Origin of the sequence: Cyclobacterium xiamenense (assembly GCF_900109255.1) — a bacterium.
Taxonomy (GTDB): domain Bacteria; phylum Bacteroidota; class Bacteroidia; order Cytophagales; family Cyclobacteriaceae; genus Cyclobacterium; species Cyclobacterium xiamenense.
Genome location: NZ_FNZH01000007.1, coordinates 131992 through 189662 on the forward strand (window position 1 = coordinate 131992; position 57671 = coordinate 189662).

At 43.8% G+C, this 57671-nt stretch carries 53 protein-coding genes (1 of these 53 running past the window's edge); 12 read left to right on the forward strand and 41 right to left on the reverse strand.

The features are described 5' to 3' along the window. The first annotated feature begins 194 nt into the window (after nucleotides 1-194). The gene (araD1, locus tag BMW71_RS18745) at nucleotides 195-1157 is read left to right on the forward strand and encodes an AraD1 family protein (protein ID WP_092177541.1); all 963 of its coding nucleotides are present in this window, start codon (nucleotides 195-197) and stop codon (nucleotides 1155-1157) included. 226 nt (nucleotides 1158-1383) lie between these two features. On the opposite strand, the gene BMW71_RS18750 is transcribed toward araD1, so the two are convergent. Next, nucleotides 1384-1563, reverse strand: coding sequence for a hypothetical protein (locus BMW71_RS18750; RefSeq protein WP_143057685.1), 180 nt, complete (start codon nucleotides 1561-1563; stop codon nucleotides 1384-1386). Nucleotides 1564-1843: 280 nt separating this feature from the next. Then, nucleotides 1844-2605 (reverse strand): hypothetical protein, encoded by a 762-nt coding sequence (locus BMW71_RS18755; protein WP_092177545.1) that lies wholly within the window; start codon nucleotides 2603-2605, stop codon nucleotides 1844-1846. 122 nt (nucleotides 2606-2727) lie between these two features. Here BMW71_RS18755 and BMW71_RS18760 point away from each other — a divergent pair, with 122 nt between their 5' ends. Next, nucleotides 2728-3105, forward strand: coding sequence for a winged helix-turn-helix transcriptional regulator (locus tag BMW71_RS18760; RefSeq protein ID WP_092177652.1), 378 nt, complete (start codon nucleotides 2728-2730; stop codon nucleotides 3103-3105). 135 nt (nucleotides 3106-3240) lie between these two features. On the opposite strand, the gene BMW71_RS18765 is transcribed toward BMW71_RS18760, so the two are convergent. Beyond that, nucleotides 3241-4740, reverse strand: a complete 1500-nt coding sequence (locus tag BMW71_RS18765) for a sulfatase (protein ID WP_244891225.1) — start codon at nucleotides 4738-4740, stop codon at nucleotides 3241-3243. Nucleotides 4741-5054: 314 nt separating this feature from the next. On the opposite strand from BMW71_RS18765, the gene BMW71_RS18770 reads away from it, so the two are divergent. Beyond that, nucleotides 5055-7316, forward strand: coding sequence for a ligand-binding sensor domain-containing protein (locus BMW71_RS18770; protein WP_143057686.1), 2262 nt, complete (start codon nucleotides 5055-5057; stop codon nucleotides 7314-7316). Nucleotides 7317-7350: 34 nt separating this feature from the next. Here the strand turns inward: BMW71_RS18770 and BMW71_RS18775 are convergent, their stop codons facing one another. The 8 genes from BMW71_RS18775 to BMW71_RS18810 form a co-directional block, all read right to left on the reverse strand. Next, a complete protein-coding gene (locus BMW71_RS18775; RefSeq protein WP_092177656.1) occupies nucleotides 7351-9033 on the reverse strand; it encodes an N-acyl-D-amino-acid deacylase family protein in 1683 nt (560 codons plus the stop codon). Nucleotides 9034-9182: 149 nt separating this feature from the next. Further along, nucleotides 9183-11138 (reverse strand): hypothetical protein, encoded by a 1956-nt coding sequence (locus BMW71_RS18780; protein WP_092177549.1) that lies wholly within the window; start codon nucleotides 11136-11138, stop codon nucleotides 9183-9185. A gap of 85 nt (nucleotides 11139-11223) precedes the next feature. Further along, nucleotides 11224-12612, reverse strand: a complete 1389-nt coding sequence (locus tag BMW71_RS18785; protein WP_244891226.1) for a sulfatase — start codon at nucleotides 12610-12612, stop codon at nucleotides 11224-11226. A 66-nt stretch (nucleotides 12613-12678) separates the two neighbouring features. Then, nucleotides 12679-12981, reverse strand: a complete 303-nt coding sequence (locus BMW71_RS18790; protein ID WP_092177551.1) for a hypothetical protein — start codon at nucleotides 12979-12981, stop codon at nucleotides 12679-12681. A gap of 191 nt (nucleotides 12982-13172) precedes the next feature. Beyond that, on the reverse strand, nucleotides 13173-13556 hold the full coding sequence (locus tag BMW71_RS18795; RefSeq protein ID WP_092177553.1) for a PIN domain-containing protein: 384 nt from the start codon (nucleotides 13554-13556) through the stop codon (nucleotides 13173-13175). Then, nucleotides 13553-13759, reverse strand: a complete 207-nt coding sequence (locus tag BMW71_RS18800; RefSeq protein ID WP_092177555.1) for a type II toxin-antitoxin system VapB family antitoxin — start codon at nucleotides 13757-13759, stop codon at nucleotides 13553-13555. Before BMW71_RS18800 ends, BMW71_RS18795 begins: the two co-directional genes overlap by 4 nt. A 176-nt stretch (nucleotides 13760-13935) precedes the next feature. Further along, nucleotides 13936-15033 carry a hypothetical protein gene (locus BMW71_RS18805; RefSeq protein WP_092177557.1) on the reverse strand — a complete coding sequence of 366 codons (1098 nt, stop codon included), beginning with the start codon at nucleotides 15031-15033 and terminating at the stop codon, nucleotides 13936-13938. Between the two features lie 24 nt (nucleotides 15034-15057). Next, complete coding sequence (locus BMW71_RS18810; RefSeq protein ID WP_092177559.1) at nucleotides 15058-16437, reverse strand: FAD-dependent oxidoreductase; 1380 nt, start codon at nucleotides 16435-16437, stop codon at nucleotides 15058-15060. Between the two features lie 434 nt (nucleotides 16438-16871). Here BMW71_RS18810 and BMW71_RS18815 point away from each other — a divergent pair, with 434 nt between their 5' ends. Continuing rightward, nucleotides 16872-17978 (forward strand): aldo/keto reductase, encoded by a 1107-nt coding sequence (locus BMW71_RS18815; RefSeq protein ID WP_092177561.1) that lies wholly within the window; start codon nucleotides 16872-16874, stop codon nucleotides 17976-17978. A gap of 30 nt (nucleotides 17979-18008) precedes the next feature. On the opposite strand, the gene BMW71_RS18820 is transcribed toward BMW71_RS18815, so the two are convergent. Beyond that, entirely contained in the window at nucleotides 18009-19484 is a 1476-nt protein-coding gene (locus BMW71_RS18820) for a hypothetical protein (protein WP_092177563.1), read from the reverse strand. Between the two features lie 351 nt (nucleotides 19485-19835). Between BMW71_RS18820 and BMW71_RS18830 the strand changes: the two genes are divergently transcribed. Beyond that, nucleotides 19836-20447: a Uma2 family endonuclease gene (locus BMW71_RS18830; RefSeq protein ID WP_092177566.1), complete on the forward strand. Its 612-nt coding sequence runs from the start codon at nucleotides 19836-19838 to the stop codon at nucleotides 20445-20447. A 289-nt stretch (nucleotides 20448-20736) separates the two neighbouring features. Here BMW71_RS18830 and BMW71_RS23930 read toward each other — a convergent pair whose 3' ends face one another. Both BMW71_RS23930 and BMW71_RS18840 read right to left on the reverse strand, forming a co-directional pair. After that, complete coding sequence (locus tag BMW71_RS23930) at nucleotides 20737-20901, reverse strand: sulfatase-like hydrolase/transferase (RefSeq protein WP_244891227.1); 165 nt, start codon at nucleotides 20899-20901, stop codon at nucleotides 20737-20739. A gap of 118 nt (nucleotides 20902-21019) precedes the next feature. Continuing rightward, nucleotides 21020-22537, reverse strand: a complete 1518-nt coding sequence (locus tag BMW71_RS18840; RefSeq protein ID WP_092177570.1) for a hypothetical protein — start codon at nucleotides 22535-22537, stop codon at nucleotides 21020-21022. A 583-nt stretch (nucleotides 22538-23120) separates the two neighbouring features. Between BMW71_RS18840 and BMW71_RS18845 the strand changes: the two genes are divergently transcribed. Next, a complete protein-coding gene (locus tag BMW71_RS18845) occupies nucleotides 23121-23435 on the forward strand; it encodes a hypothetical protein (protein WP_143057687.1) in 315 nt (104 codons plus the stop codon). A 345-nt stretch (nucleotides 23436-23780) separates the two neighbouring features. On the opposite strand, the gene BMW71_RS18850 is transcribed toward BMW71_RS18845, so the two are convergent. The 5 genes from BMW71_RS18850 to BMW71_RS18870 form a co-directional block, all read right to left on the reverse strand. After that, complete coding sequence (locus BMW71_RS18850) at nucleotides 23781-24341, reverse strand: type 1 glutamine amidotransferase domain-containing protein (protein WP_092177574.1); 561 nt, start codon at nucleotides 24339-24341, stop codon at nucleotides 23781-23783. 261 nt (nucleotides 24342-24602) lie between these two features. Next, entirely contained in the window at nucleotides 24603-25586 is a 984-nt protein-coding gene (locus BMW71_RS18855; protein WP_092177576.1) for an MlaD family protein, read from the reverse strand. After that, nucleotides 25583-26329 carry an ABC transporter ATP-binding protein gene (locus tag BMW71_RS18860; protein WP_092177660.1) on the reverse strand — a complete coding sequence of 249 codons (747 nt, stop codon included), beginning with the start codon at nucleotides 26327-26329 and terminating at the stop codon, nucleotides 25583-25585. Before BMW71_RS18860 ends, BMW71_RS18855 begins: the two co-directional genes overlap by 4 nt. Nucleotides 26330-26333: 4 nt before the next feature. Further along, nucleotides 26334-27107 carry an MlaE family ABC transporter permease gene (locus BMW71_RS18865; RefSeq protein WP_092177578.1) on the reverse strand — a complete coding sequence of 258 codons (774 nt, stop codon included), beginning with the start codon at nucleotides 27105-27107 and terminating at the stop codon, nucleotides 26334-26336. A 251-nt stretch (nucleotides 27108-27358) separates the two neighbouring features. Further along, complete coding sequence (locus tag BMW71_RS18870) at nucleotides 27359-27850, reverse strand: thermonuclease family protein (RefSeq protein ID WP_092177580.1); 492 nt, start codon at nucleotides 27848-27850, stop codon at nucleotides 27359-27361. Nucleotides 27851-28037: 187 nt separating this feature from the next. On the opposite strand from BMW71_RS18870, the gene BMW71_RS18875 reads away from it, so the two are divergent. Beyond that, complete coding sequence (locus BMW71_RS18875; RefSeq protein WP_092177582.1) at nucleotides 28038-28748, forward strand: hypothetical protein; 711 nt, start codon at nucleotides 28038-28040, stop codon at nucleotides 28746-28748. Nucleotides 28749-28897: 149 nt separating this feature from the next. Here BMW71_RS18875 and BMW71_RS18880 read toward each other — a convergent pair whose 3' ends face one another. From BMW71_RS18880 to BMW71_RS18980, 20 genes are all read right to left on the reverse strand, one after another. Continuing rightward, nucleotides 28898-29326 (reverse strand): DUF6943 family protein, encoded by a 429-nt coding sequence (locus tag BMW71_RS18880; protein WP_092177584.1) that lies wholly within the window; start codon nucleotides 29324-29326, stop codon nucleotides 28898-28900. A 1220-nt stretch (nucleotides 29327-30546) separates the two neighbouring features. Then, a complete protein-coding gene (locus tag BMW71_RS18885) occupies nucleotides 30547-32121 on the reverse strand; it encodes a Piwi domain-containing protein (RefSeq protein WP_143057689.1) in 1575 nt (524 codons plus the stop codon). A 12-nt stretch (nucleotides 32122-32133) separates the two neighbouring features. Continuing rightward, nucleotides 32134-32598 (reverse strand): hypothetical protein, encoded by a 465-nt coding sequence (locus BMW71_RS18890; RefSeq protein WP_143057690.1) that lies wholly within the window; start codon nucleotides 32596-32598, stop codon nucleotides 32134-32136. Between the two features lie 7 nt (nucleotides 32599-32605). Then, the gene (locus BMW71_RS18895; RefSeq protein WP_092177589.1) at nucleotides 32606-33349 is read right to left on the reverse strand and encodes a LytR/AlgR family response regulator transcription factor; all 744 of its coding nucleotides are present in this window, start codon (nucleotides 33347-33349) and stop codon (nucleotides 32606-32608) included. Continuing rightward, complete coding sequence (locus tag BMW71_RS18900; RefSeq protein ID WP_092177590.1) at nucleotides 33346-34326, reverse strand: sensor histidine kinase; 981 nt, start codon at nucleotides 34324-34326, stop codon at nucleotides 33346-33348. Before BMW71_RS18900 ends, BMW71_RS18895 begins: the two co-directional genes overlap by 4 nt. Beyond that, complete coding sequence (locus BMW71_RS18905; RefSeq protein WP_092177592.1) at nucleotides 34323-34991, reverse strand: ABC transporter ATP-binding protein; 669 nt, start codon at nucleotides 34989-34991, stop codon at nucleotides 34323-34325. Before BMW71_RS18905 ends, BMW71_RS18900 begins: the two co-directional genes overlap by 4 nt. Nucleotides 34992-35001: 10 nt before the next feature. After that, nucleotides 35002-36237, reverse strand: a complete 1236-nt coding sequence (locus tag BMW71_RS18910; RefSeq protein ID WP_092177594.1) for an ABC transporter permease — start codon at nucleotides 36235-36237, stop codon at nucleotides 35002-35004. Further along, nucleotides 36234-37307 (reverse strand): efflux RND transporter periplasmic adaptor subunit, encoded by a 1074-nt coding sequence (locus BMW71_RS18915; protein WP_092177597.1) that lies wholly within the window; start codon nucleotides 37305-37307, stop codon nucleotides 36234-36236. The genes BMW71_RS18910 and BMW71_RS18915 overlap by 4 nt, the downstream gene beginning before the upstream one ends. A gap of 1 nt (nucleotide 37308) precedes the next feature. Further along, the gene (locus BMW71_RS18920) at nucleotides 37309-38649 is read right to left on the reverse strand and encodes a TolC family protein (protein WP_092177599.1); all 1341 of its coding nucleotides are present in this window, start codon (nucleotides 38647-38649) and stop codon (nucleotides 37309-37311) included. A 5-nt stretch (nucleotides 38650-38654) separates the two neighbouring features. Continuing rightward, nucleotides 38655-39449 (reverse strand): DUF4249 domain-containing protein, encoded by a 795-nt coding sequence (locus BMW71_RS18925; RefSeq protein WP_092177601.1) that lies wholly within the window; start codon nucleotides 39447-39449, stop codon nucleotides 38655-38657. A gap of 10 nt (nucleotides 39450-39459) precedes the next feature. Continuing rightward, the gene (locus BMW71_RS18930; RefSeq protein ID WP_177179707.1) at nucleotides 39460-41766 is read right to left on the reverse strand and encodes a TonB-dependent receptor; all 2307 of its coding nucleotides are present in this window, start codon (nucleotides 41764-41766) and stop codon (nucleotides 39460-39462) included. Between the two features lie 13 nt (nucleotides 41767-41779). Further along, nucleotides 41780-42259 carry a hypothetical protein gene (locus BMW71_RS18935; protein WP_092177603.1) on the reverse strand — a complete coding sequence of 160 codons (480 nt, stop codon included), beginning with the start codon at nucleotides 42257-42259 and terminating at the stop codon, nucleotides 41780-41782. A gap of 70 nt (nucleotides 42260-42329) precedes the next feature. Beyond that, nucleotides 42330-43559, reverse strand: coding sequence for a porin family protein (locus BMW71_RS18940; protein WP_143057691.1), 1230 nt, complete (start codon nucleotides 43557-43559; stop codon nucleotides 42330-42332). Nucleotides 43560-43600: 41 nt separating this feature from the next. Beyond that, complete coding sequence (locus BMW71_RS18945; protein WP_092177607.1) at nucleotides 43601-44269, reverse strand: hypothetical protein; 669 nt, start codon at nucleotides 44267-44269, stop codon at nucleotides 43601-43603. An 11-nt stretch (nucleotides 44270-44280) separates the two neighbouring features. Then, the gene (locus tag BMW71_RS18950) at nucleotides 44281-44727 is read right to left on the reverse strand and encodes a hypothetical protein (protein WP_092177609.1); all 447 of its coding nucleotides are present in this window, start codon (nucleotides 44725-44727) and stop codon (nucleotides 44281-44283) included. A 201-nt stretch (nucleotides 44728-44928) separates the two neighbouring features. Beyond that, on the reverse strand, nucleotides 44929-45120 hold the full coding sequence (locus BMW71_RS18960; RefSeq protein WP_092177613.1) for a DUF2147 domain-containing protein: 192 nt from the start codon (nucleotides 45118-45120) through the stop codon (nucleotides 44929-44931). 125 nt (nucleotides 45121-45245) lie between these two features. Then, nucleotides 45246-46718 (reverse strand): DUF3987 domain-containing protein, encoded by a 1473-nt coding sequence (locus tag BMW71_RS18965; protein WP_092177615.1) that lies wholly within the window; start codon nucleotides 46716-46718, stop codon nucleotides 45246-45248. A gap of 237 nt (nucleotides 46719-46955) precedes the next feature. Then, nucleotides 46956-50165: an error-prone DNA polymerase gene (locus BMW71_RS18970; protein ID WP_092177617.1), complete on the reverse strand. Its 3210-nt coding sequence runs from the start codon at nucleotides 50163-50165 to the stop codon at nucleotides 46956-46958. A gap of 39 nt (nucleotides 50166-50204) precedes the next feature. Continuing rightward, complete coding sequence (locus BMW71_RS18975) at nucleotides 50205-51695, reverse strand: Y-family DNA polymerase (protein ID WP_177179708.1); 1491 nt, start codon at nucleotides 51693-51695, stop codon at nucleotides 50205-50207. Next, nucleotides 51688-52434, reverse strand: coding sequence for an ImuA family protein (locus BMW71_RS18980; protein WP_092177619.1), 747 nt, complete (start codon nucleotides 52432-52434; stop codon nucleotides 51688-51690). Before BMW71_RS18980 ends, BMW71_RS18975 begins: the two co-directional genes overlap by 8 nt. Nucleotides 52435-52504: 70 nt before the next feature. Between BMW71_RS18980 and BMW71_RS18985 the strand changes: the two genes are divergently transcribed. Beyond that, nucleotides 52505-53308 carry an XRE family transcriptional regulator gene (locus tag BMW71_RS18985; protein WP_092177621.1) on the forward strand — a complete coding sequence of 268 codons (804 nt, stop codon included), beginning with the start codon at nucleotides 52505-52507 and terminating at the stop codon, nucleotides 53306-53308. A gap of 128 nt (nucleotides 53309-53436) precedes the next feature. Here BMW71_RS18985 and BMW71_RS23775 read toward each other — a convergent pair whose 3' ends face one another. After that, nucleotides 53437-53589, reverse strand: coding sequence for a hypothetical protein (locus tag BMW71_RS23775; RefSeq protein ID WP_177179709.1), 153 nt, complete (start codon nucleotides 53587-53589; stop codon nucleotides 53437-53439). A gap of 23 nt (nucleotides 53590-53612) precedes the next feature. Then, nucleotides 53613-53858 (reverse strand): hypothetical protein, encoded by a 246-nt coding sequence (locus BMW71_RS18990; RefSeq protein ID WP_143057692.1) that lies wholly within the window; start codon nucleotides 53856-53858, stop codon nucleotides 53613-53615. 312 nt (nucleotides 53859-54170) lie between these two features. Between BMW71_RS18990 and BMW71_RS18995 the strand changes: the two genes are divergently transcribed. The 4 genes in view from BMW71_RS18995 to BMW71_RS19010 are tightly spaced (at most 1 nt apart) and all read left to right on the forward strand, a layout consistent with a single transcriptional unit that may run on beyond the window. Then, nucleotides 54171-55934 (forward strand): TM1802 family CRISPR-associated protein, encoded by a 1764-nt coding sequence (locus BMW71_RS18995; protein WP_092177625.1) that lies wholly within the window; start codon nucleotides 54171-54173, stop codon nucleotides 55932-55934. Next, on the forward strand, nucleotides 55927-56814 hold the full coding sequence (gene cas7b / locus BMW71_RS19000) for a type I-B CRISPR-associated protein Cas7/Csh2 (protein ID WP_092177627.1): 888 nt from the start codon (nucleotides 55927-55929) through the stop codon (nucleotides 56812-56814). Before BMW71_RS18995 ends, cas7b begins: the two co-directional genes overlap by 8 nt. Before the next feature lies 1 nt (nucleotide 56815). Further along, on the forward strand, nucleotides 56816-57535 hold the full coding sequence (gene cas5b, locus BMW71_RS19005) for a type I-B CRISPR-associated protein Cas5b (protein ID WP_092177629.1): 720 nt from the start codon (nucleotides 56816-56818) through the stop codon (nucleotides 57533-57535). Next, a protein-coding gene (locus BMW71_RS19010; protein ID WP_092177631.1) for a CRISPR-associated helicase/endonuclease Cas3 crosses the window boundary here: on the forward strand, nucleotides 57535-57671 show its start. Its footprint extends 2251 nt past the window's final position; only the first 137 of its 2388 coding nucleotides appear in the window; it begins with the start codon at nucleotides 57535-57537; its stop codon lies off the right edge, out of view. The genes cas5b and BMW71_RS19010 overlap by 1 nt, the downstream gene beginning before the upstream one ends.

Below are 57671 nucleotides of genomic sequence, written 5' to 3' on the forward strand. Positions count from 1 at the left end.
CGAATTGAGGGTCGCTGGGGAAAGTATATAGTTGCTTTGATAATTAGACGGTGGATAATTGGAAAATTTCATTTTAGAAGGTACAGCCGCTCTCTTTTTCCGACTTGAAAAATCCATTTTGATGCCTTTCTCCCTTGTCTTTTACACCGGGCCATGCTACCTTTTCCGTTTTCTTAACCTAAATTCATTTACTCGTGAGAATTGTACAATTTAAAAATGCGGACAACACCACCCAGGTAGGCCTGGTAGACGGAGATCACCTCCGTGTTGTAACGGATATGCAAAGTACCTACGCGTTGACGCAAAAGGCCTTCGAAACGGGCAAATCCCTCGTCGAACTCGTTGAGGAGCGGGCTGGCACCGAAAAGATCGCCTATGAGCCCCTGATAGCCAATAACCAAATTCTCCTTCCGCTCACCCATCCGGATCCCTACCGTTGCTGGATTACCGGAACCGGCCTGACACACCTGGGGTCAGCCGCCTCACGTGACAAAATGCACCAAAAATTCGCCAGCAGTGATCCCGATGAATTGACCGACTCCATGAAGATGTTTCAGATGGGATTGGAAGGAGGCAAAATGAACAATGGCGAACCCGGCGTGCAGCCCGAATGGTTTTACAAGGGCAACGGGCTTTGTGTGGTTCCCTCCGGAAAACCCCTGGTCTCCCCTTCCTTCGCCCTGGACGGCGGCGAGGAACCCGAACTGGCCGGGCTATACCTCATTGATCCGGATGGCAAACCCTTTCGTGCAGGTTTTGCCATTGGAAACGAGTTTTCGGATCACAAAATGGAAAAGATCAATTACCTCTACCTGGCCCATTCCAAACTCCGCCAAAGCGCCTATGGTCCGGAAATGCTGATCAGTGAACTACCGGATCACCTGCAGGGGCGTAGTGCCATAAAAAGGGGAAATGCGGTGATCTGGGAAAAGGAATTTCTGACCGGAAATGCCAACATGAGCCACAACATAGAGAACCTGGAACACCACCATTTCAAATACAAACTTTTCAGACAACCGGGAGATGTGCATGTACACTATTTCGGAACCGCCGTGGCAAGCTTTGCCGATGGAATCGTGGTGCAGGATGGAGATCGGTTCGAAATCAGCATTCCGGAATTTGGAAAGCCGTTGGTCAATCCGCTGAAGCAGTTGTAGGGACTTCGACGGGCTCAGTCACCGGACTTCGACAGGCTCAGTCACCGGACTTCGACGGGCTCAGTCACCTGATTGACGAGAAGTTAAAAAAAAAGACATTGGGTTTGGGCTACTGCTGGCGCAGGTTAGAAAAGGAATCGTTCGAACCAATACGGCAACCGGCCTGGAAAACAAGCCTTTCCTGGGTTGCCCCCTGGTGGGCTTGTGTCGAGTTTTTGGCTGGCCGCTAGCTGCGCTGCTTTTTCCAGCTAATTCGTATAAACCAATAGCTCAGGGTGATCAAAAATAACAGGGAACTTATCCCGATTCCCCCGGAATACATTGGGTGTCCGTGTAGCACTTTTAATGCCGCAAATCCAGTTACACTTAATGCCAGGATAGCCAGTAAAATACGCATTTTTTTCATCCTTTTTTCGGTTAGCCCACAGACAAGCAGTTCCAATCAGCCTGTTTTCCAAAATGTAGCCCAACCTGAACGTACCATCAAACGCTTCTTTCCGCTCCAACGCGCAACGTTACATATTTTCTGTCCTGGGAAACGCTGACGGGCCGCGCTGACCGCTACTTCTCGATCTTTATTTGCAGATTCGTTTTCTCGCTCACAACTCGTTAGGAAACTATTGAAAAAAAAGTGAAAAACCAAATAAAAGGATCGCGTCCCTTTATTTGGTCCTACTTGAAGCTGCTTAGTTGGCGGGAAGCGAGGCAAAATAGGCTTCCACCTCAAGCAAAGCCGCAAAATTCCGATAGGGTTCCGACGGAAAAATCTGGGGAGCAGCTGCCTGGAACGTTTCCCCGCTTTCCCAGACAATGATGACCGCTTGGGTATTTTCAGCCAGGTTGGGCATACCTTGTTCATTGAGCTTATACACCTTAAACTCCCGGGCAAATTTGTACCCATCGTAAGCCTCCAGGGATTTAAAAAAAGTATCCCGCTCTTTACCAAAGGCCTCTGGATTTTTACCCTTTCGGATGGCAAATTCCACCACATTTCCTGCTTTTTTGATCGATTCCATGTCAAAGGGCTGTCCGTCTACTGGCTCCAGTAAGGCATAGGCCAGGGGAGTAAAGGATGAGAAGTAGTCAACGGAAACCTTTTGCGGCATCAAGCGGGAAGCCGCTTCTCCAAATCCTTCCATAGAACTCCAATGCGTCATCCCAATCAAGATAGCTTCCAGATTCAAATCCGGATCAACCGCGAAAATGGGCTTCCATTTACCTTCATTGAGGCTGGCATTCTCCTTTCCCAATACTTCAACAAATGCCTCCCGGGTAGTTAGAAAATGTTGATGCTGTCCTTTGTTGGATTGATTGATGGCAAGTTCGTAAACTGGTTTCATGGCTTGTTGGTTTTTAACGATGAGTGAATTTTTTTGCAAATTAAATCCGGCAAGAATCGCTGCCCCGCTTATTGTCGCCAGAATACGTGTTGCTTTTTTATGTATCATACGTTTGTGTTTTTGGTTGAAAAATGGTAATTAGTACCCACTAAATCAACTAGTTACAAAAATAATAGTTAGTATACTTTTTGTAACCAATATTGATTATCAACACCTTAACTCGTAAAAAAATGGAAGTAAAATCGAAGCGCTTTGATGACATGGTCAGACAAATACAGGAATACGGTGGCTGCCCGGTAAGTGCAGCCTTAAAAGTATTTGGTGGAAAATGGAAGCCATTACTTCTTTATTTCATTTCTGTAGACGTGAATCGGTTCGGTCAACTTCAACGGATGATGCCGGGATGCAGCAAGCGGATGATGACCACGCAGCTTCGGGAATTGGAACGAGACGGGCTTATTGATCGGAAGGTGTTTGCCGAGGTTCCGCCCAAAGTTATCTACACCTTAACCGAAAAAGGTGAAAGTCTCCGTCCCCTATTCCGTGCTTTGAGCAAATGGGGAAGGGAGCAGGTGTTGGTTAAAGCTGCCCCAAAACGCCCGGTATAGCCAGGGATAACCCTCCGTATCCCGACTTGGACTGAGGTCGAAAAAGCAGGTGCTTGGGTAAAAGAGCGGATGGACTAGCTTCTTGCCTTTGCGAAGGCAGGCAGCAAGCCCATGAAACGTTGATTCGTTATAGGCTTATTTACGAACATTCCCTTGGACCTCATCCAGGACATTTCGTAGGCTGTCCAAAACGGCCGTGTGGCTGGCTTGCCCGACCAAATTGTTCCATTCTTCCGGATCGGTGGCATGGTCGTAAAGTTCTTCGTTGCCTCCGTCGGTGCTGCTTCCCCAGCGGGTGTATCGCCAACGACTCGTACGCAAACTCGATCCCCCATTGGCAATGGTGTAGGCGTACCGCTGTTCCGAACTTTCTGCCGATCCCTTTAATTGCGGTTCCAAACTCTTTCCTTGAAGGATGGAGGGCGTTTCGTCCGAATATCCCGCCAATCCCACCAGGGTTGGATACAGGTCCAGTAATTCTGTAGTTGTTTCGGAAATGCTTCCATAGGTCTTCTCATAGGCCTTGCCGGGAACGGAAACGATTAGCGGCACCCGGATGCTCCCCTCCCACAAGCTACTTTTTGACCAACAATCGTGCTCACCCAGGTTGTATCCATGATCCGACAGGAATACCACAATGGTTTCGTTTCGTAGGTCCAGTCTATCCAGGGCATCCAACAACCTGCCCACTTGTTGATCCATAAACCGTACGCTGGCCAGGTAAGCCCGAATGGCCTTTCGCTGCTGCAAGGCATCCATACCCCAAATTTTTTCGTTTTGCCTGCGAAGAGCCATCTCGGGTACATTTTCGCCAATTTTGACCGGAGGTAACACCACCTCTTCCAGCGAATACGGGGAGAAACTGCTTTCCGGTGCGATCAGCGGCACATGGGGGCGCACAAAGCCGACCGCAAGAAAAAAGGGGGCTTCTTTCTTTATCCGCTGCTTGTTGGTGCCATTGGCTGGTAATTTTCCAGCCCTGTTTTCCAACACCGCAATGGCCTGACTGGCGGCCAGGTAATCCGTCTGCGTTCCTTCCAGGCTATCGGCAATTACCATCTGGGCAAAATTGGACCCATAATGGTTGTTTTTGGGAGAAAGCAGTTCCAGATTGCCCGGACTCAAGGTCTCTGGACCCAGTACATTGTAGGCATAGTCCCAGGAATCCGGATCATCCCCTCCCGGCTCCCCCCGCTCAATGCCACCGGGAACACCCATGTGAAAGATCTTTGAAATCCTGGCGGTGAAATACCCTTGCTCCCGAAAAAACCCGGCCAGGGAAGGGTGGTTTGCCAACGCCGGCGTTTCCTTTCGATAGCTGCCCAATTGATCGTTGTTTCGCGTCACTCCGTTGGTTTCGGGATACAGGCCGCTCATCAGGGAAGCCCGCGACGGACCACATAACGGAAACTGACTATAAGCCCGGGTAAATCGGACTCCGGCTGCCGCCAGTCGGTCCAGGTTTGGGGTATGGTCTGCCACCTCCATATACGGACCGATTCGGGTATTCAGGTCGTCCGAAATAATGAGCAAAATATTGGGCTGCTGGGCCACTGCTAGCGGCGAAGCAAGTCCATAAGTCATTAAAATCGTCAGTTGGATAATCAATCCATACCATCCCTTATGTACCTTCATAGCTGTCGTTGTTGGGAATTAACATTCAATTAAAGCAGGTAGAACCTTTCCGAAAACCGGGAACAAACCCCTACGGAAGCCGTTTTCGAAGGGTAATGGATCCCTTTTCCCGCATACATTGGAATAAATATACCGTATTTTTTTCGATCGCTGGCTAGCCCCTCGCTCCTCCTTGTACTTCAAGGCTAGTTTTTTTATACAGCCATTGGTACCAACCCACTGTTTTCCAGTAATACACAGAAAGCATATCCGAAGTATAGCCGTACACGCACCAGGCCTACCACCGTTCTTAAAAAATATCACCCGTTAAAAAAATGAAGCCCACTTTCCTCCTCCCGCTCTTACCGCTTTTGCTGCTCGCCAGTGCCTGCAAGCAACAAACAGCTGCTGACCGTTCCACTGCCGACGTCAAAAAAAGCCATACCGATACCCTTTTCGTCCAAGAATACCACGAAGGATTTATTGTCAGTAAAGAAATGACTGGTGCGAACGACGTACGGGCCATTCATGTGGACAGGGACGAAGCCGTTTGGATCGCCACCAGACAAGGGGTTTTTTCCAAACAACCCAAATCCGACGAATGGCAGCAAAAAATACCGGATGAAAACCCCGGGCCAGCGTACGACCTGGATTCAGACGCCTCCGGACGCTTGTGGATCGCCGCCTGGGACGGAGTGTATGTAGTTGACGGAAAGGAGCTATCGAAAATGCCCGGACCAACACCACCCATTGCGCGCATTCACGCCACCGAACAGGGAGTAGTTGCTTTGGGACCGCATGGAATATGGCTTTTCCAGGAAAATCAATGGAAAGAAAAGGACTATACAAAGGCCCGAAGCATGCGGGCCGTCGCTTCCGATAAGCAGGGCGGACTATGGATCGGTACCGACGTGGGGCTCTATCACTGTACCGCGCAAGAGACGAAGGTGTTTCAGGCAAACGAAGACTTGATTAGCGCCTACGTACGTGGAATGGACTTTGACGAATTGGGCAATCTTTGGGTAGGAGGGCTCGGAGGCGTCACCATCCGGAATGGGGATCGGGTCATTGGCAAAAAGGAACCGGCAAATGGTATCACCAACGCCAACGTAAATGTGGTAAAAAGGGCTCCTGACGGAACCATGTGGGTAGGGACCGACTACGGAATTACGCGATTTCAACCCGGAAAGGAAGAATACTCCGTCCGACTAAGTAGACGATGGCTGGTAGCCGACGAGGTGCGGGACATTGATTTTGACGGAAACGGCAATGCCTGGGTGGCCACTTCCGCAGGAGTCAGTGCGATACGGAAGCAAGCCATGACCCTCTCACAAAAGGCAGCGTATTTTTACGAACAACTGATTTCACGCCATGTCCGCGAACCCTGGATTGTCGGGAGATCTAAACTGGAAATACCGGGCGACACGTCCACACTGGTGGCCGAAGATGACGATAACGACGGAGAATATACCGCCATGTACCTGGCCATGGAGTCCTTTCGCTACGCAGTCACCGGAAATAAGGATGCAAAGGAACGGGCAAAAAAAGCTTTCGATTTTTTGTATCTCTTGCGGGAGGTGACGGGAATGGACGGTTTTTTTGCACGAACCGTCGTTCCCGCCGACTGGGACAAACCCGTGCACGATAGGAACCGAACGTATACCCCCCAGGAATATGCCGAGGAAATCATCCGTAACCCCCGGCAAAAACCGGTCGAGGTTCGCTGGCATGCTTCAACCGACGGACAGTGGTTGTGGAAAGGAGATACCAGTAGCGACGAATTGGCCGGTCATTTTTTTGGTTACTATTGGTACTATTTTCTGGTTGCAGACGAGGCGGAAAAACATCGGATCGCCGGTCATGTGGAGAAAATCACCGATCACCTGGTTCGCAACGATTTTTACCTGATTGGTGTGGACGGCAAACCCACCAAATGGGGTGTCTGGTCTCCTCAAAGCCTGAATGAGGATCCGGAATGGGCTCCTGAAAAACCCTTAAACTCGTTGGAAATTCTTTCCTTTCTGAAATTCGCCCATGCGATCACGGGCAAAGAATCGTTTCAGGATGCGTACATGCGTTTGATAAAGAACCAGGGGTACCTAAAAAATGCACAGAAATTATTTACTACCAATCCGGCCTGGGAAACCTATTTTGACACCTACCTGGCTTTGTATACCTACCCGCCTCTCATCCAACTGGAAGAGGATCCCGAATTGGCTGCAGCCTACCGGCAACACCTGGATCAATGGTTCCTAAAATTCAAGGAAACGAAAAGCCCGCTGCTGAATTTCACCTATAATTTACTGACTGGTGGCAGCGAGGAATTGGCGGCCTCTATTTTCTTCCTCCAGGATGCACCGCTCAGTTTGGTCGATTGGGAAATCGATAACGGGCGCCGGGAAGACCTGCAACGAGTTCGATCTCCCATATTGGAAGAAGTGCAGGTAAACCAACTCAGACCTCCGAGTGAATACCGCACCATCCGCTGGGACCAAAACCCCTACTTCGCCGTTGCCGGAAATCCTTCACAGGAAAGGGAACCGGTGTATTGGCTGCTGCCTTATTGGATGGGACGGTACGCACACCTGATCCGGTAAGTTGCTGGAAAAACTGCATGCCTGCTTTCTTGGATTACGGTCTGTCGGGTTGATAACCAGGCCCCTTTACCACCCTACCGGGAAGGGCACCGGTATGCTCCCCATCCTTGAGCACCTGCGTTCCGTTCACAAATACATGAACCATACCGGTTGCATAGCGCATGGGATCATCGTAGGTCGCCCGGTCTTGGATTTCACCCGGGTCAAACAAGACCACATCCGCAAAAAAGCCCTCCTTCAGGGCACCTCGTTTTTTAATTCTCAAATTGGTAGCCGGCAGGCTGGTGAGCTTGTAAATGGCCTCTTCCAGGGGAATTACGTTTTCGTCGCGAACGTATTTTCCCAAAAGCCGGGCAAAATTCCCAAAGGCACGGGGGTGGGTACTGGATTTAAGAAAAACCCCTTCTGGCGCCAGGGATCGGGCATCCGATCCAAAACTCATGTAGGGCAGCCGCAATTGCTTTTTCACATTTTCTTCCGACATCAAAAAGTAAACGGCTCCCACCCTGCTTCCGTCCTGAACGACCAGGTCCATGGCGGTTTCCACCGGAGAGGTCTTACGCATTTCCGCCACCTCCGCCAGGGATTTGCCGGTCAGGTATTTCAGGCTATCGTTCTTAAACCCAATCAGGAGGATGTCCTCGTAGGCCTCCACCCCCATTAGTAAACTCTCCCATTCCGTCGTGGGAGTGACCATTTCTTTCAATAGGCGTTTTCGGACGATCGGGTCTTGCAAGCGCTCCGCCCACTGCTCGTACCCGCCCTCCTGCACCCAGGGCGGCATGGAGGCATCGAGCCCGGTAGATCCGGCGGTATAGGTGTACATGTTTGCGGTGACCGTCAATCCCGCTGCGCGGGCCGAATCAATCGTGTTTACCACCGCATCAAACTTGTTCCAATTTTCCTTGCCGGCCATTTTCAAATGGTATACTTCCGCCCGAATACCGGCCTCATCTGCGATCCGAATCAGCTCGTCCAGGCTTTCCAGCAGTTGGTTTCCTTCGCTACGCAAATGGGAGATGTACATGCCTGAATAGCTGGCGGCCACCTTGCTGAGTTCAATCAACTCCTCGGTACTGGAATAAAAGGCAGGAGCGTAGATCAACGAAGAGCCGATACCCAGAGCACCCTCTTCCATGGCCTGCCCAACCAGTACTTTCATGGAGTCCAATTCTTCTACCGTGGGCGCACGGTTTTCGAAACCCACCGTATGGATGCGAAGGGTCGTAGCCCCCACAAAGGAGGCCACATTTGGAGACACGCCCTTTTTCACAATAAAATCCAGGTACTCGCCCAGTGAGGTCCAGGAAATCGGAAATGTGACATCCCCCTGCTGCCTCAGCATATCCGCTTTCATTTGCTCACTCAGGGGTCCCATGGACGTACCTTCTCCAAAAACCTCTAGGGTAACTCCCTGGCGGATATCACTTTGCGACCTTCCGTCTTCGATAAGGGATTCGGTCGCCCAGCTGAGCATGTTGATAAAACCGGGAGCCACCACCAATCCCGTTGCGTCAATTTCTATTTTCCCCTTGGCTTCCGAAAGGGCACCGATGGCGGCAATCGTGTCTCCCCGGATACCAACATCCGTGGTAATTGCCGGGCTGCCCGATCCATCGACGACTTGTCCGTTTCGGATCAATACATCGTAGGGCTCCGGAGTGGTGCAGCCGTATACCAGGATGAAGGTTGCGAATAAGGGAAGTAGTGGTCTCATATACGTGTTGATAAAAGGTACGTCCAATCGCCCCGGCCCATTTCACCACTAAAACTAGCAAAAATTAGCCAAGGCTCCGAATCCATCCCAACTGGCATCGAAATGGTTAGCAAGAATAAGCAAAATGGATCGGTTCCCTTCCACTGTAACTAGTCGCTGACTTCCCGTAGTAACCCATCAAAATCCAGAAAAAGGGTTTTTTCGTGATACCGAAAGGTGAGCGTCTGATCTTTTCGGTCGGCCTGTACGTAGGGGGAATCGTACCTGCGGTAGTTCGTATCCACCACTTTCCCGTCCACCACAAAGTCTTTACCAAAGGCCAATTCGTAGCGCTTCCCGTTTGACCGATAGGTCAAAGTTAGTGCTTCCCGGTCAAACGCAACGGGGTTGGCCTTGACCCGCTGCACGAAAGCTGCAAAGGAGCCATCCGTTCCTGCAGCACCGGCCTCGGTAATCCAATAGGTTCGTTTGCCATGTTGGATCAGGTTATCTGTGGTACCTTCCCGAAGCTCAAAAGGCTCCGCACCGATCATGGCGCAATAGGTTTCGCCTTTCTTACCAAAGACGTACCTCCCGTCCAGCAGGGCCGAATCAAATTTGCTTGTGGGGAAATAGGCATGTGTATACCCCAGTAAGTCCATTTCCATCCAGCCCTTTTTCTCCGGGAGGGCATACAGGGAGAGGTTTACATTTTCGTCTTGCACGCTGTGGGGGATGCGCCCGTAGCCCACCCAATAGTTGGGAGATTGGTTGGGCACCCCTTTTTCCAGAGCGGGGTGGGTATGAAAAATACCAAAGTGATTGCGAATATTCATCCCAAAGACGTGCTGTTGGTCCCCATAGGTCCCGGGGTGGTAGCCCTGGGCCGTGTATAGGGTGTAATCGTTGGTTCGGTAGGTGTAGGTATTGCCTTTCTGAATGGCCACCCCATCCGATTGAGGCTTAAGCAGGCGACTAATGATGGGTTCCAACCGCAGCCACCGTAGCAGGGAAAAATCCATCATTTTAAAATCCGCCAGAAAATCGTTTGAAAACATCCGGTAAGTGCGAATGTGGTGCAGGGAATTTCGGATCACTTCGGGATTGGTAAATGCCTCCATTCCCCATTGCATCATCATGCTGCGGTCATCGGTCCCACCAAACCCTTCGGCATGCAATTCCGAAATATCCAATCCATTGCTTTGCTTGATGACCTGAACGGAGGAATCTTTCGCAATTTCAGAAAAAACAGTAGGGATCGTGTAATTCGGGCTTTTGAGCAATCCATAGGTCATTCCAGGACCCGGGTCCTGTCCCTCCCCCCAAAAATAATGGATCAGCCTTCCCAGCGTGGACTGACGCCCCCCTTTTCGGTTGCCTTCGTAAGCCCTCCCGCTGGCACTGACGAATAGCGTATGGGCACTCTGGGAAGCCATGTCGTAAAACAACAAATCCAGGATCATTTTACTTTTCACCACAACCGCTTCGTCCCGGGCAAAATCAATCAGATTAATCAGGGCGGCGATATCTTCTACGTAATACGTTCCCGAATAGAACTCCGTAAACCCGTAATTCCACCGCATTTCCAACCAATCCAGGATCCGTTTCCTTGCCTTTTCTACGTGCTGTCTACCGGTCAGTCCACTGTTGGAAAAAACACGATCCGGGTATTTTTGCCCAATCAAATATTCCGCAGATGCAAAGAGAATTTGGTGGTTTTCACTCCAATAGCACATGGAATTCTCCCCGGGCTCGTCCCACCAATACCGGAAATTGAACAACACCTCCTGGGTTTGTTTCCGATAGGATTCGGGCATGCGATCCTCCGCTTCGTACAAAATCCGGATAAGATTCACCAGCCTAAAATCCGCACAATCGTACTCATTTTGTATGTATTCCAACCCTCCCTCCAATTGCCCCCAATCCACCGCTTCTTTGCCGTTTGCCAACTGGTAATACAATTCATTGATTTGCAAATTGATTTCTTTTTCCGGACGCACCGGAAATATCTCGTACCCGGAAATCCGGATGTAATCCAACAGAAAGGTGATTGCAAGAAAAACTACCAGCAACAACAGCACGAATGTACCTTTGCGGTAGATTCTGGAAGGATCATTTTTTTGCATTTCGTATATTTTTGCAGCAACCTGTCCGATCGAACAACCCGTCCCTGAAGCCGATGACTGTTTGGAAGGCTACCCTTGCTTTTTTTTACTGGCTATCCCTGATTTTCTGGTTTCGAAAATAGTCATTATTATCGTAGCGGGAGGCTTCGGCCCATTTTACATTCGTTTTCGGCAGTAATTTTCTCAATTCCACTTTGACGGAGGCATACATTTCCGCGGCGGCCTGGTTGTACCATTCGTTGGGGTCTCGTCTAAGGTCGTACAATTCTTCGGCGCCGTCCTCGTAACGAATGTACCGGTAGTCGTTGGTCACGATGGCGTGGTTGTCTCGAGCCCAGGTACTGATGGCATGGGTCTGCCAGTTCTTATCCGGCTCCGCCAGCAAGGGATACAGGCTGCGGGCCTCGATGTGGGACGGCGCTGGAAGCCCTGCGAGTTCGGCCAGCGTGGGATAAATCGCGAATAACTCCACCGGCGCATCCACTCGTTTATTTTCCGGGATACCGGGACCGGCAAAGACAAGCGGAGAAAGGGTAGCCCGGTTCCAGAGCGCCACTTTGGCAAAGGTACCCTTTTCTCCCAGGCGGTATCCGTGATCGGACCAGAGTACTATCAGGGTATTTTTGGCGTGTTTACTTTCTTCGAGGGCGGTGAGCACTTCCCCGATGTAGTGGTCCACAAAGGAAACACTGGCCAGGTAGGCGTGAAGAATGTTTTTCCATTGCCTGTTTTCGATGGCCCAGCGGGTGGTAGGCATCATGGGTAAATCGTCTATTTCCAATGCTATCTGCGGCAGGTCATCCCTGTCAGTTTCCAGGTACGGCGGGTAATGAATGCGCGCGGTATCGTACAGGTCAAACCATTTTTGAGGCACATGCCAGGGAACGTGGGGGCGAAGGAAACCTACGGAAAGAAAAAAGGGCTGCTCGTAGTCCCGCTGCAAGCGTTCTATGGCCCATTTGGCGGAGCGGTAATCGGGCATTTGATCGTCTCGCTCGGGAAAGGCTCCCCAATCGGTAGAGGTTCCTTTTTTATCCCAGTGAAAGGTTTGTGCCGGTTTGGGACCAAAGCCCGCTTCCCTCCCGCCACTTTCATCCAATAAACCTTCCGGCGCGTGATTATGGAAAATTTTCCCTACACCCATGGTGTAGTAGCCCGCATCCTTGAAGTATTGGTGCAGCAAGGTGATCTTTTGGGTAGCCTCGTTGGTTTCCTTGATTTGATTGTCATCGATAAAGCCATAAATCCCTGTGGTGGAGGGCCTGAGTCCGGTCATGATGGACATTCGGGAGGGGCTACACATGGGGGCCTGACACTGGGCATTGGCAAACAACAGCCCCCGGGCTATCAGGAAGTCCAGGTTGGGTGTATGGGCATCCGGATGGCCCATCCCGCCGATAAAATCGTTCAAATCGTCCACGGCAATCATCAGGATATTCGGTGGTGAAGTTTGCTGGGCCTGTAACCAACCCATGTTTATAAAAAGTAACCAAATAAAACAGAATAAAACAGGGTCGATTTTTTTCATTACAGGCAACATTCAGATGAATTTCATGTGGTAAAGTACCAAAAACAAGAGCACCAGGTTTAGTACCATCCTTAAAATAGCAAATAACCAGTTCGTGTGCGTATTTCTTTCTTCTTCGTCATTCAAGACCTGGTAAAAAAGTATGCCTATCAGAATAAAATTAACGGCCAAAATAAGTAATGACAGGTACCCCACCCAATGGGGCCAGTTTAAATATACCATCAAACCATTGAGTACATAGGCAGTCATTGTAAGGATACTCGTATTGCTATGCAGTTCCCTGGGATGAAAAAAGGATAGTGGATTGGCTTCCATGATTTTAAATTGAATGAAAAATTCGGAAAAATCAAGTAAGGAGTTTTATATTATGACTTAAGCATTTTCCTTTGAGGCCAAATGAGCGGGTAGCCAACAGGTATACTTCGTATAGCTTCATTAGCGATTGAGGGAAATTGAGTGGGATTGGACTTCGACAGGCCCAGTCCCCAGATTGAAGAAGATAAGCTTTAAGGATTAAACAACAAATCATACCCCACAACTTGCTTCAATTTTTTATCCAACGTCCAGAGTTGGAGTTCGTTTTTCTGTACTGCATTAAAAATTATCGCATCGATTATTCCTACTCCATGATGAACCAAGCCAGAATGATACGAAAGTAAACCTGATGCCATCACCAAAAAAGGTTCATCCAAAGTAGGAACCAAAGATGCATATTCCAGAATAACATTTACCTCTCTTTTGCTTTTTGCACCTTGCAACAGTTCGGCAAAAATAAGCTCAAGGCCAAACACCCTGCCATGCTCAAGAAGTTCCTGGCAAACAGTAAAGTATTTGGGATTTCCCTTCAGGTATTCAATCCAGATGGAGGTATCGAACACAACACCTCTCATTCGCGATTCAAGTCCCGTATTTCCTTCGCAGCGTACCTAAACGCCAATGGATCATTCAGAACCGTGGCTCCCAATTGCTTGATTTTTTGGGTTCTGATGTAAGCAATTAAAGCGATTTTTACCGTTTCTGTGATGGTATCTGCCTTGGATAATTCCATGGCTTCCGCTATCAACTCGTCAGGAATAATGGCTGTAACTTTCATACTATTAACTTTTTACGAATATACGATAAAGTATCGTATTTTTACCAGTTAATAAAAGCAAAATTCTAAAAAATCTGGACCAACAGGATTTTACTTTAATTGGTGGAGCTGTAAGCGATTTAACTCCCACAATAGAAAAAGCCAACTGTCTCTCCTTTGCACCAGGGATCCCTTTACTACTCAGGACTCCTGCCATGCTTCTCCAGAAACTGAAGTACCTGACGCTCCACAAAACTGTTTTCATGGGGTATCATTTCGCCTAGTGCTTCATTTAATTTGGCTGAATTATAAACCTCATGAACCGTATATAACTTCAGTAACTTTACCAGCTGTGGACCATTCACCTGGCTAAGATTTGCCAGTGAATGATCCACCACTGCCGGATTTAAATGGGCTGCTTCTGCCAATTGATCAAAAATAAGATTTTCTATGCCATGGTCCACCTTACCGATAAGCTTGAAAAGCTGAAGCTGTAACTCCTCCGATTCCAATTGTTCACTAGTAAGTGATTTCAATACCAGGTAGGACTGAAAATATTCTTCTTCAAGGAGTATACCCATTAAAGCATCAATCACCGAATCATCCAGTTTGGTAAGTAACCCAAGCCGTTCCAATGCCCAGGTCCGGTCACTTTGATCCGTACTTTGCAGGATTTCGGTAAACAAATACGGATCAAGTTGTTTTTCTGTCAGCTCCATGACCTGCTGTTGGACCGGACCATGGACCACATGGTATAGTTTATGGGTAGTATAAGCAGCACCGGGTACGACATACTCCAGCACATCCTTTGCCGTAGCACCCGATACCCCATCTACTGAATGCGCATCCGTCTCCGAATGACCCACCAAATCTTCCAGGGAATACGTGCCCAAAGGAAGAAAGGGATCTGCCAGCAGGCGATGCAATTCCTCGTATTCCATCGTTGAAAAGGGCTCGTGGTCGTATTTGCTCAGGTACTCCCCATCCAGCAGTTCAAAACCCAGGTACCTGCCTGTGATGTTCCAGTAAACCCGTATTTTCAAGGGACGGCACGTGTTATCATAGCACACGCCGGTATGAAGATCCATAAAATAATTCAGGGGAATACCCGCTGCACCCTCTTTCGGAGTCATTTCTTGCCGGTACAAGGAATCGTTGATGGATACAGTGATCAACCGGGAGGAATCCGCTATGGGTATGGTCGCAGGTTGAAAATACCGGATATCCTCTTCTTTTTCGTAAAAAAACAGGATCAATGAAAGTCCGATCAAAAATCCCTTTATCCAATGGATCATTTATCGTTGATTTGTAAGTAATGCTCAGGCCTCCGGCACAATCCCACCATGTTCTCTCAGTAAATTTTTTAACGCATCCAGGGGGACTTCAGCCGGTGTAACCTGGTATTTGATGGCCAAAACAGCCGCCGCTGCCGCTGCCTGTCCCATTCCCATGCAAGATGCCTGCACCCTTAGGGCAGAATTGGCCAGGCGATCACTACTCAAACAGCGTCCCGCCACCAAAAAATTCCGACTGCCTTTTGGTATCAGCGCCCTCAGCGGTATGGTAGCTACCACATCCTCTTTCAGAAACTCCTGGTAAATGGATTCCCCGTTTCGGTGTAAATCTATCGGATAAAACGAGTAAGACAAGGAATCGGGGAATACTTTTCCAGAAACATAGTCTTCATGGCTGATTTTGTAAAGTCCGTCGATTCGGTAGGTTTCACGAACGGCTGTTTCAGTCTGCGCATCCATTAATCTTAATTTTTCACATCCCGGAAAGGTTCGCAATTTCCTGATCAGGTTCAGTAAGGAAGCCCGGCCCTCTATGTTCGCCTGTGTATGTAATGCTGCAGTTGACGAGTCGGCCCCATGCACATACACATAATTATAGGGTACAGTAGGAGGAAAATTATTCACCGAGGATTCTACCTTTACCTCATCATTGATCAACATATTTTGTCGGAGTCGGCCGTGGTATTCTTTGGGGATTTTGGACAGGTCCAGGGAATCAAAATCATAGCCTCCAATCCGAAAGATAAAAGATCCCGGTTGGGTATCTGCTTCGCGCAAAAGGGGAAAGCCTGCGATAGATGCGGCGGCGGCATTCCCCGAACAGTCGATGATCTGATCGCAAATAATTTCGTGGGTAATTCCTTTGCCAACGGTTTTTACGGTCCATTTGCCACCATTAAAGGTAATTTCGGTAGGCGTTTCATAAAAGTGAATATCAACCCCAGCTTCCGTGCATTTTTCCTCCGCAAGCAGCGCATACAGCGCCCCGTTCACGGTTACCTGATGCCTCCAATGGCGGATCGTGGTATTGTTGGGTACGATGGAGAAATTGGGCAGTATGTCGTCGTTCAAATTCACCGCCTCCATGACCAGTTCCCAGCCAATGCCGCCGATGATCTGCTTTCCCCAGGCATGAAAAATTCCGGGAAAGGATACCCCTCCGGTGGTAGTGGTTCCTCCCAATTGGCTGCCACTTTCAATCAGGATGGTTTTGGCTCCGGCCCTGCCCGCCTGAATGGCTGCTACCACCCCGGCTGTTCCTCCCCCGATAATCAAAATATCGGTTTCAATTTTCTGCTTTTTGATGGTATAGGGTGCTGCCAGAACCTCGCCTTTGGAAAGTTGGGGGGCGGTCAGTCCAACGGATATCGCTCCCATTCTGGCTATCATTTCTCTTCTTTTCATTTTCTATTGATTTGCATGGCTTGAAAGCCCTGGAAGGTTTTAAAAACCTGGCAGGACTGAAAATGACCCGGGATTAATCGGTGAATATAAAAAGAATTAGCTACTTTTTGGACAAAAGCTTTTGCCTACCTGAAGGTTTTCCCCCTACTTAAAAATAAACCCTGTTTTTATCCATCTCCCTAATCATCGTATCCAATAACCACTCAACGAAAACGATTACCAAACAGGAAGCAACGCGAATAGACGGGCATTTGGATGGATTAAGGTTGCCCTTCAACCAAAAATCAAGTAATTTTAAGTTGATAATTATTGTAAAATGTAGTCGGATTTCCGTAAAAAACTGCAATAAATCGATCCAATCTGCCGATTTTGGGTTCTTATAGGATCCACTAATCAATAATTCCGGCGGATTGCCGAACTTTATACCCTACCTTATGAGCAGCAGAAGAAATTTTATCCATAAATCCCTGCAATTGGGAGCAATCACCGGTATGGCTTCCATTTTACCCGGATATCATTTTAACACGACAGCAGCTATGACTTCGAAAGCAAAATTTGACAAGGTCACCCTTCCGGCCAACTTTGGCCTGGGGGGTGTGGCTATAGGCAATGGTTTCAGACCTACCACAGATGAACAGGCCCAATTGGCGCTAGAAGGTGCCTGGGAGGCCGGAGTACGGTTTTTTGATACGTCCCCCTGGTATGGACTGGGACTTAGCGAACGGCGGTTCGGACGTTTTCTTCACAATCAAAAGCGGGAAGAGTATATACTGGCCACTAAAGTAGGCAGGCTATTAAAAGCCGCAAGGCAGGCACCCGGAAACAATTCCTGGAAAGAAGCTTCCCCCTTTGACTACGAATACGACTACAGTGCCGCGGGAGTCCGCAGGTCCGTAGAAGACAGCCTGCAGCGGCTGGGCATTAACAGCATCGACATTGTTTTTATCCATGACCTCTCCCCTGAAAATGGAGACATGAAGGACAACTGGATGGATTACTTTAAGGTGGCGGCCAAAGGTGCCATGCCCGAACTGACGAAGATGCGGGAAGAGGGATTGATCAAAGGCTGGGGGCTTGGTGTAAACCGCATCGAACCCATACTGGAGACCCTCAAAGTGGCCGATCCGGATGTCTGCCTCTCTGCGACCCAATACTCACTCATGTACCATGAAGATGCCCTGGAGCGTTTGTTTCCCGCCTGTGCCGAAAAAGGCGTGGACATTGTGGTGGGTGCCCCCCTGAATGCCGGCTTCCTGGCAGGCATAGACCGGTACAACTACTGGGGAGAAATGCCGGAGGGATTTAAAGAAAAGCGACGACAAATGACAGAAATCGCCAAACGACATGGGATTGACCTGATCTCCGCTGCTTTGCAATTTTCTGCCGCGCCTTCTGTGGTCTCTGCAGTCATTCCCGGGACCCGGTATCCCGATCAGGCGAAGGCCAATGTAGCAGCCATGCAAGTAAAAATTCCACAGGCATTTTGGGAGGAGTTGGTAGCGAAAAAACTGATTTCGGATAAAGCACCCTGGCCGCAGTAATTCCGATATTCCATTCAGGATTTGGATATTTTAATACTGCTTGTATAATTGCAAAAGGGCATATATAAAATCTGGCCCTCCGGTGATGGCTTCGTAATGATCGTGTTGATTGGTGGCCATTGGCAGGGGATTTCCACCAGCAAGAAATAAATCAATTCCCAACCAGGCAAAGTATTCCGCCCGCCTGAGATACTTTTCTGCTCCTGTCAATTGATAAGTATTGATCATGTGTTCCACCACTTTGGCAAAGGCCTCGGGTTTTTGCAGTTCATTTTCATCAGGACTTGCCAAAAGATACTGTTCTGCTGCACCAACTATTAGTGTTTTGTATTTATCTGCCAGTTGCGGATGACTTTCTTTTAATTGCAAATACCTGGCAAACAATAAAACACCCAGATCGGCATGGGTGGAATACCCGTAACCCGTAGCCCAAATTGCTGTGTAGGGAATATTCATGGAACGATGCCTGGGTTCACCGGTTTTGGCATGCAGGGTAACCGTAAAACCTCCACCCTCTGAGATAAGGTGAGCTGTTCTATGAAAATCCAAATCTTGTTGAATGGCCAATTCTTCCATTCGCATGGCAAGTCCTTTATCAAAAGGTTTGATTTGTTTTGCAGCATCCCATAGACATCTTGCCATCTCCAGATTACTGCTCAACCATACGACGTTTATATGATCACCTTGTTCCGCTCTTCCAGCAATCAGGTAACCGGATTCGGCTATTTTACTATTGTCCTCCATGCGACCGACTACAGTTGAAATCGCATGAATCAAGTCACCTCTTCTTATTTTTTCTTTGTTCTCCTCCCGCACATAAGCATCTGCCCAGGTTGAAATCATTTGCCCGGCATATCGGGGAAATTCAAATCCCTGATAGGTTTCACGACGCGACCAACGTGCATGCCTGGAATAATCGCCGGTCTCCTTGCTGTCGATTTGATTGTCCCACAAACCCAAGACAAAACGCCAACTGGCATCCGGAGCCAAACGATAACATTGATCCCAGAATGGCCATTCCCCATTGATCTCATGCATGTCTGTTCCTCCAACTGCTTCTTGGTGAAAATCCCAATACAGGTGCTCTCCCCAGGCCATTAATCCGGTCTCAGGGCTTTGGCAGTGATCAAAGAAAAATTTCAGGGATTTATCCGCTTCTCGGGCATATTTTTCGTCAGAAGTAATAGCAGTCAGCTGGTAAAGGATGGCATACAAGGATCGGTCCTCCTGAGGATTGGCACCTCCCAGTGACCTGTCACTTTCCCGTACACCCAAAATTTCACCAAAGCTTTCTGTTGTTCCCAATCGCATAGTTGCCCTATCGAGCGCGGCGGCAAAGAGCGGCGAATGCGTATTCCCGTAGCTATCCCGGCCATTTTTTATCATTTCATCCGCATATGCCTTCACTATTTCCACTAGCTCATCCTTTTTCTTGTCTTCATTGGAAACAAAGGAGTAAAGAGCCACGGTAACCAAACCCGTAAATAAAACTAAACACAGCTTCATATCATTTCAAATCTTCCTTATAACTAAAGTTTCTTTCCCACTTTTTTCCCCACAGTAAAAACAGGGAAATCTTCTCCGTAAATAAAAAGGACTTGGAATGGCCCTTACTTAAACTCAATCGAAGCCAGTAAAACAGAATGTAATCTCCAATAAGGAGAATACAGCTTGCATGCTTTACCTGCTTTCCCTCATTAGAACAGATTTCATACAATTCCTGGACGGGTGATCGTCCATCCGATTGGGGAAATTAAAAATACATATAATTATTTAAAACATTTAGACCAGCAAATGCAAGCGGGATTTTTTTTGATCCAATGAAAAACTATTGCCTCCAAATGGTTAGATTCAGGTATGGAAAAAGAAAGGACCAAACCTTATGTAAAAGAACCCGACTTAAGCTATGGGGGGTATACCTATGCGGATTGCCTGTCCTGGGACCTAGAGGAGATGGTCGAACTGATCAAAGGCAACGTATTCAAAAAAGCTGCCACAGCTCCAAACCGAATTCATCAACGACTAACGGGAGACCTTCATAAAGAACTCAACATGTTCTTGAAAGGCAAAACATGCCAGGCCTATATTGCCCCATTTGATGTGCGGCTTCCTGTCCAATCCAAAAAAGACGACAAAATATATACCGTCGTACAACCGGATATCTGCGTGGTCTGTGACCTAGACAAATTGGACGACAGAGGCTGCATCGGTGCACCTGACCTGGTGGTGGAGGTACTCTCCCCGGGCAACAAGCAACTTGAACTCCAACATAAATACGAGGTTTACGAAGAATCCGGGGTAAAGGAATATTGGCTGATGGATGCAGCCGGACAGACACTTTTAATTTACACCCTGATTCAAGGCAAGTACCACAGTTCCCGCCTGATGACTTCCGGGGATCGGGCAAGGTCTTCTGCCGTAACGGGATTTGAACTGGGCCTGGAAGCATTTTTTGCGGAAATCAAATAAGATGTATTGGCCAAAATAGTGGCTTATGGCTTAAACCTCAGCAAGGAATGAACAGGATTTACTAATACGATTCAATGTCGTTTAGCTAACAGTATCGCGTGAATTTTTCATACATAAAGCGCTTATCAAACCCGCACCCCAGGTAAAAAACCTGATCGGAGGTGTACACCGCAATGGTGTTTCCACCAGCCCGGATTCATCCAGTCCAGAGGGGTATCTGTGATGCTATCGGTCACATACCCTTCGTTTCTTACCCTCTCCCTTCTATCAGAAAGTCGGGCTTATAATACTATCCCTGCTCGGGCAGCACCAGGAAAAAATCAAAGCCTTGGGAAATCTCATCCATATGGATCTTTCCTATCATGTCGGTCTGGTAACCATTGGCTTGCAGCAACTCGGGGAAGTTGTCCTGCTGCCAGTTGAAAGCCAACACATTAACTATTTTGCCATTCACAAAACTGTGTTTGCCGGTCAGCAACACCGCTCCGCTGGGGGCACAAATGGGCAATCAGCCGGGCGCGCTACTTGCTGGAGCATACCCTTCGAACGAATCCGCCGCACAGAAATTCAACTTACTGCACCTTTCTTACTGCCTCTCCAAAAGCCCGCAAGCTGGAATGCCGTATCTCGTCGTATTCCCGGGAGGCCAGTAATCCATCGGCACCTGCTTCCATGGCCCGAAAGACCGATTCCTGCAACCTTTTGGCATCACTTGGATAGGCCACCAGGCCTTCGGGCGCGTGCCAGGGCACGTCGATTCCGATACCCGCGATCACCTTGGATTTTCCGTCCACACTGGCTACACAGCGTTTGGTTTCGTTGTACACGTATTCCGGCCCCATTCCCTTTGGTTCCAACTCATTCAGGGGTACTTGTGCCTCTTTGCCGAAACCCATCCAGGCATAAAACAAATCCAGGGATTGCTCCAGGGATAGGTCTTTCAAGACCCTATCCTTCATGCGTTCCAATACCCACCAGCGCAAGCGGGGACCCAAAATATCGTGGTATAAAATCGGTTTGATGAAATCGGCGTGCGTGGCCATCTCCCCATAGGTAATGGCCGAGCGGTAGAAAATATCCCAGGTAGATCGCTGATGATCCACATGCCTTCCAACAATCGCATCGGGCTTTATCTTTTTTATTCGGGTGTATACTTCCTGTTGGATTTCTTCATCCGCCCTAAACCATTGGAAATTCCAGGCTAGAACCTCCGGGTACTCCTGGAGGTACCTGAGCACGTTTACCATAACCGTGTCGGCCGCTGCATGCGTCCCAGCTTCAACCTTTTTAATAAATTGATAGAGTTGCGTGAATCCTTCTTTGGCCCGGAAAAAATCGATGCCCTTTCCTTCATTTCGCTTGCGACAATGTTCGCAAAAACAATCCGGCACGGAACCCTGAAACAACAGCCGGGAAAGGGCTCCCGTGCGTTCCGCCCCGTACTGCATCCCGTCTATATCGTAATTGTGAAACAGGTCTTCCACTGTCGCATACACCCAATTTCTATAGTCCGGGTTGTTCCAACAGGGCCCGCTACCCGGATTTCCATAAATATCCCGCGTCAGGACACGTTCAAAGTTATTGATGTATTGCATCCCCTTGTCTGCGGATAATTCCATCAATCGAATAAGCACTTTCATGTTTCGCTGCCTGGCAAACGGAACAATCTCCCTGAAAATATCCTTGTCCGCGTACAGGTAGCTGCTATCCGGACTGAAATGCCGTAGGCTTGTGTTTTTGTAGAAACGCTCGTCGTGTCGAACCCAGGTTTTGGTAAGCTTTCGGTTGGTGAGCCCGGCCGGATCGATTCCATGATCGCTTGCCAGTACATGGGCAGGCCTATTGTCTGCGCTGTAATAGGTATGGCTGTAGATCATCAGGGTATTGATTGCCGCCTCATTTTGCAAAAAATCCAATACCTTTTCCATCCCTTCATCGTAGAAACTATAGCCACCCATTTGGATACCGATCATTTTATCGGTTGCCGCGGCGGGCTTTGCGTAGGCGGGCAATGCAGCTAAAGCAGGTAACAGCCCCATTCCGGCCGAAGCCAGGGTCGATTTTTGAAGAAAGGTGCGTCTATCAATCATGGGAAACGGGATATTTTGGGTTTCACTACCAACACCGGATGGCCGCTGTTTCGGGCATATCCGGGAACAGGATGGAATATAGGCATTTCTACGGTTTTACCCTTCGAAATTCCCTCTTTTTCCTGAGTCCAGGCAAGTAAGCTACCTTCATTTGACGATTTCCTTGTTGGCTAACGGGTGATAGCCATGAATTTCTTTCTCGGGTACTTCCCCTATCCACAAAAGAAGGAATATGGCGCGACCCATACCGGGACTTACAACCCATTCTGACCATACACCGTGTATGGTGCTATAATGAATTGCTTTTATGACCCTAAGGAACCTTTTCTATTTGCTTCCCTTGTTTCTGTTTTTTGCATGTGAGGTGGAAGACAAGGTTTTGCCGGGAACACAATTGCTGCGTAATTCCAATTTATCGTCCGACCCTGATTCGGTTTTTCCCTAGATGGCCAGCCAATCCGAAAGAATCGAAATAGGGATAAGCAAGGAGATTTTTTTGACTGGAAATCAGTCCTTGTTCATAGCAAACCCGGACAGTTTGAATTTTAACGCGGGAACCTGGTTCCAAACATACGCAGGTCCGATGCCTGCGCCAGAAAGTAGCATGGAGTTGGTAGCATTCGTCAAGGGAGAAAATATTCGACGAACCTACCCCAACGCTCCTTCCGTCTTGGTCACCTCTCAGCTTACACCCCGGCCGGAGGACGAAGCATATTATAAAAATGGCACCAATTCATCCACCGATTTTTTCGTCGAAGGTGATTTTGACTGGACACCCATTTTCGTCACCATAGATAACTTTCCCGCTGAGGTCGATTTCATCCGGGTTAATTTAACAACACCAAGAGGGGTTTCGGGAAAAATCTATTTTGATGAAATTACCCTTACGGCAAAATAAAATTAGCACCTCCCCATTTCACCCCGTTCCTACTTGTCATTTACCGGTCCTGCCTATCCCGCAGCGGAAGCTGCGATAGCAAACCTGAGTCGGGAGATACTCGCATGTCCCCCGGATAATTTTTGGGGCCACCGCTGTACCTGCCTTCGACATGGTACCGTTTCACATGGCAAGCGCTAGGTGAAATCAGCTATCATTTCTCATTTGCAAATGCGTATTTTTTTTTCAACACTCCGGGTATTACTTGTCTGCATTCAGCAGGCGCTATTTCATCCTGCCCTAAAAAATAAAAAACCCTGCCTTTTTACAAAGCAGGGCCTTAAATTTTGCTTATTCAACCTGTGATCAAACGGTCTTCTGCGCTTCGTGCACTCCCTCACGAATCTCTTCAATCAATTTCTTATTGAAAGCAGGCAGGTCGTCCGGCTTTCGGGCCGTCACCAGAGCCGAATCACAAACACATTCACTGTCTGTCCATGCCACACCGGCATTGATCAGATCGGTTTTGATGGAGGGCCAGGAGGTCATTTCCCTTCCTTCCAGGGCACCCGTCTCGATCAACACCTGTGGACCGTGGCAAATGGCGCCAATCGGCTTGCCTGCTTCAAAAAAGGACTGAACAAAGTCAATCGCATCCGTGTTGGTCCGCAGTTTATCGGGATTGATCACCCCTCCGGGAATCATTAATGCATGGTAATCGGCCGGGTTGGCATCACTTAATGACTTGTCTATTTTCACTTCCTCTGTCCAGTTGCCGCCCTTCCAACCTTTGATAGACTTTGCTGGCGAAATCACATGAACAGTAGCTCCGACTTCCTCCAAAGCTTGTTTGGGGCTTTTCAATTCACTCTCCTCAAATCCGGTCTCGGTCAAAATAGCTACGAACTTATCATTTAACGTTGGCATGTTACAAAATAGTTTGGTTAATAATTGATTCCATTTCCTACCGATTGGGCATTCCCAATCTGGCAGGACTAAAAATGGTCCAATTACCATGCCATTAACGTATTTGTTAATTAATAATAATAAATTGATTACCGAACTTTCCTACTCAGAAGTATTGCTTGGCGGGTTTTGCTTTCACCCAACTCTACCAGCATACTGGTAGGTACCATGCGAAAATTATCGCGCGACAAGGGGAGGAACTACCTGAAAAATCAGTCCCAATCAATGCTGATTTGCCGCTTTCTTCTCCTCTTTTTCCAGCTTTTTGAAGTATCCTCTGAATAAAAAATTCGACCGCATGGCCTCCATATTGGTATTGAAACGCTCGGTACTTGACTCCAAGTTGATCAATGTCTGCATCAGGGTAGCCCGGAACAGCGAGTCTTCCAAAATCAACCCGGCAGTTCCTTCGCCTGCTTTCACTCCCTCGACCAACTGATTGAGCTGCTGAAGGAGGCCCTGTGTCTCAGCCGTGGTCGATTCGATCTGCTCCAGGCTTCGCTCCACGCTTGCCGTCAGCACCGTATCCGAAATCAAGGTACCTGCCAAACCATCTCCGTTTTCGATATTTTCCATCAATTCCTTCCCGGCCATGGCCAGCTGTGTGGCCTGATCCCCTGCACGGCGGAACGAGCGAATCGCCTCTTTCATCTCCACCAGCAAAAGTGTATCCGAAAGCGTATTCCAAAGATCCTGGTTTTGATTGATCTTTTCTGTGATTTCAGATAGGTTCATCAGCGTGTTTTGCAGGTAATCGCCCGAACTGTTGAGCTGCCGAAGCATGTCCTCGGTTCCAATTTGTTCCAGGGGAATCAAGACATCCCCCTCTTCAATCGGCAGCGCATCTCCCTCCTGCGGGTGGATTTGCAGAATCTTGTTCCCGATCAGTCCATCGGTATTGATCGTGGTTCGGGCATTTTTGAGAATGAAAGGGGTCATTTTGTTTCGAATCAATAGATCCACCTGAATCGTATTTTCATCCAACACATTGATATCACTTACCGTGCCTACATTCATTCCCTTGTACAGCACATTGTTCCCGGGAAGTAAGCCATTCACGTCCTCCATTTCTACAAAAACGTGCATGGATGTTCCCAGGATATTCTGATTCCTCCCGATCATGTAGAGCGAAAAGACGAGAAACAGTAAGCCAGCGATCACAAGCGCGCCAAGCTTCGCATTGGATAATTTTCTATCTGTACTCATAGTCCTTCGAAGAATTCCCTCACCTTGGGGTCTTGGTATTTTATTAAGTTTTCAAATGTTCCTTCCGCATAATTCTTCCCCTCAATCAACATGATGATACGGTTGGCAGTCATTCGGATACAATTCATGTCGTGCGATATGATGACGGAAGCGGTATTGTATTTTTCTTGAATCCGGTTCATCAGCTCACTGATTTCTCTAGCGGTAATCGGGTCCAAACCGGTGGTCGGTTCATCGTATAAAATCACCTTTGGCTTGAGAATGATTGTCCGGGCCAGTGCAATTCGCTTGCGCATCCCTCCCGAGAGTTCGGCAGGCATCATATTGATGGTATGCAACAAGCCCACGTCCTCCAATGCTTCTTTCACCGCCGACTCGGCATTTTTGGCACGCTCCTCCTTTGTCCAATGCCGGCGAAGTGGAAATTCCAGATTTTTTCGGACCGTCATGGAGTCGTAGAGTGCATTGCTTTGAAACAAAAACCCCACATCGGCACGAAGCAAGTCCATTTCGTCCTGATCCAGCAGGCTGATGTCCTGGTCGAGAACCGTAATCCTCCCGCTGTCCGGTTCGATCAATCGGATAATGCATTTGATCAAAACGGATTTCCCGGAACCTGATTTTCCAAGAATCACCAGATTCTCTCCCTCAGAAAGGGTAAGCGAAAAATCCCGAAGCACGTGATGCTGCCCAAAAGATTTATTCAGGTTTTTTACTTCGATGATGGAGTTGCCTTTTGCCATAAAATCAGGTAAGTCCCAGGACATCGGCAACTTGCACCGCGATCAAGTCCAAAATAAACACCAACAGCGAAGCCACAATCACTGCCGTGGTGGCAGACCTTCCTACACCTTCGGTTCCCTTTTGGGAATGATAGCCTTTGTAGCAGCCCACGATGCCAATGGCAAAGCCAAAGAATACCGTCTTAACCATAGCCGGTACAAAATCCCCAAAAATCAATACTTTGTAGGCTTGGTACCAATACAAGGGCCAACTGACATCTCCTTTCAAATTCGCTCCCAGATAACCTCCGTACAAGGAAATCGCAATGGCCAGACTGGAAAGAATGGGTACCATGACGGTGGAGGCCAACACGCGGGTAACGACCAGGTATTTGAAGGGATTGGTTCCCGAGACCTCCATCGCATCGATCTGTTCGGTCACACGCATCGATCCCAGTTCCGCACCAATTCCAGAGCCTATTTTACCCGCACAAATCAAGGCCGTGATCACCGGTGCAATCTCCCGGACCAGCGAAACAGACACCATGGATGGAAGCATAGACGCCGCCCCAAACTCAACCAAGGTAGGGCGTGACTGAATGGTCAAAACCAGCCCCATGATGAAGGCGGTGATACCCACGAGGGTAAAGGTCTTGTAACCAATAAAATAGCTTTGGTTCACAAACTCCTCCCACTCCTGCCGGGGCTTGCTGACTTCCCGGAAAAAACGCCCCGTAAATCGGGCTATTTCTCCTACTTCCTGAAAGAAAGGGGTGTTCAGTTTATTTAGTAGTGCCATACATTGCTTTCATCTCCCAAATTCATCAACTTTCCTGAGAAAAGCCGTTGCAAAGGTCAAGTCAATGTATGATAAAAATCAGGTAAAAAAAACAAAACACCCCTCCATATCCTGTCATAGGGAGTTTTTGTTATTTCCCAAAACAAAAAGTAACTTTTCTTGATAATCAACGAGTTATGAGTTTTGGGCAACAAATAGGCAACAAAAAAGTGATAATCATAGGAAAACAAGTGCAAAAACCTTGATTACAATCAGAATGATTGTGTGAGCGAATATAAACCTTTTCGTTTGATTTTAGCCTTCAAATTTAGCTTTTGATACTTGGGTAACTCTTGGCAGTAAACTTGGCTGTATGGCATTGCATAACCCTGACGAATGAGAATTTCGTTAAGTGTTTTGCCGTTAGGCAATAACACATAAGCCAAAGTTCTGCCGTATCTATCTGTTAGGTTTTTTGCTTCTTGAATAAGTGTGATTGATTTTACCTTTCTGGTCTTTCGGATTAGAAATTTCATTGATTTATATCCTAACTCAATTAGAAACTGAACAGGCAAGTGAAGCTCTCTTTCGTCTTTATTTGACTTAGTACTCTTCTTAATCTCTGGTGCATCAATTCCAAGTAGTCTAATTTCTTCTTCTTGATTAGTGAAAATATTTTTCACAATCATACCATCTCCATCAAGGATTTTGACGATTTCAAAGTGTGGTCTAACCACTGTTTGTTTATTAGCACTTGTTTGCACTTGCTTACTTTATTTTACCAACTGATTATCAATGAGTTATATAGATATTTGCAATAGTAATAATTATTTGTCAAACACTAAAAAAATATAAATTGTGGCAAGACAGAAAGGTCCATTAAAGTATGTCGGAACTCTTGGCGACATCAGACATTTTAAAATCAAGGGTAATTAAGGATATTTCGCTGGGTTGACTGGTGGTCCAACTGCTGAACAAATTGCAACAGATCCTGCATTCCAAAGAACACGTGAAAATATGAACGAGTTTGGCGGTTGTGCATTGGCTGGGAAATCGCTCCGTATTGGTTTAGCAAGTCTAATGAAAACTATGGCAGACAGTCAGGTGACTGGAAGATTGACAGCCATAATGAAGAAAATCAATTTAGAGGACGGTTCAGAAGCGAGAGGTAAAAGAGCGGTGTTGATTTCGCAAGTACCACAATATCTGAAAGGATTTGAGTTTAATCGGTTTACATCATTTGACGGAACATTTTCTGCTCCGCATACGATTACTCCAGGTACTAACCGAGACGAATCAACATTAGACGTTCCGGCTTTCAATCCGTTGAACTTCTTGAACATTCCTGCAGGTGCTACGCATTTCAGAATCATCAACGGTATTAGCGTAATATCTGATTTTGAGTTTAATGCCGATACAAAGGTGTATGAGCCAAAAGAAGCTGCATTGAATGAAATGAAAGCAATTGAGTATTCTGCTTATTTACCTGTTGACCAAGTTACTACAGCTGTGTCATTGACTTCTACTCTTGCAGGACCACCAACTATGACTACTGACGTTATGGTCGTGAATGTTATCGGTATAGAGTTTTTCCAAGAGGTAAATTCTAACTACTATGTATTTGCTCAAGGTAATGCAATGAAGATTTCCGAACTATTCTAAGAAGCCGTTATTTAGAAGAATTGGATTGTAAAAGCCCTTCTGTTTATTCAGTTGGGCTTTTCTATTGTTTGAAAGGTTTGCATCCATTTTCTAAGATAGTGCCTTTAAGGTGCAATTAAATAGCGGTTAAGGTGGGCTAAGGCACCACTCTAACGCCTTTTAATGTAGCGATACATTACAATTCTTTTGGCTTCTTCAATGAGCTGTATTGAGGTATAAAACTGCTTTTGTTTCTGCTCCAATAGCTGTAATGAATCGACTGACTTATCAAATTTAGCTTTATCATCTTCCACCTTTGAAAATGCTTCTTTGATTGCTTTTCTAAATTCAACAATAGAGATAAACGAAATGACCGAACCCCTTAAATAAATATGAAAGGCTTTTGACTGCCACATACCATAGCACAACCAATAGAGCTGGTCTTTTAGCTTCTCAGATTTACACGTAATGATAAAGCAATTTGGACAAGGTGCATCAAGTGGCTTTCCGCTGTTTAAGCCTTTGGATAGGACGTAAAAGTGTGGTTTGTTCAGATTTGCTGAAGGACTGTTTGTTTTGATAGTGAATTTCTGTTTCATAAAACGGACTTTTGATTTGCTCCGCTTCGCTTCACCACAAAAATTTTTTGACAAAGAAAAAAACGGAAAAAAAAGAAAGCCGATTCACAGGGTGGCGGGGCTAAAAAGACAAAAGGAAACGGAATAAGTGCCGAAGGCTGAAAGGCAAATGCCTATGAAAAAACTAAAGCAACATTTGCCTTTCATTATGCCGTAGTCTTTTGGCTTTTTAATGTGGGCTGGCTTTGTGGGAGCCATCCTATATTTGCTGCCCTTTTTGTTCCTTTTTGTTAAAATATTTCCATTACTACTATCTCTTTTAAGACTAAAACTTCTTCAATTTCTTGGGGCTTTAACTCCAGAAAAAAATAAACTATACCGCTGTTTGTAGCGGGGGCTTGGGGGTAGCAAGTGTAGTGACGTAGTGGAATGGAGCGAAGAAGCGATGACTTGGAATGGAGCATTCCTGTATGCTTTGAAGGATTGCAAACTTTGCAAACTTTACATAACTGCAAAGTTTATTTGCTTGGGTTAAGCATACGGATTGCGTAATGGAAATAAGGGTTGCTTTCGTGTAATGGAATGTAGGAACTACTCTTGCTTGCTTCTATAGGCTGTAGTGGGTGGTATGAAGAGTAACGGAATAGCACCTACTAAAAGCCGACAACTACTTATAGTTTATTTTTTTTCTGACCGCTGAAAAGGGTGGTGGGGAATTGTTGGTCTTGGGGTGGGTAGCGTTGGCTGAAATCACGGCTCTGGACTGATAAGGACAGCTATGGTGCAGGCTACTTAACATAATGTTATTATAGGACACCTGTGGGTTGGCTTTGTCCGAAGGATTGCCCATAATAGGGTAAAGCTATGTGGCTGTACTTGTATGACATCATAGCGACTATTATGGGCAGGGTTTGGCGGTGGCCTATAATGCCACATTATGTTAATGTATGCTTACGACATTTTTATACTGGCATAAGCGAAATGGTGGTGGTGGTTGGAATGTAGCGGTCTTTTTGTTTTGGGGTATTGGGTTGGGACAGCTCTTTGCTTTTTAATGCTTACCTATTATTTATCTATTTGCTTCAAGTATAAAAGGCAATGTGCTGTGAGCGGTGGCATACCCCAACACAAAAAGTATGACAGTTAAAAATGGCGGCTGCACCATAGTATGTAGTGAATTGCGTTGGCTTTGTGGGTTGGCTCACTACATAAGCCGTGATTGTGCGGTGGCTGGGTGGGAACTATAAAAACCAAAGATTCTTTGTTCCAAATGGTGGTACGCCTTCTTGAAAGAAAGCATATATCTCTGCAGCCATTTCAGGATATTTTATTGTAACAGGTAAGTTCTGTTGTCTTACCGATTTCCAATACATACGGCTGAATTGATATACTTGATCTATTAAGTCTTTGACCATTAATAAATCACCTAACAAATCTTCATCAGAAGCTGAGAATGAAAGTTTAATTGGAAAGAGGTTATCATTTACAGATTGACTATCGCTATATCGGGTATTATTGAACAGTAAATATTGATTCGTGCCTATTGGTAAAATCGTACCACTTTTAGGCATCAGATTGGGACTATCTAAATCAAATGCTACATAGTCATTTGAAATGGTCTTATTGATAGTAATTACAATGACTGGAATTTCCCACTTAAAGTTATGTAGCACTTCATAAATCGGTTGAAGCTCTTTTCGACTCATCTTCTTGTAGAAGTGAATGATTAGTCTTTTAGCCTTCTTATGATTATCAACATAGAATTTCATAATGGCACTACTAATTTCTCCAGCCAACATATCTGTTTCATTTGCCTTATGGCAATTGAAACCTTGAAACGTTCCATCATTATTGAAACAAAATGTGCTGCCTATATACTTGGTATTTTGAGTTAAGGAATAGAATGCACCAACACCTACTACTAAATCTGTAGTAACATCTGTATCTAACCGCCAAGGAATACCATTGATTTTTGCCAATAGAGCGATAGCGATATTAGGCAAATAAAATCTGAAAGCACTTTTAAATAAACTCTCTCTGTAAATCACTTGTGAGGTAATATCTCGCCTTAAAAGCAATTCTTTTACTTGGTAGTAAAGCATCAACCTTTCGTGGTCTTTCTCGTCCTTTCGTATCGGACTTACATAAAGAGCTACATACTGTGTACTTTCTTTCTTATCAAATACTGATAGTTGTTGCTTTATTTCATCAATCGCTGTCTCTGGGCTTTCAAATTCGATACCTGCACTTTCTTCTAAAATGAAGTTTTGCTTAATGGCTCTAAGCATTGGTGGAAACTGCTCACCATATTGAGGGTGAGTTAATCCATCTCGTAATACTGAGAATAACTTAGCTACATACTTTTTCTTGTCTGATTTTTGATAAACAAATATTAAACGAACATTGGGTTGATTAGAAGGACGATAAGGACCTAATATAAGGAAGTCTTTTTTTGGTTCAATACCTGTGTCCTTGCCAAAACGCAGCTCATTAGAATTGCTTTTAGTTTGTAGTATTTTATCTTCTCTCAGTTGCTTAAACCCCTTTGAATTTAATGGAATTATCGCTTTAAATTCTTCTGTATCTAAAAAAGTGCTGTAGAAAGAAGTAATCTCATTCCAATAGGGGATATACTTATTAGGTATTCTTTTGAATGGTCTATCTATTTCTAATGATTCTAACAGTCGATTGCTAAGTACTGGATATATTTCTTCAAGATAGAGTTTTATGTGTTGGTTCTCTTCTCGCTGATAGCTATAGACTTCCCCATTATAAATAACCTTTGATATTTTCTCTGGATCTATATCTTGCAACACGGCTAAACTCTTTTAATGAACCAATGAAGTACCATCAAAAGAAATGGCTAATTCCATTCCTGCTGAAACTTTAGCATACTGAACTCTTAAAGAGTATCTCTTGTATGTATGATACTTAGGGTTTTTAGCTTCTTCATCTAATAGCCAAACTTCTACATCATTCACAAAACCAAAGCGAACTGCATCCGCCTTTTCTAATAAATACTTATATATGGACTTGGTGTAATAGTGGTCAGCAAACTTCCAGTTATCTTTTAAATTGATAGTTACTTTATAGTCTGATTCTTCTTGGTCTGAAAAACTACAATAGAGCCTTTCAATGTCTTGCAATTCATCTTCATAGTTCTCCCATAAATATCTCGGATATGCCCACTTTGGTAAAGGATAGTAACCTGGCTTGTTCTCTTTGATAAAGCCAAATTCCATTTCCTGATTTGGGTGATTGAATGGGATAATATTTATAGATAGATTGCTCAAAACATTTTTATTTCTCCAACCACTTCTTAAAGTCCGAAACTTTTAACCTACTTACAATGGGCTGTTCTTCAGTTTTCACCGAAAGATTAAGTACTATTTTACGATTAACGTAAGGTTCATAAGATTGTATAGCATTTCTACTGATTAGCATTTGGCGGTTTATTCTAAAAAAATGCTTCGGATTGGTAACAGATTCGATATGCTCCATATTTTTATAAATAGGGTGCTTTTTATTATCGTATGTATGTAAATAAGTGATTTCATTTTCAATATAGAAGTAAGCTACATCTGAAAGTTTTATAATAATGGTTTTTTCTTGAAATTGGCTTAGAAAGAACTGCTGGTATTCGTTCTGCTCTTTAACAAACTTAATTGCTGGATTTGGTTTTAAATGAGAAACTAATGATTGGTATTTTAACAAAGCCCTTCTAATTTCATCATCTTTAAAAGGTTTAAGAATATAATTTATTCCGTTATTTTTTATGGCTTCTAATGCAAAGTCATCATAAGCTGTACAGAAAATAATGGGGATTGTAATATCTATGTGATTGAATATTTCAAAACTTTCTCCATCTACTAATTGTATATCAAAAAATAATAAATCCAGCTTTGTCTGGTGCTTTAGTAAGTAGTCCACAGAATCTACAATACTATCAATTATTTCAACGACTAGGAAATCCCCACTCTTTTCAATAATATCTTTTAAAAGTGCTGCAGTATGTGGCTCATCTTCTACTATTAATACATTCATCTTGGGCTGAATAGTTTTAGATTTACTGCAAAATTTGTGGCAGTTTTAGAGACGATGACACCATTTTCAATACCTAACAATCTATATCGTTCCTTTAGCAATTGTAATCCTTTCCCTGAATTATTTGGTTTCATCAACTTTTCTTGTATGTTATTTCTTATTTCCAAAAACCCTTCAGTAGTGGTTTTAATTGTAATTTGTATTGGTTTTTTTGCAGACAATGCATTATGTTTAAAGATATTTTCTACAACGTTTTGGAGAGCTAAAGTAGGGAGTTGATAAAGATTGTATTTGCTATCAATTTCATCCATATAAAAAATTACGGCTTTTTCATTTCTATATTTCATAAGGCGTAAGTAAGACTCTAAAAATGACAACTCTTCTGACAATGCTTGAGTGTTCTTCTCATTGAGGTTTAAAGTACTTCTATAATAATCGCCTAAGCTTAAGACAAAATCTTCTGAACTCACATTATTTTGTCTAATCATAGAACGCAGTGTATTCAAACTATTAAACAGAAAGTGAGGATCCATTTGATTGCGAAGACTTTGTAATTTTGATTTGTAGCCCTCTTTAGCTAACTGTTCTTTTTCAAGTTCTAATACTTTTATTCTTTGTTGTGATTCACGTGCATATTGTATGATTAAGAATATTATAACTAAAAATACCATTCTAAACAATTCCCTTGATTCGAAACCAAGGTCATCTTTGAAACCTATAGCGATTGTTATTAATGACACGATTAAGAAAAATAATGGGATGACTGTAGATAAAAATCCAACTTGTTTTATCACAGGATTAAATCGCCAAGATGTATTCAATAATTGCCATAATAGAAAAAGGATAATTGATGTATATGACCATCTAATAGCAAGAGGTGTATTAGCTATTGCATTATTTTCAGCCAAGAAAAAACCTATTCCCGGAAGAGCAATGGCTAGTACTACGGGCAGTATTGTATAAATTCTAAGTTTCATAATATCCTACCATCTGCTAATTCAATAATTCTATCGCAATTAGAAGCAAAATCATCATCGTGGGTAACGGCTATAACCGTTTGGCCTCGCTCTTTTGAAAACCTTCTAAAAAGCTCAAAAATATTTTGGGCATTTTTACTATCCAAATTTCCCGTAGGTTCATCTCCCATTATTATAGCTGGAGAGTTTATTAATGCTCTTGCTATGGCAACACGTTGCTGTTGACCACCAGAAATCTTTGAAGCTTTCTTATGTTCTTGTCCTTTTATGTCCATTAACTCTATTAACTCCATAGCCTCATTTTCAATTTCTTTTTTACTTTTTTTGTTCAATTTAAGTGCTGGTAACATAATATTATCCAATACCGTAAAATCTGTCAAAAGATAATGAAACTGAAAAACAAAGCCTATATGCTCATTTCGAAAACGGGCTAAATCCTTTTTGCTTTGACCCGTAATTTGTGTTCCGTTTATAACTATATTACCATTGTAGCTGGTATCCATAGTAGAAAGCAGATACAATAAAGTCGATTTACCAGAACCTGATTTGCCCATAATGGCAACAAACTCACCCTTATTGACTTCAAAAGAAATATCCTTCAAAACGTGAAATTCTGTTGGGGTATAAAAATATTTATTTGTGTTTTGAACCTGTAATGCTTTCATAATTTTGTATTTAACCTCTTAATGTATCTACAGGATCTAATTTTGAGGCTCTTAAAGCTGGTAAGTAGCCTGCAATAAAAGTTATGATAAGTCCGAATAAAAATGCCAAAGCATAATCTTTAGGATTATAATTCATTGGGAGCGAATCCAAAAGCCCCAGTTGGAAGGGAGTATTATCAATAATTCTTGAAATAATATTTCCAAAAACTAGACCAGCTACACCTCCCAAGAAACCAATAAAAATCGACTGTAAAAGAAAAATCTCTATTATATCTTTACTGTTAAAGCCCATTGCATTTAAGATGGCAATTTCCTTGATTTTCTCGTTTACGGTCATCGTCATAATATTATAAATACCAAACCCAGCAACAATGAGAATTGTTAATGAAGTGGCTATTGCAATAATATTCCGAAGCAGTTCTCCCGAGTCCATTTGGGCATTGCCCTCCTGCCAGGGTTCTACTTTGTATTTAGTGAGAGGCTGTATATTTTTGGCTATGCCAATTGCATTTTTATATTCATCTACATCAATCATCAGTTCTGTTGCGTAACTTTTGTTTTTGTTTAAAAGCTGACGAGCAACATCAATATTGACCAAAGCACGTGACCTGTCTAAACTAGCAGCTCCTGTTTCTATTGTTCCTACTACTTTAAAAACTTTTGAAACTCCATCCGAAGTTTGTATCGTTATATTATCATTCAGATTTACACCAATGATTTCAGCTAATCCGGTGCCAAGAACAACACCATCATTGCGTTTATCCAACTCATACAAGTTGCCTTGAACTATATTTTCTGCAGTCCCAAAAACTTTATTTTCTTCTTGAGTCTCTATACCTGATAGATTAGCACTTATCTTTGAAACACCATTCCTTATGAATACATTTTGATTGAGTTGAGCCGCAATACCAGTAATCTGACTTATATCTTTCAGGCCCTCTTTAATTTCGTCAATATTCTTAATTCCTTCCGTGTACCTAATATTTTTGGCATTGCTAACTAATACTAACTCATCCGCTTTATTACTTGTAATAATTTCTCTTGGATCACCTTTGAGTTCATTGTAGATTTTAATATGTGACATAGCTGAAAATGTTATGTCAGTTTGAAAGGTGTTAACACCATCCATAAAACTGTTCATAAACACATACATAGAGATACCAAACATTACACTAAGTACAGCCGCTACCAGCTGTTTAACACGAGCGGTTAGAAAAACTTTGACTATTTTTTGATTTGTGGTCATTGCTTTATAATTATATCATTTTCAGAAATACCAGACTTTATTTCTGTCCATTTACTATCACTAAATCCAACCTCAACATCTACAACATCACCATTCTCAAGATGCACTTTATTGTTTTTCAAGTAAGCAGTAGGTATCAATAAAACATCATTTTTTTTACCTGTTTGAATATTGGCTTGTAATTGAGTACCTGAAAATAATTTCTCTGGCAGTTCATCAAACTTGGCTTCGATTACATAAGACTGTTCAGCTTCATTAAAGCTTGGGTGAATTTTTGACACTTTTCCTTCAAAAGTCCTATCGAGGTAGGTATTTATACTCACAATGACGGTTTGGGTTAATTGAATTTTAGTAATATCTTCTTCAGACACAAAGAGTTTTATAATAAAATCACCTTGTCCAATTTTCGCTATAGCCTCACCTTTCCTCACCAGTTCACCAGACTTCTTGTAAACATTCATTACTTGCCCAATAGAGGTAGCCTTCAATATATAGTCATTCAAAAGTGCCTTTTGTGTATTGAGTTGTACTTGATTTCTTTGTACCGCAAGGTTTAAAGACTTTTGTAAGTCATTATAATTCTCTTCAAGCCCTGACAAGTTGTTTTGAGAAGCCTCGTACTGTAATTTCATTTTTTCGAAATCCAACTTAGAAACGGATTTTTTGTCCCACAATTCTTTGTAAACGAGATAGTTGTTTTTGTCAAACGCCAATTGCTCTCTCGCTTGATCAATTTGTGTTTGCAAATTTTGAAGTTGAGAAGACTGTGGAGAAGCATTTAGGCGAGAATCATTAAGAATGATTTGTGCATCTTTGGCTTGATTGCTTTGAACTTCGTTATCTAATATAGCAATGACTTGATTCTGTTTTATAAGATCACCCTCTTTAATTTTCAAAGATGTAATAAGACCGTCTGTAAGAGCAGAGACCATATACTCGTCTTCCATTTCCATTGTTCCGCTTGCAAAAACTACTTCTTGAACATTTTTCTTAATTGGAGAAGTTGATTCTTTTTCCTCACAACTGGTGAGTAAAAGAAAAGCCAGTATGTATGTATAATGTATCTTCATTTTACTTTGAATTAAAGTCAACTTGACGAATGTGTATTTTATATTTTGAAAGAGTCAAAGAAGCTAGGCTACTTAAATAATTATTTTGTGCATTGAGTAGTTCTTTGTACTTATCAAGGCGGTTATCTAAACTTATTAATCCGCTTTGATATAAATTTTCGGAATGTTGGTCATTCTTTTTCTGTAGCACCAAAATTTGCTCATTATCACTAAGCTGAGTTAGTCCTTGTTTAAATTGTAATTGTAATAACTCATCTTCTTTTTGAAGCTCTATCTTGGAACTTTCTAATTCAAGTTTTTGAAGCTGTATGTTGATTTTAGATTGCTCTATTTTTCTCTCAGCCGAAAAGTCAAAAAGATTCATACTTAAAGTCGCACCGAAAATTTGTTGTGGTAGTTCGTTAGCATCAGAAAAGCCAAGGAAATCATCAGTAGCCCAAGTTCTGCTGTTTTGATATATTAAACTTAAGGTTGGATACCTAAGAGCTTTTGTTTGTTTCAATTGTGCTTCGGCACTTGATAAGTTGGCTTTTTGCAAGAGCAATTGTGGATGAGCTTGTAAACTTGTGGAGTTTATCAAATCAAACTGCTCAAAGTTATCGTCTATTAGGATAGTGTCTTGCGTATGTAACTGGCTTTGAAATTGGACATAATATTGCTGCAAACTATTTTGACTCATTTTCAATTGACTTGTTGTTTGCCTACTATTAATTAAAGCCTGATTGTATGCTGATTCACTAATTGTTCCTTTTTGGAATTGATTCAAAGCATTAATAAGAATAGTATCTGAAACGGCTACATTTTCTTCATAGACCTTTATGCTTTCTTGAGTCAGCAGTATAGAATAATAAGTAGAAGCCAATTGATTATATAGGTTAAAGCGATTAATCACTGTGGTGGCCTCGGCTTTAGAAAGCTCTATTTTAGAAACTTCAACGGCAAATATTCTCTGAAAATTCAGTACATCCCATTTAGCTTGTAAGCTTCCATTATATTGATATTTAGTACCAAATACGACTTCTGAAAACTCACCTTCCGGGGCTGATGGGTTAAAAATTTGAGCTGGTATTAAATTTGGCTGAAGTGTAATATTATCATTGTATCCCATTGAAGCACTTATGTCAGGTAATAAATCTGATTTCTTCTCCTTCACCTTTGACAAAAACAATTTTTCGTTTGCGGTAGCACTTTTTAAAATGATTGCATTGTCATCTGCGTAAGCAAAAAGTTGGTCTATTGAATGGAATACTACTTGAGCACTAGACAATGAAAAACTCCCGACTAGGATTACCAATATTCCTATCGTTCTAAAATTATTGTATGTTCTAGTTCGAAATTTCATAATCACTAAAGTTGGATTTCCATAGAAGATGAATAATAGATTCCAAAATATCCAAGGGCACCATTACTGAAATTTCCTTTTGGATTATATGGTGTTGTAGAACCTGCTCCACCACCATTAAGAGAAGATAGTTGAAAGAAGTAGTCATAATATGCCTCATCTGTGCTGAGTAGCTCAACTTTTACTGTGGTGTTTTCATTAAAGCCTTGTGCTATCGATGCTGTAATTTCTTCCCCATCACCAGCCAGGACATCATTTAACAGGGTATAGTTGTCAGATTGAAATACATTATCTACGTAAACTCGTAGGCGGTAAAAATTTTCTTGGTTATCAGGATCATTCCACACAGCGGAAAGTAGAATATCTCCTTCATCACTAAATGGACCGCCTGGAAAATTAGCTTGATTGATTGTATCCAAATTAACTGCTACTGGGGTTTGAGATGTCGCTTCATAAAAATTGCCATCTACTTCCACCATTAAGTCGAAAATTTCTCCCTGATTTGCTAGTATATTAATTGCTGTATAGGTGCCAGGTGTAGTTTCTGAAAAGGTGTATGTATCTCCCGATTCACTTTGTAGTATTATCACTGCATCCGAAACTTGCTCCGGACTATTATTGTCATAGAAGTCATTGGTTTTAGAAATATTGACGGTTGCAATTTGATTGCCAGCATCTATAGTTGCCTCAATAACTATTTGACTTTCGACTGATTCAAGTTCCAACTCAATTACATCTTCACAAGAAGAAAAAAATAATAAACCAAGAACGAACAGTCCGATATTTTTAATTTTTAGCATAGTATTTTTATTAAAATTTGAAATTCCAGGTTAAAGAAGGTACAAGACCAAAAAGAGCTAATCTGGTGGCTTCTGTTGTACCAGCTTGATTTTCATCAAAGGTTATGGAGTAGGCATTTAAGCGATGATAAGCATTATAGATTGATAGGTTTAATTCACTAGAATTGGATTCCTTCTTAGTGTTTAATTTCAAGGTCGCACCTAAATCTAATCGGTGATAATCAGGCATACGATCTCCATTTCTTTCTGAATAAAGATTGACCAAGTTATCATCAATGAAATATTTACCTACTGGAAATGTAACGGCATCTCCCGTATTATAAACCCAACTTGCCGAAAGAGACAACCGTGGAGTCACTTCATAAATACCAACTATTGAAATGTCGTGAGTCCTATCTTGCCTAGCAGAAAACCAAGCTCCATTATTAATTTCATCCAATTGCCTTTCGGATTTGCTTAGCGTATAACTTACCCAGCCTGTTAATTTACCTTTTGTTTTTTCAAGCAAAAACTCTGTTCCATAGGCTCTTCCTTTTCCAAAAACCAGCTCTGATTCTATATTTTCATTACCAAAAATTTCAGCACCATCCTTGTAATCAACAGCATTCTGAAGGTTTTTATAGTAGGCTTCAATACTAAACTTGTAACTATTATTACTGAAATTTTTAAAGTATCCGATTGCTACTTGATCGGCAAGAGTAGGTTCTACCAAAGGACTACTTGGTATCCAAAGGTCAGTTGGAGAGCCTGCGGTAGAGTTGGAAAGTAAATGCAGGTACTGTGCATTGCGATTGTAACTCAGCTTAATGGAGCTTTTCGAATCTAATAGATAAGTCGCTGCAAAACGGGGCTCCAGATTGAAATAATTATTATAAAAATCTCCCTTACTGTAATCTGTCTCGGATTCAACATTACCTTTTGTATCAAACATCTTTTCGGTGTAGGCTCCTATGTTACTAAAAGAAGTTAACCGAACACCGTAGTTTAGTTCTAATTTCTCAGATACCTTCTGTTGGTTTGCTAAATAAACTCCACCTTCTAGAGCATTTCTTTCCTCAGCAGTGCTGCGTATCTCCCCATCAAATGCAAACGTATAAGGCTGAAATTGATGGTAGATGCCTTGCCAACCAAAAGTGATTTCATTATTGTTGTTTAAATAATAATTGTAATCTTGCTTGAGGTTGTAGTCATAAACTCCAGCATTTAAGGTTATATCCGAACCTCCATTTTCTATGTCAAACCCATAGTCGTATTCAGAGTAGATAAAAGAGGTGTTAGAAAAAAGTTTGTTGCTGAAAATATGGTTCCAACGCCCGGTGAAAGTCCTATTTCCCCAATCAAACCCGAATGTCTCCGTACCTAATACATCTCTCCCTAGATAACCAGAAATATAAATTCGATCTTTCTCACCTAACTTGTAATTGGCCTTTAAGTTTAAGTCATAAAAATACAAGCTCAAGTCGTCAGAATCCTCCAAAAAAAGTTTGGCAACTATATCTGCATAAGTTCGTCTTCCAGATACCATAATTGATCCCTTATCTTTTACAATGGGTCCCTCTACTGTTAACCTAGAAGAGATGAGGCCTAAACCGCCAGATATATCCCATTCTTTCATATTTCCATTTCTCATTCTCACATCCATTACCGATGAAGCTCTTCCTCCATATTGAGCGGGTATTCCACCTTTATATAATTTAACATCTTTAAGAGCATCAGAATTAAAAACAGAAAAGAAGCCAAGCAGATGAGAGGCGTTGTACACTGGTGCTTCATCCAGTAAAATGAGATTTTGATCAGCGTTGCCTCCCCGTACAAAGAAACCGCTACCTCCTTCTGAGTTAGCACTTACCCCGGGTAGTAATTGAAGTGTTTTTACAACATCTTGCTCCCCAAAAATTACAGGTATCTTCTTGATTTCCTTTATATCTAAACTCAGCACACTAACTTCAGTATTCGTTACATTTTCATTTTCATTTTTAGCTGTTACTACTACTTCCTCCAATTGGTTTGAAGATGGACTTAATTCAACATCTTTATTGATGTTTCCAGTTAAATTTATAGTAACTGTTTTAGTTTCATAACCTAAGTATGAATAATTAATTTGATAAGTGCCCTTAGGTAAAGTCAAGGAATAGAATCCGTAAAGATTAGTCGTTGTACCTTGTGAAGTGCCCTCTACAGAAACTGTGGCATATAATAAATCTTCGCCAGTCTCAGCATCCTGGAGGTTGCCACTTAGTGTGAAATCTTGTGCAGTAGCTATACTAGTTGTTATAACCAGTAGTAGCCCTGCAAACAATGATTTGATTAAGTTCATTCGATATGTCATTTTAAAAATTCCCAATACTTGGTTTTTTACTTTTTTGATATTTTAGCCACTTATTGTTTTCCTTTTCTGTTAAAATTTGAGCAAGACTTTCATTCAAGGTTTTCTCAAATTCGTTCACTTCATATCTGATAGGAGGAATGGTTTGTTTAATCTTGGCTTTTACTCCATCCATTTGGCTTCGATCTCTATTTTGAAAAGCAATTTTCACATTTCGATCAAACTCATTTTCTAACTCCTTTAAAGTATTGCCGTAAATGAATATGAGGTTATCCATTTCCTGATTGTAGGTTTGGATATGTTTGGAAACCAATATTATGATGGAATCTTCTTGAATTTTCAATTTTTTGATTACACTTTCTGAATCATACTTTATTAGTCCAGCTGCTTCTGCAGCATCGAAATCTGGAGGGGACATTTGAGCAAATATGGTGTTTCCATAAAGGCTTAGAGTCAATAGAAATATTAAATATTTTACTTTCATCTTACTTATTAATTAATTTGTTAATTATTGCTGAAAACCTTTTGAAGCCTATTTTCTTCATTTCAGTTTTTCAGTAAAAATGAATTTTCTCGTATTCCTTCTTGTTTTTGAATCGGAAATTTAAGCCCATGGCTATATTCAAAGTATTATTATTAAAAGTGTCTGACGATCGAACACTTCTTAAACTAGTGGAGTAGGTAAGTGAAAGGTCAAACCTCCCACGACCTCCTATCTTGTATTGGAAACCAGCGCCGATTCCTGAATTAATGTTTACCACTTCTCTTTCTACTAATCCTATAGCCTCCTCATTTATATTGCCTGCACTAAAGCTATTTTGAATTGAACTAGACACAGTGAAAGTCGTATCTAGCTGACCTGAGATCTTTGTTGAAAGATTGGAACTTAGTTCAGTGGATATATACAATGACCAATCTTTCTCGGGTGTTAACAGGTATCTTAAACCAAGACTTGCCGATCTATATTGTTGACTCTTAATAGGTATGCTTAGTGTTACCTCTTGTTCACTACCAGTTATTAAACCAAAGATATCGATTTGACTTCGAACTTGATTATTAATTTCGTCTTCTATTTCTGGACGCTTAATGGCAAAACTTCCTGCTGCGTAGAGTTGAATCTTTTTGCTTATTTGATAATCTAGGCTCAATCCATTTGAAAAGTAATTACCTAAGTTGTTATTGTTTAGTCCAAAATTCATCACAGGTCTGTAACCAATAGTTAACCTGCCTTCTTCATGATTTATTAGGCTATCTTTCGGACTTTTCCTATTGTTTTCAATACCCCATAGATATTTTCCTTTTACACTTTCAAGATATGATTCACAATCCCAATCTTTATCTTGTACCGTAATAAAAGACTGGTTTGCCTTACTCTTATTTGTTGAAATAAAGTATTGAGAACTAAAATAATTCAAGTCTAGCGATTGATACCTTTCCAATTCATTCTGAGTTCCTATGATTATCAATTGAAGTGCATCTTTATTAAAGCTAGAAGAACTAGACCTTGTAAGACGGTTCAATTCAGCGTAAAACGTTTCCAATGTTATCGTATTGATAAATAGATATGCAGAGGTGTTGTGAGTCGTTAATAGCTCTTTATTAAATAATAAAGAGGGATTTTTCAATTTCTCTTGGTCTACTAAGGCTATGATAGTTGACTTAGATGAAGTACCACTCTCTATAACCTTAAATTTGTTAGTACTAAATTCTTGAGCAGATAGCATTTTAGGCATAGAAATAAGTATGATAAAAGCTAAAATTGATCCTTCTAGATTCTTAAGCATAGTGACTTCTGATATTTTGGTTCAACAGATGTTATCTTCAATTATTCAATAGGTCCTTGCCAAGAATCTTGATTGTTTTCGGCACGTATGTTTAGTGTCGGGTTGGGTAATTCTAAAGTCAGTTCTTCAGTAATGAGTCTTTCTTCAATTTGCCAATCATCAGGTATGATAGGAATATCTGTAGTTCTATTTGCATCACGAGAAATAAGAATGTATTCCTCCCCATCAGGAGAAATTAAGACAGATAGAGTTCTGCCCGCATCAAACGTAACTTCGTGGAATTTGGCTATATATCTACCAGCAAGTAAACCTTGATCATTCCCAGGTAAAGACACATCCATTTCAACAATTTGGGCATTAAAAAGCCAGTTGTAACCAAAGTGTTCTGCCGTAGTAAAATCACCATCCTGGCTCGCATTTGGGGAGCGAAGAAATCGAGCAAAATTTGGCATTCCCTCTCGAGGTTCATTTTTTCTCCACGTTGTGGGTAGTTGTATCGAGTCAAATTGTTCTTGGGTGAGAATATCTTCGTTAGTCCAAACTAAAATGGAATCGGGGGAAATTATGTTTACCAACTCGAAACCAATACGAACTTCTTCAGTTACCGGTTCTTCTTCAGGAGATACATCATCATCTTTACTGCAACCAATTAAATAAATAAGGGAAAATAGCAATAGAAGCTTTGTATAAATTTTGATTGTCTTTGTCATAATTATTTTTTTTAATTGATTATTTGAGCTTTTGATCCTCTATGTTTGTTTTCGATTTGTGTTACTATGAAATAGAGCAAGGCCGTAAAAAGACAGGTAGCTAGATATACTTTCATCATATGCTGACCTCTAAATTCAGACTCTAAGATTACATTTGAATACTGCATACCTAAACCCCCTATCATATAGCTGATAGGAATTATTGTTAGTACATAAGGTGTGATATTCTTAGCCTTAAAAACAATGAGGAAGTAGAGAAAACCAGTTAGAAAGTTTGAAATGCCAAAAGCACTCATCAAAACTAAACTATCAGAAGTAGGCTCAATTTTAGCCAAATATTCTGCTGCATACCTAACCCTAAAAGTATGAGTGAAGCCTCTTATTATATCTAATACACCCAAGAGCAAAAGAACAAATGAGCATAGTTTTAATGCAGCTTTTTTATTTAAGTATTTCATAATCTAAGTTTGTATTAAATCCGGTTCCAAATTATGGTTTTGCCAAACCAGCCTTTTTTGAGTCTTAGTTTAATTTTGTTTTTGTCGACAAGGGTTAACGATGCAGAGAGCTTTGTTTTGTTCTCTGGTGCAATAAAGACCCCACAGCAATATTCTTTATCTGATTCCTTCTCTAGGTTTCTTAATAGGAAAATATTTTCTTTACTCTTGATTTTTTTTATCTTCATCTTGGTTAGTTGAACCAATCAACTGGCCATAGTATTTGCCATCTTTTTCGAAGATTTTAAATATTGCTTGCTTCCCTTCGGGTTGCCAAGTACCTTCAATACTGTTTTGAGAAAATGCGATTATGCTTATAAACAAACAAAATGTTGCAATCATTAATGACTTCATATTCTTATTAATTATAACTCAAATATGAGATGGGTAGATAGATTTTTTCATTACAAAGTATGTGAAGTGAACAAATTCAATGGTGAATTGAACAGCACTATACAGGAAACTATTTATCTCAGGAACTATGATTTGGAATAAGTACCATATACTGGTTTATTCAATAAACTTTTCTCAAATAGTTTTTTCAAAAAATTGTCAATAGTCCGAGGTTTAAGATTGTATTTTATTCCAATCTGTATAGCTTCTTCTCTTTTGAACTCCTTAGGTAATGCCTGAAAAAACTCCTGCTTGTTAGCTCCTTTAAAAGGCAACTGTGTTTCTTGCTTGGGTAGATTATTGAACATTAGTTTGCTGTGCTCTATAAAGGTGTTGGCTATGTTTAGGGCAATCTCAAAATCTTCATCCGTACACATTACTTCTCTGGTAGCTTCTCCATTTTCAAACTTTCGTAAGGCTGTAAATATCATTGCCAATCTGTAAAGGATAATACCTAATCGCTTGGCTACGCTTCCAGCTTCATCAGAGGTAAACAAGGTAATTTCTGTTAGCCATTTCTGACCTACATTGTTCAGTGCTTGCCATTGATCTGGTGACAGGATAATATCAGTTGGCGATTGCTCAAAGAACTGTATCATTTGAAAGGTATGCTCTGAAAGAGCATTGAAATGGTCATTCAAATTGATTGTGTTGCCGTAAGGCGACACATCTCTCCATAGCTGTTCCACTTTAAAAGCATAGAAAATAAACCTACTGAATAAGCCATCTTCTGCCGAGGAAATCAAATTACTTACTTGACCTGGTGTACCTGATAAGGCTATTGATATTTTAGGTTCTTTGATAGAGATATATTCGTCATTGGTCTTTCTTGAAAGACTAATAGTCTCGTGGTGAAATGCTTTACGCAGCATATCGGAATAACCGCCCCATTCGTGTTTTAGCACATTACCCATACTGTCGGCTTCCGTTTCACAAATGATTCCTGTGCCTTCATTCTGCTGTATGTGTTGTAAGATTTTGGCATAACTACTATTGGCAGGAATAAAGGCTACTTTGAAAGGTGGTTTTTCAGGTTCTTCCGTATCTACTGTTTCGCCTTTTTTTCTATCACGTTGTAAGGCTTTAAAATCAGCTACTTCTGAATCATATTGTTGTTGTGCCGCTTTGTTGGTTTCCATTAGAAAGTCTTGGTGCTTATCTCCTAATTTCTTGGCAAACTTCAAAGCTCCTTTACCACTTGCAGCCGGTGCTATGATAAAAGCAAATAGATTAGGGTAAACGGTTTCTCTTGAATATTCACCTGATACGTTTGGTAAGCATCCGCTAAGAATGGCTATTGCTCCAGTAAGAAAAACATCTCTTTCTCTAATGTCCGTAAATGCTTCTGTTCCCTGTCTTAAAACATCTGGTAGCACATCAAATATTTCATCATTATAGGTAGGTGTAGATTTAAGATAGTCAGTATCATTTTCTGAGTTCTCTTTTAAGGGCATTACCGTTTTATATGACCCAAATTGATTAGCATTATGATTGTAAGCACTTTTTACCGAAGCATTGATTTCAAAATCTTTGAGGTCATACCTATTTCTAATCATCATTAGAGCATCATCATAGGGTATTCCTTTGCGATTGCAATTACAAGCTAAGGCATATACAAAGTTGTTTCTACTGCCTTCTACATAGCTTATTTTGTTTTCTGTAAATGAGATACAATCATCAAACTGTTTTTCTATAAAAGGGTTGTTTTCTTCTTGTTGTGGTGGTTGTGGCTTAGTAGGTGGTGAGGTATCAAAACAAGAACTGACTTATGGGTGTAAGGGATTAATTAAACCCCCTCATTTAAAGTCCCTGGAGGTAAACAGTTCCCCCTGTTGCCCCTTTTCTCCAGTAGAGGTTTGGGAAACTTCCCCGCCTGCTTCTCCCTTCCCTGTCGACCTACGGTTTTGTTCCACCGAACTGGGTTGCAGCAGCTTGTTTAGGTTATGACAAGCGCGCACCACCACGTGGATTACCTCTCCTTCTATTTGTAGTTTCCCGGACACCATCAGCAGCTTGGACTGCAGGATAACGGACCGGTATTTCTCAAAGGTCTTGGCCCATACCACCAGGTTGGCAAAGCCGGTCTCATCTTCGACGGTAATGAAAAGCACCCCCTTGGCCGTACCCGGCCGCTGCCTCACGGTAATCAGGCCGCAAACCTTGACAAAAGCCCCGTCCTTCATTTTTCCCAAATGGGACGTGGGGCTCACGCGCAACTGATCCAGTTGGTCCCGCAAATGGCTTAGGGGATGGGATTTCAGGGAAAGGGTGGTGGCGGCATAATCCCGGAGTACCTGCTCCATGGGAGGAATGGCAGGCAGGGACACCTCCTTTTCCCGGGGCGTCTCCTGCACCTGCCCCTTAAACACACCGATGGGCCTACCCTGAAGAGCCAGCACTTCCCAAAGGGCTTGCCTGCGGTCCAGACCCAGGGATCGAAAGGCATCCGCATCGGCCAGGCGCTCCAGGGCAGCCTTGGGTACCCCGGCATTGATCAGATCGGTTATATGGACATAGGCTTTTTTCCGCTGCTCCACCAGCAGTTGCATGTCGGACTCGTGCAGGCCCTTTACCTGCCGGAACCCCAACCGAATGGACAGGAATTGACCGGATTTTTCCTCAAACACGTGGTCCCAGAAGGAGCGGTTTACATCCACCGGCCTTACCTCTACTCCGTGCTTGCGGGCATCGGTAACGATCTGTGCCGGTCGGTAAAAACCCATGGGTTGGCTATTGAGCAGGGCCGTAGCGAAAACATCCGGATAGTGGTACTTCAGCCAACAGGAAACGTAGACCAGCAAGGCGAAACTGGCCGCATGGCTTTCGGGAAAACCGTAGCTGCCAAACCCTTCCAGCTGCCGGAACACCCGCCTGGCAAAATCCTCTTGGTAGCCCCGGGCCACCATGCCCCCTACCAGCTTTTTCTCATACTGGCTCACCAGTCCATGCGCCTTGAAGGTCGCCATGCTTCGCCGCAATCCATCCGCTTCTGCCGGGGTAAATCCTGCTGCCACGATGGCAATCTCCATGGCCTGCTCCTGAAACAGGGGCACCCCCAGGGTACGGCCAAGGATCTCCTCCAATTCCCGGGAGGGATATTCCACCGGCTCTTCTCCCCTGCGCCGTTTGAGGTAGGGATGCACCATGTCTCCCTGAATAGGTCCTGGCCGTACTATCGCCACTTCGATCACCAGGTCGTAAAAGGTCCTGGGCTTCAGACGGGGCAACATGGACATTTGGGCGCGGCTTTCTATCTGAAACACGCCCAACGTGTCGGCATGGCTGATCATCTCGTATACCTGGGGATCGTCCTGTGGAATGTTGGCCAGGGTAAGGTGCCGACCGTAATGGGACCGGACCAGGTCAAACGCCTTGCGTATGCAGGTCAACATGCCCAATGCCAGCACGTCCACTTTCAGAAAACCCAGGGCATCGATATCGTCTTTGTCCCATTCGATGCAGGTCCGGTTTTCCATCCGCGCATGCAGTACCGGACAGAGGTTGGAGAGCTGGTCCCGGGTGATCACAAAGCCCCCGGTATGCTGGCCCAACTGCCTGGGAAACCCCATGTACTGCCAGGTGAGGAGCAGCGTTTTTCGCAAATGGGAATCCCGTGGATCAAATCCCTGTGAAGACACGTTCTCGCCTTGCAGCCATTCTTTGGTCAGTTCGTGTCCTGACTTGGCAAGCCGGTCCACCGCATCCAGCGATAAGCCCATCGCTTTGCCCACGTCCCGTACCGCTCCCTTCCAATGCAGCCGGGTAACGGTGGCCACAATGCCCGCTCGGTCCCGTCCGTACTTTTCGTAAATGTACTGCATCACTTCTTCGCGGCGCTCGTGCTCAAAATCCACGTCAATATCCGGAGGTTCGTTCCGGGCATCGGACATAAAGCGGGCAAACAGCAACTTGAACTTGGAGGGGTCTACCGAGGTGATGCCCAGGCAATAGCAAACCACTGAATTGGCCGCCGAACCACGCCCCTGACAGAGGATGCCCCGCTTTCGGGCAAAACGCACCAGGTCGTATACCGTCAGAAAATAGGAAGCGTACTCTTTCCGGGCAATGAATTCCAACTCGTGCCGGATGGTATTCTGAAGGGTTTCGGAGATTTGCTCCCCAAAACTGCCCCGGGCTCCCTCCCAGGTACGCAATTCCAACTCCTCCTGTGGACTACGCCCTTCACTACTGATTTCCTCGGGGTATTGGTAGGTCAACTGATCCAGAGAAAACTGACAAGAGGCGGCGATTTCCACCGCCCGGCGAAGGGCAGCCGGATACTCCCGAAACAGGCGATACATTTCTTCCCGGGATTTCAGGTACCGCTCGGCATTGGGATGCAGGCGAAATCCGGCATGTTGAATGGTGCACTTTTCCCGGATGCAGGTCAGCACATCCTGCAGGGCCCGCCTTCCCGACGCGTGGTAGTACACATCGTTGACCGCCACCAGGGGAATCCCCAGGCTTTGTTCCAGCTGCGCCATCCGAAACAGCCGCTTCTGATCGCTGCCATTGTAGGCAAAAGCGGCGGCCAGGTAAAGGCTGTCGCCCAGGGCCTCCCGGTATTCCTCCAGGGCGGAATAAAAGGCCGGCTCAAAATCCAGGTGGGCATTCAGGCTGGTTGGAGGGACTGCGATCAATACGCTATCCCGGGCATGGGCGTATACATCCGCCTTGTACAGGTGGCAGATCCCCTTCTCCGCCCGAAGATTGCCCAGGGTAAGCAGGGAAGATAGCCGCCCGTACGCGTCCCGATCTTTGGGATAGGCCAACAGGCTGGGGCCATCCAGCAAGTCCAGGCGGCAGGCCGGAATAAAGCGCAGGCCGGATTCCCTGGCTGCCGCGTGTGCCCGGACAATTCCCGCCAGGGTGTTTCGGTCGGTCAGGGCCAGGGCTTCGTACCCCAGCTGAATGGCCCGCTGCACCAATTCTTCCGGATGCGAACCTCCCCGCAGAAAGGAGAAGTTGGAGGTTACTTGCAATTCGCTGTAGGGAGTTGCTTGCATGATTTATTGGTATCAATAGGTTGAATAAATCGCTTGGGGTCAGGAAAAATAGCCGTGCAAAAACCATTGGGGTTCCCCTTTTCCGTAAAGTCCCAGCCGGAAAAGCCAGTACCTGCCCCCTTCCGTATCTTCCACACAGTAATAATCCCGGGGCGGCCCGGTTTGCAGCCACCATTCCTGCTCAATGCGCTCCGGTCCATCGGCGCGAGCCACGCGAACCAGCTTGCCCTTGTGCTTGAAATGCACCGGAGGATAATCGGGCAGGGGTACCATGACCGTAATGGGTTCGGGGACAGGCAGCAGGTGCAGGGGACGTACCAAATCGGGCCAGCCCGTATCGGGCTTTTCGTCAAAGGAAAGCGCAGGCCGCACCGAATGTTCCGGCCAATGCCGCTCCTGAGGCAGGAAGCGGTGCATGCGGCCCGAACCCAGTTTGGCCCCTATCCGGTCCAGCAGTTCTGCCACCGCAGCCGGATCCCCGGATCGGTGCCAGAGTTGCTCCTGTGGCAGCTGCACCTTTTCCACCAGCAATCCTTCCAGGCTAAATAACTCTATTCCCAAGGCCGGCTCCAGCAAGGGTATTTTCAGGGCAAAGAGCCGGAAAAGGTGCACCGGATTGTGGGAAGCCCGACCGGTGCCAATGGTGATTTCCACTGTTTTTCCGTCTACCCGCAGACCTTTGAATACCGCCTTGCGCAGCCCCTTCCCCTCCCTGCTCAGGCGCTGACAGAGGGTATCCAGCAACTTTTGGAGAGCGATTTCGATACCTTTGGCCGTGCGAATGGGCTCCAGGCAGGGCAGCTGCTCTTCGTAAGGAACCCGGGGCTGTACCGGTTGAAAGGCTTCCGCTTCCCTCCCCAGAGCCTGCCCCAACCGAAGCAGCAGCCCCTCCCCAAATCGCCTGCGCAAGGTAGCCGCAGGTAGGTCGATAAACTGCTGGATTTGCCGAAAACCTAGTTTTTCCAGCCCCTCCAGTATCCGCGATTCCAGGCGAAGAGCAGATGGAGGCAAGGGCAGCAAGGCTTCCCGCTGCCCTCCCACTTCGGCTATGCTGCCCTGCTCGCCGTACCGGGCCAGTGCCCAGGCCGCCCCAATGGTATCGGCGATGGCAGCCCGTACCCGGTAGCCTTTGCCTTCCAGGGCGGATACCAGGTCCCGCAGGTAGGCCGATTCGCCTCCCCAAAGATGTGGACAACCCGAAATATCCAGCATCAGTCCGGAAGGAGGATCGGCAGCGGGAATTGGGGTGTACCGCAGGCACCACTCGGCCAGCCGGTAGAGGAGCCGCTTTCCCCAACCGGGCCTGTCTGGAAAGACCCGGATATCCGGAAAAATGGCCCGGGCATCTGCCACGGCCCTTCCCGGACGAATGCCCCGTGCAAAGGCTTCCCGACTGCTAGCCTGCACGATGGCCCGACCCCGTTCATTGCCGGCCAATACGAAGGGCTTTCCCCGGAGTTCCGGATGTCGAATGGCCATCCGGTCCGTGGTCAGGTGACAAAACCAGAGGGATAGAAACCGCTTAGGCATACTTTCTGCTGTTTTGGGTAATTGCTTGCCGCTTCTCCTCCCGGAAAACTTCCTGAAAACCCTGCCCGTCCCATTGCAGCTGCCAGTCGCCCGGTCTTCCGTTTCGGACCTTCATCAAGCCTACCTTCCAGACAGGAAAGCCCAGTCCCGGCATGCCCGTCGGCATGGGTGTCGGAACCGGGGCCACCTTCCAGCGGGTGGCACAGGCCAGGGCATGCAGGCTACGGGGCTGATGGCGGTGCACGAAGCCGGTGACACGGCTCCGCTCTACTGCCAATTGCAGGCGCTGGGATTCGGAGAAACCCAACTCCCTGATTTCCCCGACCACCGCTACCAGGGCTTCGCAACTGAGGGCCTGCTCCAGCGTCCACAGCAGGTCTTTTTCCCTGGGTACGTTCACAAACACCACCCGTTCGGGGGCTACCCCAAAACGCTTCAGGGCGGGAGGAAAGACCTGTGGCCGGGTGCCCAGCCAAAGGCAAAATCCGCCTTTTTGCAGGAGCATGCCCAGAAGCACGGCCAAAAAGCCCTGGGTGGAAGCCGCCTCGGATGGGGTACGACTGATAAATTCGTGGTTGGCGGCCAGGGGAAATACGCCGCCCGGGAAGGCCGCATGCAAGGGACCCAGCTGCAGCCTGGAATCCGGTTGCTGCCCTTTTGCGGGAAGGTATCCTTCCAGGGCCATGATTTCCTGCTTTAACGCCTGCAGCCGGTCCATTTTATCACTATTTCCTTTCATCGTTTTCACAGAATGCCTATATTTGACACGATTCGTATCAAATCGTTGACTCTAATACTACCAAACTTCGATGAAAAAGTCAAAAAACTTTTTTCCGGGTAACCTGAAATTTCTCCGGGAGCGGAAGGGCTTGACCCAGCAAGGGCTGGCGGCCGAACTGGCACTTACCCGTTCCAAACTCAATGCCTTGGAATCCGGGCAGACCAAGGCACCCTCCCCGGAGGATTTTCTGGGCATTTCCAGTTATTTCGGTATCAGCATTGACAGCCTGATACGGGTAGACCTGCGCACCTTGGGAGAGCTGAAATTGCGGGATCTGGAAGCGGGTAACGACGTGTACATGCGGGGCGGCAACCTGCGGGTTTTGGCCATCAGCGTGGACAAGGGCAACCAGGAAAACGTGGAATACGTGCCCATCAAAGCCAAATCGGGCTACCTTTCCGGGTACAACGACCCCGAGTTTATTGCCTCCCTGCCCCGGTTTTCCCTACCCAACCTTCCCCGGCAGGGTACTTACCGGATATTTCCTACTGTGGGGGATTCCATGTTGCCCATTCCGGGAGGAAGCGACATCATCACGAGGTACCAGGATGACTGGACAGCCCTAAAGCCGGATAGCCCCTGCGTGGTGATCCTGAGTGGGCAACAGGATTTTGTGTTTAAGTTGGTGACCGTACAGGCCGTAGGGCAGCTGCTGCTTCGCTCGCTGAATCCGATCTTTGAACCCTATACCGTGCCTGTGGGCGAGGTAGCGGAGATCTGGAAATTCCATGCCTACACCAGCAAAGAAATCCCCGAACCCGAAACCGACCTGCAGCAACTGGTCCGGGCGGTTCGGGAAATGCAGCTGGAGCTGAAGGGAAGGAAGGGGTAGGGATTCAGGGAAAAGGAAATTAGCCTGGTGAATTAAGATAAAATCAAGGAGATACGTCGAAAAATGAACCAAAAATACCCCGATCCGGGTATTTTTTTGGATGAATTCTTTTCTACATTTGGAAATGCCTAATCGTTTTCTGAGCGCTTTGCCTTCTTTCTGATTTCTTCCAGTCTTTTGGCAAACTCTTCCCGGGTTAGTGGTTGTGCATACTTTAGCCTTCTGGCCAATTCAGCTTCGGGATCTTTGGCGAAAGGGTTTTGAGGATTCTTGGGATTCATAAACGAAAGATACAAATGAAAAATTACTTTCCACAAAAAAAGTGCTTACTTTCGGATTTGGTAGCTTTTCGGGCAAAAAGTGAGGTGATTACTTCACCAGCTGAAAATAGGTATAAAATAGGATTCATATCAATTGAGAATCGAATAGCCATAAAAACTGGAAATTCATCAGCAAATTGTGTAATTTCTGTTACAACCGTATCCGGATCTACAAATATTTCTTCCAGCTCTTTGATAGACCTAATTCCATGGTTATGTAACTGGGTCATCGAAAGGTTTGAAGAATGGTCGAAGGCAAAATTTAAGTCCATTTCATTTCAGATGATAGATAGCGCTTTAAATCAAGATCGGATTCGAACCGATAACTACAGCATCGATCGTTTTATTCTACCTTTTGAACTACTGATATATTCAACCCTTTTTTTAGTGGAAACGGCACAAATCAAATTTGAATCTTAATTTCAATCTTTCTTTTTGAATAGAACAAAGCGTGTTTAAAACTAAAAACAATAAGTCTACAAATCAAAATTAATCTTATAAAAATAAATACTTATTTTAGCTTTATCAAGTAACAACATAAGATGATAACCAGCCTTTACAAATTCGCAGAACTTCTAAAAAATAAACCAGACTTACAAACTTACTATACTCCTGCGGAGAACCCGTTCGAAGGAAGAGAGTCAAATGGAAAAGTATTTGTTGGAATCATTGAGGACCAAGATTTTAAAGGATTTGAACTGGAAGACTTTAACCCTAATTTTATAAATAAATATTTGTACAGAAGGCCGGCCGGTGCCAGAGGCACCAACACTGTCCCTACTTTGGTTATAAACAAACAAGACCCTACAAAGACTTTTGGTAAAATAAAGCAGAGTTTTACCAATCTTAAACCACAAATAATTGAAGACAGCCAAATAGAAAAAATTGAAACTTCCTTTTTAAGCCAAGATTTTAACTCTGAATATAGCTTTTTGGTAACCTTCAAAATTGACGGTGTCTATTTTGGGGACAAAAAGGATTTGGTTGCCAAATTTAATAGCGAAGCTTACACAAAATACTTCAAAAAAAATTATGGTAACTCCAAAAAGAAAGCTAAACTTTGCGCACTAACAGGAAAAACTGCCACAGTCTATGGCTTCGTAGACACTTTAGGATTTACAGTTGATGCAGACTCATTCAGACGAAATGGATTTGATGCTTCAAATTCTTACAAAATGTTCCCAGTTTCTGAATTGGCCATACCAACCCTAGAGGGGGCAAGAGGAATTTTAATGAATAAATTAGCAGCTAATTTTTTTGGCCAATTTAAATATGCTATTATTCCCCATTTTGTCTTTTTGGATGATCAGGAAATTGGAAAAATAGTAGCACATACATTCCTACAAAAGGCAGCATTTAATACAGACTCAAAAGATTCAGGGACGGAAGCTTTCATCAATGATTCCGAAAGTTTACTTAAAGAAATAATTGGAGATAAAACACTTAACAGCTCAGATATTCTCTATGCAATTTTATTTTTTGAGCAACAACAAGCTCAGTTTAAAATTCACCTTGAAATAACTGATGTCCTCCCATCCAGAATCAAAAAAGTGATAGATTCTAAACAAGAAGCTGAAAACAGGTACAAATGGCTGACGACCTACCAAACCAAAGATGGTAATATTGTCACACAAAGAATCACTCTCTTCAGATTAAAGGAATATTTCCAGACTGGGGAGAAAAATCTGCAACCAGCTTATTTCAAGCTTATCAGCAGCATTTTTACCGGCCAACCTTTCGATGACTCCAAATTATTGACGCTGATTTTAAACACTTGGAAATCTTCTTATAAGAAAAATTTCAATGCAGAAGAAAACCGATTTAATACTTCGGTAAAACATGCATTAGCAAATCTTCACTTTCTTCATTTATTAGGCTTATTTAAAAAACTAGAAACCATGCCAGAAGTCAAAGAACTACCTGAAAAACAAGATGCCTTTGGATTTATTGAGGGACACCCTACTTATTTTTCCAAGGAATATCTAAAAGGCTCCTTTTTATTCGGATGTCTAACGGCCAGATTACTATACAATCAACCAGGAAATGCCTTTATGAAAGAACTAAATGGGCTAAACATTGATAAAGAGTTGATAACAAAGAAATTTCCCAAACTTATTTCAAAACTACGCCAGTTTAGTAAAGAATTTCCGGATCTAGAAGCTGCAGCACAGCGGTATTTTGCTGTAAATGACAAAGCTACAAAAGAAGAAATTTCATTTGCATTTACGATGGGATTGGTCCTTCAAAAAGATTTTGACAAAAATAATAAAGCTATAAGCAACCTTAACTCTGATAAAAATGAATAATGTACAAAACAGAAGCGAATTAATTTTTCTCTATGACCTAAAATATGCAAACCCCAATGGGGATCCGATGGATTCAAATCGACCAAGAATCGATGAAGACTCCAACCATTGCTTGGTAACTGATGTAAGGCTAAAAAGAACAATCCGTGATTACTTTATGAATCATGGTTATGATGGTTCTGAAGGAAGCACAGGAGATATTTTCATAAGGGACGAAAATGGAAAACCTGTTACAGGAAAAAAAAGAGGAGATGCCTACAAAGATGCGAATGAATTCAAGTCAAAATTCATAGATGTTAGGCTTTTTGGAGGTGTGTCAGCAGTAGAAAAGAAGAAGTTTAATTTTACAGGACCGGTACAATTTGGAATGGGAAAATCATTGCACCCTGTCAAAGAAAATTTTATAAAAGGAACCGGGGCCTTTGCAACCAAAGAAGGGGCCGAACAAAGAACTTTTAGAGAGGAATATAATATCACTTATGGATTGATTGGATTCCACGGAATAATTAATGAAAATGCAGCAAAACATACCGATTTAAAGGAAAATGACATTGATGTTTTGTTGGAAGGTATTTGGAAAGGAACAAAAGATTTGATTTCAAGATCCAAAAAAGGACATATGCCAAGACTTTTAATAAAAATTGATTATCAGCCAGGATTTTATATTGGAGATTTATTGGAATCGCTATCTCTAGATATCAAAGGTGAGAAAGAGCCAATTCAGATAGAAGATGTTTCAGATTACATTGTCAACACAAATTCATTAAATTCCTTGCTGAAAAATTATGAAAATAAAATAATATCAATTTCTGTTGAAAAAGACGAAAGATTAGAGCTTTCTGAACCCATAATAAATGCTAACCTATTAAACCTCACCTGATATGGCAGATAATGCGATTGTTTTTGACATATGGGGGAAATTCGCTCATTTCAAAAAAATCTATGTCACTACCTCAGCTTTATCCTATTCAATTCCTTTCAAAACTTCAATATATGGCATTGTGAGTGCAATTCTGGGTCTTGAAAATTCAGACAATGCCTATTTACGTTATTTTCAAGAAGGTGAATGTCAGATTGGGATCCAGGTGATCAATCCCATTCGGCTTCAAAGAATCAACATAAATTTGTCCCCTTCCCCTGGACCTATCAAGGACAATAGAAAACCTACCTTGATGGAATTTGTAACTGACCCCCATTATAGAATTTATTTCCAGCATAGGGATGAATCAATAATGGCCAATTTGAAAAATTCTTTGCAAAAGAAACTAAGCGTTTTTACCCCTGTATTAGGGCTTGCTAATTGCTTGGCAAATTTTAGCTATATAGGAGAGGAAAAAATTAAAAGAGCAGATGGAGAAGAAGTTATTCATACTGTGATTCCAAAATTTGAATTGATTTCATTTGATCAGAATTATTGGACAGAAAACGCAATCCATATTCAAGAACAGGACATGTATCCCTTGGAAATGAATGATCAAAGAGAAGTAACTAAAAGATCCACTATTTTGTTCGATCTGAATGGAAAACCTATCAGGGTGGTATCAAAGAACCATTATAAAATGCATTTAAATGGTAATAATATTGGTCTAATGTTAATGTAATGAATCCATCTGAATTTATTTCTCATGATGACAGAACCCTGGCAGAGCATTTAGCAGGACTTAAAGAAGTGATTGACTTTTTGTTACTGGAGAAGGCCCAAAACTTGTATTCTGAAAGTGAACTCAAATCCCTTGT

Bases quoted from the DNA above. Each gene is read 5' to 3' on its own strand.
- BMW71_RS18750 (WP_143057685.1), bottom strand. From the start codon at position 1,563: ATGAAAAAAATGCGTATTTTACTGGCTATCCTGGCATTAAGTGTAACT.
- BMW71_RS18755 (WP_092177545.1), bottom strand. From the start codon at position 2,605: ATGATACATAAAAAAGCAACACGTATTCTGGCGACAATAAGCGGGGCA.
- BMW71_RS18760 (WP_092177652.1), top strand. From the start codon at position 2,728: ATGGAAGTAAAATCGAAGCGCTTTGATGACATGGTCAGACAAATACAG.
- BMW71_RS18765 (WP_244891225.1), bottom strand. From the start codon at position 4,740: ATGAAGGTACATAAGGGATGGTATGGATTGATTATCCAACTGACGATT.
- BMW71_RS18770 (WP_143057686.1), top strand. From the start codon at position 5,055: ATGAAGCCCACTTTCCTCCTCCCGCTCTTACCGCTTTTGCTGCTCGCC.
- BMW71_RS18775 (WP_092177656.1), bottom strand. From the start codon at position 9,033: ATGAGACCACTACTTCCCTTATTCGCAACCTTCATCCTGGTATACGGC.
- BMW71_RS18780 (WP_092177549.1), bottom strand. From the start codon at position 11,138: ATGCAAAAAAATGATCCTTCCAGAATCTACCGCAAAGGTACATTCGTG.
- BMW71_RS18785 (WP_244891226.1), bottom strand. From the start codon at position 12,612: ATGGGTTGGTTACAGGCCCAGCAAACTTCACCACCGAATATCCTGATG.
- BMW71_RS18790 (WP_092177551.1), bottom strand. From the start codon at position 12,981: ATGGAAGCCAATCCACTATCCTTTTTTCATCCCAGGGAACTGCATAGC.
- BMW71_RS18795 (WP_092177553.1), bottom strand. From the start codon at position 13,556: ATGAGAGGTGTTGTGTTCGATACCTCCATCTGGATTGAATACCTGAAG.
- BMW71_RS18800 (WP_092177555.1), bottom strand. From the start codon at position 13,759: ATGAAAGTTACAGCCATTATTCCTGACGAGTTGATAGCGGAAGCCATG.
- BMW71_RS18805 (WP_092177557.1), bottom strand. From the start codon at position 15,033: ATGATCCATTGGATAAAGGGATTTTTGATCGGACTTTCATTGATCCTG.
- BMW71_RS18810 (WP_092177559.1), bottom strand. From the start codon at position 16,437: ATGAAAAGAAGAGAAATGATAGCCAGAATGGGAGCGATATCCGTTGGA.
- BMW71_RS18815 (WP_092177561.1), top strand. From the start codon at position 16,872: ATGAGCAGCAGAAGAAATTTTATCCATAAATCCCTGCAATTGGGAGCA.
- BMW71_RS18820 (WP_092177563.1), bottom strand. From the start codon at position 19,484: ATGAAGCTGTGTTTAGTTTTATTTACGGGTTTGGTTACCGTGGCTCTT.
- BMW71_RS18830 (WP_092177566.1), top strand. From the start codon at position 19,836: ATGGAAAAAGAAAGGACCAAACCTTATGTAAAAGAACCCGACTTAAGC.
- BMW71_RS18840 (WP_092177570.1), bottom strand. From the start codon at position 22,537: ATGATTGATAGACGCACCTTTCTTCAAAAATCGACCCTGGCTTCGGCC.
- BMW71_RS18845 (WP_143057687.1), top strand. From the start codon at position 23,121: ATGCCTGCGCCAGAAAGTAGCATGGAGTTGGTAGCATTCGTCAAGGGA.
- BMW71_RS18850 (WP_092177574.1), bottom strand. From the start codon at position 24,341: ATGCCAACGTTAAATGATAAGTTCGTAGCTATTTTGACCGAGACCGGA.
- BMW71_RS18855 (WP_092177576.1), bottom strand. From the start codon at position 25,586: ATGAGTACAGATAGAAAATTATCCAATGCGAAGCTTGGCGCGCTTGTG.
- BMW71_RS18860 (WP_092177660.1), bottom strand. From the start codon at position 26,329: ATGGCAAAAGGCAACTCCATCATCGAAGTAAAAAACCTGAATAAATCT.
- BMW71_RS18865 (WP_092177578.1), bottom strand. From the start codon at position 27,107: ATGGCACTACTAAATAAACTGAACACCCCTTTCTTTCAGGAAGTAGGA.
- BMW71_RS18880 (WP_092177584.1), bottom strand. From the start codon at position 29,326: ATGAAACAGAAATTCACTATCAAAACAAACAGTCCTTCAGCAAATCTG.
- BMW71_RS18895 (WP_092177589.1), bottom strand. From the start codon at position 33,349: ATGAATGTATTAATAGTAGAAGATGAGCCACATACTGCAGCACTTTTA.
- BMW71_RS18900 (WP_092177590.1), bottom strand. From the start codon at position 34,326: ATGAAACTTAGAATTTATACAATACTGCCCGTAGTACTAGCCATTGCT.
- BMW71_RS18905 (WP_092177592.1), bottom strand. From the start codon at position 34,991: ATGAAAGCATTACAGGTTCAAAACACAAATAAATATTTTTATACCCCA.
- BMW71_RS18910 (WP_092177594.1), bottom strand. From the start codon at position 36,237: ATGACCACAAATCAAAAAATAGTCAAAGTTTTTCTAACCGCTCGTGTT.
- BMW71_RS18915 (WP_092177597.1), bottom strand. From the start codon at position 37,307: ATGAAGATACATTATACATACATACTGGCTTTTCTTTTACTCACCAGT.
- BMW71_RS18920 (WP_092177599.1), bottom strand. From the start codon at position 38,649: ATGAAATTTCGAACTAGAACATACAATAATTTTAGAACGATAGGAATA.
- BMW71_RS18925 (WP_092177601.1), bottom strand. From the start codon at position 39,449: ATGCTAAAAATTAAAAATATCGGACTGTTCGTTCTTGGTTTATTATTT.
- BMW71_RS18930 (WP_177179707.1), bottom strand. From the start codon at position 41,766: ATGAACTTAATCAAATCATTGTTTGCAGGGCTACTACTGGTTATAACA.
- BMW71_RS18935 (WP_092177603.1), bottom strand. From the start codon at position 42,259: ATGAAAGTAAAATATTTAATATTTCTATTGACTCTAAGCCTTTATGGA.
- BMW71_RS18940 (WP_143057691.1), bottom strand. From the start codon at position 43,559: ATGCTTAAGAATCTAGAAGGATCAATTTTAGCTTTTATCATACTTATT.
- BMW71_RS18945 (WP_092177607.1), bottom strand. From the start codon at position 44,269: ATGACAAAGACAATCAAAATTTATACAAAGCTTCTATTGCTATTTTCC.
- BMW71_RS18950 (WP_092177609.1), bottom strand. From the start codon at position 44,727: ATGAAATACTTAAATAAAAAAGCTGCATTAAAACTATGCTCATTTGTT.
- BMW71_RS18960 (WP_092177613.1), bottom strand. From the start codon at position 45,120: ATGAAGTCATTAATGATTGCAACATTTTGTTTGTTTATAAGCATAATC.
- BMW71_RS18965 (WP_092177615.1), bottom strand. From the start codon at position 46,718: ATGATGATTAGAAATAGGTATGACCTCAAAGATTTTGAAATCAATGCT.
- BMW71_RS18970 (WP_092177617.1), bottom strand. From the start codon at position 50,165: ATGCAAGCAACTCCCTACAGCGAATTGCAAGTAACCTCCAACTTCTCC.
- BMW71_RS18975 (WP_177179708.1), bottom strand. From the start codon at position 51,695: ATGCCTAAGCGGTTTCTATCCCTCTGGTTTTGTCACCTGACCACGGAC.
- BMW71_RS18980 (WP_092177619.1), bottom strand. From the start codon at position 52,434: ATGAAAGGAAATAGTGATAAAATGGACCGGCTGCAGGCGTTAAAGCAG.
- BMW71_RS18985 (WP_092177621.1), top strand. From the start codon at position 52,505: ATGAAAAAGTCAAAAAACTTTTTTCCGGGTAACCTGAAATTTCTCCGG.
- BMW71_RS23775 (WP_177179709.1), bottom strand. From the start codon at position 53,589: ATGAATCCCAAGAATCCTCAAAACCCTTTCGCCAAAGATCCCGAAGCT.
- BMW71_RS18990 (WP_143057692.1), bottom strand. From the start codon at position 53,858: ATGACCCAGTTACATAACCATGGAATTAGGTCTATCAAAGAGCTGGAA.
- BMW71_RS18995 (WP_092177625.1), top strand. From the start codon at position 54,171: ATGATAACCAGCCTTTACAAATTCGCAGAACTTCTAAAAAATAAACCA.
- cas7b (WP_092177627.1), top strand. From the start codon at position 55,927: ATGAATAATGTACAAAACAGAAGCGAATTAATTTTTCTCTATGACCTA.
- cas5b (WP_092177629.1), top strand. From the start codon at position 56,816: ATGGCAGATAATGCGATTGTTTTTGACATATGGGGGAAATTCGCTCAT.